Raw genomic sequence first — 56,723 nt, forward strand, 5'->3', positions numbered from 1 at the left:
AAGTCGGGGGGCCTATCTTCACACAAGCTCGATGGCTTCAGAACACCTCGGCCTCCCCGGAATCGAATGCCTTATACATATGAGTATGCTCTGATTTTGAATGTACAAGAACACCCCGATGAGCATTTGGGCAACAGCCCGGCCCGTCCACGGTCTTTGGTTTTTAAGTAGCGCCACAATCTATTTCCGCCTGTAGAACATGCTCCTGTCCACCTTCAAAAGGTCGGCGGCGCGGCTTTTGTTGTTGCCGCAGCGCTCCAGGGTGATGCGGAGGATCTCGTTGGTGATCCCGTCCAGCGAAAGGGCCTCGTATGGCATCGATATCTCGAACTTGGCCATAGGTCCGCCGTCCCCTTCGCCGGTTGCCGGGGCCGCTTCCATTGCGTTCTTGATTATCAGGTGGTCCGGCTGGATCAGTTCGTCGTCTGTCAGGATCGCCGCCCGCTCCATGCAGTTGCGAAGCTCGCGCACGTTTCCGGGCCAGGAATAATTGACCAGCATCTCCAGGGCGTTCTCGGAAATTCCCGGCAACTGCTTGCCAAACTCGCTGCGGAACTGGTCGAGGTAAAAGTGGCAAAGCAGCGGGATGTCCTCCTTGCGTTCGCGCAAGGGGGGTATGGTGATGGGGAAGGCGGATATCCTGTGATACAGGTCCTCCCGGAACGCGCCTGTTTTCACCATCTCCACAAGGTTCTTGTTCGTGGCCACGATCAGCCGGAAATCGGCCTTCACCGGGACGTTGGACCCCACCATTTCGAACACGCGCTCTTCAAGCACGCGCAAAATCTTCGCCTGCAGGTCGTAAGGCATGTCCCCTATCTCGTCTAGCAGGATGGTCCCTTTCTGGGCGGCGTCGAACTTGCCGGGGCGGTTGCGGTCCGCCCCCGTGAAGGCGCCTTTGACATGGCCGAAAAGCTCGCTTTCCAGCAGGCTTGAGGGGATGGCGGCGCAGTTGACGGCCACAAAGTTGTTCTCCATCCGCTCGCCGGCCACATGGATGGCCCTGGCCAGCACTTCCTTGCCAACGCCGCTCTCCCCGTATATGGCCACGGTGGTGTTCGGTATCCTGGACACGCGCTCGGCGAGCTTTAGCGCCTCCACCATCGCCTTGGACTTTGTGATAATGTTCTGGAAGCTGTAACGGCTCAAAAGCTGGCTTTTAAGCTTCCTGTTCTCTTCAGTCAGCTTGTGGCGCTGCAGGGCCCGGACTATGGTGGTGCGCATGCGCTGTGGTTCGCACGGCTTCTGGATATAGTCGTCCGCCCCTTCTTTCATGCTGGACACGGCGCTGTCCACCGTGCCGTATCCGGTGAGCATGATGAAAGGTATCTGGCCGTATCTGGCCCGCGCCTCGCGCAGAAGATCCAGCCCGTTCATCTCCTGCATCTGGTAGTCGGACATGATCAGGTCGATATCGTTGTTTTCCAGGATCGCCAGCGCGTCTTTGGCGGCCATGGCCGTAAAGCATCCGAATCCCCACGTCTCCATGTTCATTGCGAGGATCTGGAGCATTATTTCGTCATCGTCCACCACGAGGACTTTAGCGCCCCTGACGAAGGCCTCGTCGCTTTCAGCAGGATACTCCGCCACCTTGACCTCTTTTTTGCGGCAAACCAACGCTCATGACAAACCGGCAAACCGGACTGACGCCGAAATAATGGTCCACCACCGGCCCGCCTGAATTTTCATATATTTAACGATGCCGTCCGCCATATTATTTACCAGCCGCCGTGAAATTACAATGGTGGCATTAAATGCACCTTTGGCCCGGGCATGGCTGGCGGACGCAACCTGCCAGCCGCTCCGGGATTTTTATGTCACGGTCCGGCATAATTGGATATACAATACCCGTTGCTTGGATATTGAAAACATGAAAGCGGAATGAGCGAAACACTGGGAAGACAGCTTGCTTCGGCAAGGGCCAAGAAAGGCGTGTCCGTAGAGGAAATCGCCAGGCTTACGAGGATAAACGCCAAATTCATCAGGATGCTCGAGGAGGACAGGTATGACCTTCTTCCCGGACTGGTGTTCATAAAAGGGCTTTTGCGCACATACTCCGGCGTGCTGGGGCTGTCCGCCGAAGAGATGGTGGCCAAATTCGAGGGGCTTGGCGTGGAGATCGCCGACCGCAGCCCGAAGCTTATTTCAATGCCGCTCAATCCCAAGACCGGCATGGGCAAAAAGATCGCGGCCGGCGTGGCGGCGTTGGCCGTGGTGGCCTGGCTGTTCTATTATTTCCTCAGCCCGTCAGCCGAAGCGCCTGATAAGACCATCGAGCAGCAGATCAAAAACAGGGAAATCAAGACTCCAACGGTAGTAATTACTCCCCAGGAAGCAAAACCGGCCGAGACAGCCGCCCTTGAGACAACAAATGCCCCTGCGGCGGCCCCTGCGGCGCCAGCGCCCGTTACGGAAAAAAAGGATGCTGCGCCGGTCACCCCTCTCGTGGCAAAACCGGCGGCTCCTGCCCCTGTGGCCAATACCGTTGCGGCAAAACCGGCGGCTCCGGCCCCGGCCTTGGCAAAAAGGGAGGCAACGCCAGCCCCAGTGGCTCCGGCCACGGTCAAACCAGCCGCTCCAGCCCAGGGGGTCACGCACAATAATACAGATCAGCCTGCCGATGGGAACGACTCCCAGAATCACAAACTCATTATAACCGCCAGCGAAGAAACGTGGGTCAGCGTCTCGATGGACTCGGCGGGGTCAAAGCAGATGACGTTGCAGCCGGGCCAGAGCGTCTCTTTCAAGGCGAAAAAGCGGTTCAAGCTGACGGTGGGCAATGTCAGCGGGACAAAAGCGCGGCTGGACGGCGAGGATGTCAGGTTCCACCACGTTCTGCAGAACGTGGTGACGGACATGGAGATACCGGTAAAGCCCAGGCCGGCTGAATAATCATACAAACAATTACTTTAAAACAAGGTCACAGGTGAACGACAATTCATTGCCAGATTACGACGAAAACGGGGATGATCCTCTGTCCAACCGCGCGGCGGCAAGAAGGGCCAAGCGGGAATCCCGCAGGGTGACCGGCCGCCCGGCAAGCATGAGGCGCAAGACGCCGGGAATGGCGGCTGGAGGGGAAGATTCGGGCCAGAGCGGCGCTTTGCCCTCGCGTGAGTCCAGGACTCCGCTGGATGAGCGCCCCGCCCAGAAAAGCAGGACAAGAAAACCTGCCGGGGACCGGCTTTCCGGGGAACGCAGGCCAGAACGCGCTCCTGTCCGGAAAAGAAGGGAGCCGATGCGGGAGCCGGAGCCTAAAAGGCCCCGCCAGACAAAGGCCAGGCCCAGGATTGAGGAAGAAGGATTCGAGCTGCGGTCCCAGCCGGACGGCACGTTGCATAGGGTAAAGATCACCAATAAAAAACCGGGGGAGAAGACTATCCGCGCAAGGCGCCAGGTGCGAGAGGATCCATACGGCCCGGGGCCGGGCCCGGCGATTTTCCCGTCGGCGGCCCCTGAAGTGGGCGCGTGGCGCCGGATCGAAAGGGACTTGCGGCGCGGCGCCGTGGACGACAGGGTCGGCCAGTCGGCGGCGTTCCTTTCCAAAACGCTGGGGGCGGCTCCAAGGGTCGCCGTGATATTGGGAACGGGCCTTTCGCAGGCCGCTTCCTTCAGCGGCGGGAAATCGGCAAGTTTTTCCGAAATCCCCGGGTTTCCCGAGGCCAGGACTCCGGGCCATCCCGGAATCGTCCGTTCAGTCCATGTTGAAGGTGAGCCGGTGATCTTCTGCGAGGGGAGAGTGCATTATTATGAAAGCGGAAGCATGGCCGACGCCGCGCATGCCGCGTTGACATTTGCGCGGATGGGGGTGGAGCGCCTGATAATCACCACCGCCGCCGGGGCCCTGAACTCCGATTACGCCTTGGGGGACGTCATGTTTGTGGAGGACCATATCAACATGATGGGGGACAACCCGCTTTTCGGGATGAATCCCGGGAGCGGCCCGGCGGTCTTCCTGGACGTGACGAATCTTTATGAAAGAGACGTGATAGACGATTCGGACAGGATCAGCCGGCGGGCCAGGATGCGCCATCACGTGGGCACATTGGCGGCGATGCGCGGGCCGGTCTATGAAACGCGCGCCGAAAGAAGGCTGTTGACGAACATGGGGGCGGACGCAGTGTGCATGTCGGTGGTCCCGGAGGCGATAGCCGGCGCATACGCCGGCGCGAGGGTGACGGCGCTGGCGCTGATCGTGAACAGCGCGCTTGATGACGGCGGCATGGCGCTCACGCACGACGCTGTTGAAAGCGAGGCGGCGCGGCACTCCCTGGCGTTAAAACGGCTTATTTCTGCGGTGATAGCGCGTTGACGGGGGTCTTGATGAACTTATCCATTGAAGGCCCGGCCGCTTTTATGGTATAAATTCTAAAAATTCAAATAGTAACATGGCAAAGCTGATCATAACGTACAAGGACAAGGTCCTGCAGGAAATCGAGATCGCAAGGACCATCACCATCGGCAGGGAAACCGGGGATATCCTTATTAAAAACCCGGCCGTCTCCGCCCGCCATGTGAAGATAGAAAAGTCCGGCGCCCAGTTTATCGCGGTGGACTTGAACAGCACCAACGGCACGTTCGTCAACGACGAGCGGATAACACAAAAAGAATTGAAGACCGGCGACATGATCACCGTGGGCCGCCACGTGCTCAAGTTCGAGGATCCTGAGCAGCAATCTTCGGACGCTTCTTTCGGCTTCGGGACCGAAGACCTGGGCGGACAGACGCTGATGATGGACTCGTCGAAGATAAAGGCGATGATGGCCGCCGCCGGAGGCCCCGCCCCCAGCGGGGAAACACAGCAGACCACCACCAGGCGGGACGCGCCCAAGCTTTTCCTGATGCAGCCGTCCGGCGCCCCAAAAGTTGTGAGGCTGGAAAAAGAGTCCACAATGATCGGCTCTTCAGACACGTCGGACATACAGATCAAGGGGCTTACCATCGGCAGGGTGGCCGCCGTGATAGCCAAGGCGGGGGACAAGTACGAGATCACTTTCCAGGGCGGCATGGCCAAGCTGAAGGTGAACGGCAAGCAGGTGGACAGGCAGATCCTCGCCAACGGCGACAAGTTCTCTATAGGCTCCTACAACTTCGAGTTCCGCACGGAGCTTTAGGGCCGACGCGCCAGCCATCCAGGCCGGCCGGCGGTGATGCGGGTAGCACCGCCTGATCCCGGTTTAATTCCAGGTTCTATCCATTTTTTCTGTGACGCCGTATAATATCGAAAGATATCGGGGTGAATTGATGAAAAAGGAAATAATATTCCAGGTCGAAGAAGATGCGGAGGGCGGATTCATCGCCAAGGCCACCGGATATGCGATTTTCACACAGGCCGATTCTATCGAAGATCTGAAAAAAAATGTCCGTGAAGCCGTGGACTGCCATTTTGAGGACGATGAAAAGCCTTCGCTGATTGAAATTCTTTTCCAATGATCCTTACTGTTTCCAAACAAGCAACGTGTCCAGAATAGACACCGACTTCCTCGTGATCGGCTCCGGCATCGCGGGGCTCACCTTCGCCCTCAAGGCTGCCAGACACGGCCAGGTGGCGCTTGTCACAAAAAAGGAACTGGCCGAGTCCAGCACAAACTACGCCCAGGGGGGGATCGCCGCCGTCATGGGGGAGGACGACTCCTTCGAGCTGCACATGGCCGACACCCTGACCACCGGCGCCGGGCTTTGCCACCAGGACGCGGTGAGGATACTGGTGGAAAGCGGCCCGGCCATGATCCGGGACCTTATCGAGTTTGGCGTGCGGTTTTCAAGCGGGGAACGGGCCGGCGGGCTGGACCTGGGGCGCGAAGGGGGCCACACCAGGAGGCGCATCGCCCACGCAAACGACCTTACGGGGGCGGAGATCGAAAAGGCGCTCATCGAATCGGTCAAGCGCTCGCCGAACATACGGGTGTTCGAGAACCATATCGGGGTAAACCTCGTTTCCACCGCCAAACTCCGCCCGGAGCGGGTGGCCGCAAAATCGCCCGGTGACGCCTGCGTGGGGGCGTATGTGATGGACAAGGCGTCGGACACGATAAACGTATTTTCCGCCAAGGCCACATTCCTGGCCACCGGCGGGGTGGGCAAGGTGTACCTGTACACATCCAACCCGGACATCGCCTCCGGCGACGGGATCGCCATGGCCCGCAGGATCGGGGCAAAGGTGGCGAACATGGAGTTCATGCAGTTCCACCCCACATGCCTTTTCCACCCGCTGGCCAAGTCGTTCCTGATATCCGAGGCGGTGCGGGGCGAAGGGGCGCAGCTCAAACTGGCCAACGGCTCCACGTTCATGGAAAAATACCACCCCATGGGGTCTTTGGCCCCGCGCGACATCGTGGCCCGCGCAATAGACCGGGAGATGAAAAAAAGCGGAGACGACTGCGTGTACCTGGACACCCGGATGATAGACCCGGAATGGTTCCCCAAAAGGTTCCCGAACATTTTCGCCACATGCCTTTCCTTCGGGTTCAATCCCACCACCCAGATGATCCCCGTGGTGCCGGCCGCCCATTACATGTGCGGCGGAGTGAATACCGACCTGGACGCCCAGACATCCATCCCCGGCCTTTTCGCCGCGGGGGAATGCGCCCACACCGGGGTGCATGGAGCCAACCGGCTGGCGAGCAACTCGCTTTTAGAGGCGGTGGTGTTCGCCGACAGGGGGGCCAAAAGCGCCCTGCAACGGGTAAAAGCCGCGAGAACCGGAGATTTTGTGATTCCTGATTGGGACTACGGCAAAGCTGTGGACGCGGACGAGCAGGTGGTGATAACCCATATGTGGGACGAGATACGAAGGCTCATGTGGAACTACGTTGGCATCGTGCGCACGGACAAGCGGCTTGCCCGGGCCAAGAACCGCATATCCCTTCTCGTCCGGGAGATAGAGGACTATTACTGGAACTTCGTGCTCACCCCGGACCTCATCGAGCTTCGCAACCTGGCCCTCAACGCGGAGCTGATAATAGATTGCGCCATGCGCCGCCGCGAGTCACGCGGGCTGCATTACAACCTTGACCATCCGGAGCCCGACGACGGGGCATTTCTCAAGGACACGGTGGTCTGACAGGCGGAAGGCGATTCCCCGGCGCAATAAGGCTCCAAGGGCCGATATTCATGTATTTTTCTTATATTATTATAATTATAACCGCCGCCATCATATTGATATGTATATGCTTCCGTTTTTTGCATTGATTCTAATGTGATTTGGGAGTATTCATTATTCATGTAATTCTGATTTGGTCCATGTGGTGGAGGTATTTACCATGTTCAGGATTTCGTATTTTCTTTTCGCTACGGTTCCAGGCGCCCGCTGCATTTCACATGACCATTCCAGTCCACCATAGAAGCGCATATCTTTTCCGTTCTTTGCACCGTCCGTCTGGGGGAAACGCCGATTGATCGGTTGGGCGGGCACGTTCCTGGGTTGATTAGGCGGCTATTTATCTGGATTTGCCGCCGCGCCTGGAAAGGTCGCTCAAATGGCCGGTTCTGGTGGAATGGGGCTGTTGCCGAGGATTATCGCGCTGGCCGCGCTTTCGGTGACCCCCGCTTTTGCGCTCCTGCTTTACGGCGCCGTTGAAAACAGGCGCCACGCCGAAGAGGACGTCCGGTCCCATGTGGAACTTCTCAGCCATATGGTGATGGAAGAGCACAAGACGCTCATCGAGGGGATCCGGCAGGTCCTCATCGCCCTTTCCGTAAACGAGCTTGTGCGCCCCGGCACAGGGGGCAATTGCGACGCCATGCTGTCGGGGCTCATGACCCAATACCCTTTCTACGCCAATATCGCCGCCGTGCGCCCGGACGGCCGGGTCTATTGCAGCGCCGCGCCGCTGGCGGGCAGTCAAAACGTGTCGGACAGGTTGTATTTCCAGAAAGCCATGGCCACGGGAGATTTTTCCGCCGGGGAATACCAGTTTGGCCGCATTGTGAAAAAGAGCGTCATCATATTCTCATTGCCGCGCAAGAGCCCGGCGGGAGAGATACAATCCGTCCTTTATATCTCCCTTGACATCGAAAAGATGTACGGCCTGCTTGAAAAGCTCAACATCAGCCCGGGTGAATCGCTGCTTGTTTTGGACCGCAACGGGACTATCCTCGCCGGAAGACCGGACAACGGCATATGGAGAGGGATGCACGCGCGTGGTTCCAGGTTCATCCAGGCAATCCTGTCTTTAAAGCATGGAAGCGTGGAGATGCCGGGGGTGGACGACGTGGAAAGGGTAAGCTCGTTCTCGAACATCGACATAGGCGGCGAGCCTGCGCTTTATGTGGCCGCCGGGCTGGACCGCAAGGCAGTTCTCGCCGAAGTCAACCGCGTTTTCTTCTGGAATATCTCGTTGCTTGCAATCGCGTCATGCGCCTCCCTTGCGGCGGCGTGGATACTTGGAAAAGAATTCGTGGTGCGCAAGGCGGACATCCTGATGGGGACGATAAAAAAGTTCCGTGACGGCGACATGTCCGCGCGCAGCGGCATCACCCACAGCGGTGACGAATTCGGCGGGCTGGCCGAGGCTCTCGACCAGATGGCGGAGGCCCTGGAAAAGAGGACGGGCGAACTATGCTCGTCGCGGGGGGAATTGGACAAATTAAACTCGGAGCTGGAGGACATCGTGGAGGAACGGACGGCGCAGCTTTTGGCGGCGAACAAGGAGCTGGAGGCGTTCAGCTATTCGGTGTCGCATGATTTGAGGTCGCCGTTGCGCGCCATAGACGGTTTTTCGCTGGCGCTTATGGAAGATTTCGGGAACGAAATGAACGAGGAGGCCAACCACCATCTTGCCCGGATCAGGAGCGCCGCCCAGCGCATGGCGGCGCTGATAGACGACATTCTCAAACTGTCGCGCATCACGCGGGCCACCTTGAAAAGGGAGATCGTCAATTTGAGCGAAATCGCCGAAAGTATCGCCGGAGACCACATGGAGAACCAGCCCGGGCGTGAGGTGGAAGTGAAAATCGAGCCGGGCATGGAGGCCCATGGGGACGCATCGCTGCTGAGCATAGCCTTGGAGAACCTGATGGACAACGCGTGGAAATTCACTTCCAACATGGACCGGGCGATGATTGAAATCGGCCGATTGAACGGGAATGGCGCAACCGAGCAGGTGTTCTTCGTGCGCGACAACGGTGTCGGATTCCCGATGAAATACTCGGACAGGCTGTTTGGGGTTTTCCAGCGCCTGCACGGCGACAAGGATTTTCCGGGCACAGGAATCGGCCTGGCCACAGTACAGCGGATAATCCACAAACATGGCGGGCGGGTCTGGGCGGAAAGTTCCGAAGGCTCCGGAGCGGTCTTTTACTTCACGGTATGACGCGGGGGATGCGATGGACGAAAAGCTGATACTGCTGGTTGAGGACAACAAGGATGACGAGGACCTGACCATCCGGGCGCTGAAAAAGTCCAACATCATGAACAAAATAGCCGTTGCGCGCGACGGGGAAGAGGCGCTGGACCTGATTTTCAACAAGGGACTGCGCCCGGCGGTGACACTGCTGGACCTGAAACTTCCGAAGCTGGACGGCATGGCGGTGCTAAAGGCTATCCGCGAACGTCCAGAGACCAGGCTTTTGCCGGTGGTGATCCTCACATCGTCCAAGGAGGAGCAGGACATGATGAACGGCTATCAGCTCGGGGCGAACAGCTATGTGCGCAAACCAGTGGACTTTTTGCGGTTTCTGCAGGCTGTCCAGAGCCTGGGCCTTTACTGGCTGCTGCTCAACGAACAGCCGCCGAAAGTTGGTTGAACATGGTTATAAAGGAGCCGGAAATGGACAACTTGCTTAATCTTCTTCTTGTGGAAGATTCGGAGGAAGACGCGACACTGGTGGCAAGATCGCTCAAGCGCAACGGCCATCCGGTCAATTACAAAAGGGTATTTACCGCTGATGGGTTGCGGGCCGCGCTTTCCGAAAGGGAATGGGACGCCATTCTTTCCGACCATTCCATGCCGGGATTCGACACGTTTGACGCACTCGACATTTTACAGTCCAGCGGCAAGGACATCCCGTTCATCATCGTCAGCGGCTTTATAGGCGAGACGGAGGCGGTGCGCGCCATGAAGGCCGGGGCGCACGATTATGTGATGAAGGACAACCTTTCGCGCCTGGTTCCCGCCATCGAGCGGGAAATCGCGGAAGCCGCCTCAAGGAGAGCCAAGCTGTCGGCAGAATCCGCGCTGGCCGCCAGCGAGCGGAAGTTCCGCACGATTGTCGCCAATATACCGGACATCGTGTGGACTGTGGGCGAAAACGGCGATTTCGTGTTCATCAGCGCCAACGTGGAGAGGATCACCGGCTTTTCGCCGGAGGAAATCATGCGGACGGGAATGGCGGGGATGTGGTCTTCGCGGGTTCACGCGGAGGACAGAGACGTTTTCAACATCGCGTTTCGCGCCGCGTTCAAGGGATTGATCGGCGGGGAGAAGCTTTTCAACCTTGAATACCGCTTCCAGAGGAAGGACTGCGAGTACATCTGGCTGAATACCCGCGGCACATCGTCGCACGAAATGGACGGGCAAAGATTCATGGACAGCGTCACAGCCGACATATCGGAACGCAAGAGGATGGAGCGGATGCTTCTGTGCTCGGAAAAGATGGCCACCATCGGCCAGCTTTCCGCCGGAGTGGCGCACGAGATAAACAATCCGTTAAGCTACGTGATGAGCAACTATGGTTATCTGGCCAGGGAGCTGGAGAAGATTTTTTCCATGTGCGAATCATGCCCGGAAGGCGTATCAAAAGGGGCCGGCTTCGCGGAAAAGCGGGGGGAAATACGCGCGTTGCTCGAAGAGTCGCGCGAGGGGATCAACAGGATAAGCAAGATCGTGCGCGACCTGAAAGGTTTTGCGCGCACCGGCGGCGAACTGTTCGGCGAGGCGGACATCCATGAGATGCTCGACTCCACCCTGAACATCGTAAACAACGAGATAAAGTACAAGGCGAACGTGGTGAAAGAATACGGGGACGTGCCCAGGGTGGAATGCGTGTCATCGCAGATCAACCAGGTGTTCACCAACCTTCTGGTGAACGCGGCCCAGGCCATAAGCAAGCAGGGGGAGATAAGATTGCGCACCTACGCTGAAAGCGGCGGCGTTGCGGCGGAAATCAGCGATACGGGAAGCGGGATATCTCCGGAAAACCTGAAACGTATATTCGAGCCCCTGTTCACCACAAAGGACGAGGACGAAGGGACCGGGCTGGGGCTTTATATTTCCAACAGCATAGTGGAAAACCATCATGGGAAGATATCCGTGGACAGCGTCGTGGGGCAAGGGACGACGTTCAAGGTGTGGCTGCCGATGCGGCAATGACTGGAATGAATGAAAAACGCCGCGCTATATCGCCAGGTATCGGAGGGACAACCACAGCAGGACAAGCCCCAGCGCAAGTGTGATGATGTTCAGAATCACGGATATTCCGTGCAGCCTGCCGAACTTTTTGCGGAGTTCTTCTTTCTTCGCCGCGTCCTGCTCCACGCGGACAAGCCGTTTGACTTCCCTCGCCTCCGGTCCGTTCACATTCCCCGAATAAACGGCGATTGCGCCCATCACGATCAAAATCGCGATACCGGCTCTCACGGCGGAGTTTCCGAATGCGTCGAGGGTGTGTCCGATATAAGCCAGCGAAGCTAGCGCCAGCGCGCACAGCGACTGACCGAGCAGGAAATATTTCGGGAATATCTCCCCCACCACGTCTCCGGCGGTCTGCCTGTCTAGCGCCTTGAACACCGCCGGGGCGCCGATGAACGAGAAGAACACTATCGAGCCTGTCCATATGGCGATGGACAGCAGATGGACATACTTTACAATCAGTGTCATTGGCTCCCCCGCTTTCCCGCCATATCAGTTTGAAGTGACGAAGGTGGAAACTTTTTCATCGCTCTTGAGCTTCTCCGCGGCGCGGGCGGCGGCCGGCTCCGTCCTGTACGACCCCACACGAACCCGGTACCATGTGGTCCCTTTGTTGGCGAAGGGTTGTATGAACGCATTGTGGTTTTTGGCCGCAAGTCTGGCCGACAGTTTTTCCGCCTCGGCCTTTGAGGGGAAAGATCCCACCTGCACCGTAAAAGTTTTCGCTTCGGGTTTTTTCGCGCCGGAGGCCGATGAAGGGGCCTTCGCTTCGGCGGCCTGTTTGGGCTTTGCGGCCGGTTCCTTGGCGTTCTTTGCCGGCGTGGCCTCCTTTTTCGGTTTTTCCTGCTTGGCCGCTTCTTTTGCTTCCGCCGCCGGCTTGGCCGGATCGTTCTTTTTCACCAGGGCGGACACCTTTGGTTCGTCCTGCTTTACGTCCCGGACAGGCTCCGCCTTCTCCTGCCTGGCAGGTTGCGCCGTGGCCGCCGGGGCCTGTTCAGACGACAGCGTTTTAGTGAATGTGAACTGCTGGGGCCTGGCCTCCTTTTCCAGTTCCCTCTCCTTGATTATGGAATCCGCGTCCAGCTTTTTGGGAGTCACCGCCCCTCCGAAAAACTGCGATTCTTCCTCCTGTTGTCCGGCTTTCACGGGGGTCTCAGGCGCGTTTTGTTTCACCACCCCGCCGGAAAGGTATCCGGCGAGGAAAGTGACCCCAGCTATGGCCGCGATGGCTCCGAACAGCACCGCCACCTGCTTTCCCGTGAGGAGCACTCCCGGGCTCTTGCCCCCTTTTTTTTCGTTGCCGCCCATTTTCACATCCGTTCCGGGGCTTCCACGCCCAGCAATTCAAGACCGTTTCCTATCACTGTTTTCACAGCCTCCACAAGTTTAAGCCTGGCCTGCGAAAGGGGGACGTTCTCCGTCACAACCCTGTGATGCTTATAGAAAGAATGGAACAGCCCCGCCAGGTCCAGCAGATATTGGGGAATCGGGTGCACGTGGTACGCCTCCGCGCATCCGGCCACCACGTCCGGGAAACCGGCAAGCTTCCTTATCAGCCTCAATTCATCTTCCCCGGCAAGCTGGCTTTTGTCCACCTGCCCGAAGGGGACCATTTCCACTCCGCGTTCTTTTGCGGTGGTGAAAATATTGGCGCACCTGGCGTGGGCGTACTGGATGTAATACACCGGGTTTTCGTCGCTGTGTTTTTTCGCCAGGTCCACGTCAAACTCCATCTGGCTGTCCGTCGAGCGCATAAGGAAGAAAAAGCGCGTGGCGTCCACTCCAACCTCGTCGAGGATTTCCCGTAACGTGGTGAACACCCCGCTGCGTGTGGACATGGCCACAAGCTCCCCCCCGCGCTTCAGGTTCACGATCTGCACGAGCCTGGCCACAAGCCTTTCCGGATCGGCCCCCAGGGCCGCCACCACAGCCTTGAGCCGGGGGACGTATCCGTGATGGTCCGCCCCCCAGATGTCCACCATGGTATGAAAGCCACGGTCCAGCTTGTTCTTGTGGTATGCGATGTCCGCCGCCAGATAGGTGGTGGGCCCGTTTGCACGCCGCACCACCCGGTCCTTGTCGTCGCCGGCTATGTCGGTCTTCAGCCAAAGGGCGCCTTCGTTTTCGTATATGGCCCCGTTTTTCAACAGAAGCTCGATGAGCGCCGCCACCTCCCCCCGCTTGTGAAGTTCTTCTTCGGAGAACCACTCGTCAAACCCCACGCGGAAATCAGCAAGGTCCTTGCGGATATCCTCCATTATCGTTTCCGCCGCGTATTTGCGGGCCTTTGGCAGCGCTTCGGCCTGCGGCTCGTCAAGCACCTTGCCGCCGTATTTGTCCAGAAATCCCCGGGCCACATCTTTCATGTACTCGCCCTTGTAGGCCGGCTCGCCGAAAGGCTTTTCCAATAGCTCCCTGGCCCGTTCCAGCGTGGAATTGCCCAGGTTGTCCATCTGGAGCCCGACGTCGTTTATGTAATACTCTTTGTGCACGTCGTAACCGGCCTTGGTGAGTATGCGCGCCAGGCTGTCGCCAAAGGCTGCCCCGCGCCCATGTCCGATATGCAAAGGCCCGGTGGGGTTGGCGGAAACGAACTCCACCATCACCTTGGCCCCTTTGCCAAGATCGGCATTGCCGTAAGAGACGGGATTTCTAAAAATTTCGTCCAGCGACTCCACCCAGACTTCCGGCTTTACCGTCATATTGATAAATCCCGGCCCCGCAATGGACACAGCGGAGAGGGTGTCGTCCTTTGCGATGCGCTCTTTGAGTTTTTCGGCGATGGCGCGCGGCGAGGTCTTCAGTTTGGAGGCCAGGATCATGGCGGCGTTGCACGAAAAATCGCCGAATTTTTCCTCTTTGGGCGTGGTTATCTCGAAAAACGAGGGAGCCTCGTTCCACCCTTCGGCGGCCGCGGTCTCCCGGTACGCCTTCTCCACTATCTTCAATACTGTCTGCTTCATCCGTCCTGCCGATGTAATACTTGCGTTTGAACTGAATAGGTTACAACCCCGGAGCCGGTCAAGTCAAACGCGGGCGTCCTATCTTTCCCCGATCGCCTTGTACAGGCTCGCCTCCGCCACCTTGTAATCGGCCAGCGCCTGGTTATGAGCGGTCTTCGCGTTCACATACCCCGCCTGCGCGTCGGACACTTCTATGGAATTGCCCACCCCGGCGGCGTACCGGCCGTTGGCCAGATCCTGGTTCTCCACCGCAAGCTGGACAGACTCGCGCGCCACGGCGATCCGCTCCTCCGCGTCCTTAAGGTTCACGTACGCCTTTTGGACTTCCAGCTGGATGTTCCGGATCAAAGCGGATTCCTTCGCCGTAAGCGTGGTAAGGTTCGCACGGGCCTCCTCCACCTGGTACCTGGTGGAAAAACCCGAGAATAGCGGAAGCGTGAACGTCACTCCGGCGCTCCACTGGCTGTCCAGCGGAGGTTTCTCGCCGTAATAATCATAGGATGCGGAGCCGCTCAACGTTGGGTAATGCCCGCTTTCGGCGTAGCGGAGGGACTGTTCCGCGGAGTTTTTCATCGCCGCCGCCGCCATGAGGTCCGGCCTTGATCCCGCGGCCTTCTCCAGCGCCTGTTCCAGGGTGATGGCAATGGGGGTGAATGCAAGGCCGTCCACGATGGAATATTCCGGCGCGCCGGTGATCCCCATGGCGTTGTCCAGGTTGAGCCGGGCGATTTTCAGGGCATTGCCGGCCTTCATAAGGTTGAGCCGCGCGGAGGAAAGGTCCACCGCCGCCTTGGTCACCTCATACTTGGGCTTGGCCCCCGCGTCGAAAAATCCCCGCGCCTGGCGCATGTGGTCCTCGTATTGGCGCACGTTCTCCCGCATAAGCTCCACGTTGCGAATCGCCTGGGCGAGGCCGTAATACGCCTGCCGGACGTTGAAAACGATCTGCTGCCGGACGTTTTCCAGATCGGCCATGGCCGAATCGGCGCCATACCGCTGGACATCGGCCTGCGACGATGTTTTTCCGAAATCGAAAATGGTCTGGGTGGCCGAGGCTCCGGCGGAGTAGTTTCTGGAAAGCTGGTAGCGTCCGGTGGAGGACACGGTTGTGGAGTAATCGGTTTGGCTGTACCCGGCCGAAAGGCCGATCTGCGGGTAATACCCCGATTTGGCCCCCTGGGCCTTGGCCTTCCCCGCCTCCGCCGCCCCAGTGGATGCGGCTATGTCCGGATGGGCTCCAAGCGCGATTTCCACACAACGGGCGACGTCGAGCTTTTCACCCGGCTTTACCGGGCTTTCCGCAAACGCGGCGGCATGAAAACCGAAAAACAACGCAAGATAAAAGGCCGGTTTGATCCACTTCATGCGCGTTCGCCCCCCCTTTGTCATCCCTTCATCCCCAGCATCACCAATTTCGCGATCAGCCGGGAGAGCAAAGGGGCCGTTTTGCGAATGACAAATTTCGCGAGCCCGTCCAGCCCGATGGCAAGCTTGAAAAAACCTTCCCGCGTTTTATCAACGGCGGTGTAAAGAATGTATATGATCCGTTCGGCGATTGAATATTCAAGCTTGCCGGTGATGTTTTTTATAAAATCATCGTACCCGGTGTTGTCGAGGGTATGCGTCCCTGTGTCCAGTTCGCGCTTTTTCACAAGGGCCCGAAGCCGCGCGGTCCCCCTGATGGCGCGATATACGGTGAGCCGATCCTCCGAGGTGAGCCTGCGTTCACGCTCTTCGGCGCTTTGGGTATTCCTCCTGAACACATAGAAGGTGCGCCGGGCGTAGAACAGGCATTCGCCGAAATAGTTGTGTATTTTTTTCTCCACTTCCGTCACCCGCGCAAGGCCATGGTCCGCGAAAAGCTTCTCCCACCATTCGGTGTGCGCCCAGGTAAGATGGCCGCTGGATGGAACGAGCGGATCGAACGAATTTAGCGTCAGGCATTTGAACGGCTCGCGCTTATCGAACTGTTCCCGGTTCTCTTCGAACTCCAGGGGGAATATCTCGCCGTACATCCTGTCGCACCCGAATCCGGGTATGACGAAAAAGTAGAAAGCGTCCTGCGTGGACACGTCTATGAGCGAGGTTATGTATTCGCCGAGCCTGCGCGGGTCCAGATGCTCCCATATGTCAAAGCCCAGCACGGTGTCGAAAAGGCGGCCATCGGCCCTGTAATTTCGCAGCACGTCCAGCAGGTCCCCGGCGGCGAGCTTTCCTGCAAGCTCCGGCCAGGTGTCCTTTAAAATCTCCTCGCTTATGTCCACCCCGTGGACGTCCACTTCCCCGGAAAGGCCAAGCGTGAAAAGATCGTCGGCCGCGCCGCACCCTATCTCCAGCGCCTTTCGCGGCTTTAAGGAAGAGATTATGGAGGCGAAAAGCAGGTTGTGGGTCCGGACGATCCCCTTGACCCGCCCGATATGGCTGTCGAAATACGCGCTTCCGTAGAAGTTGGAGCTTTCAATGTTGTGGATCAGTCGGGTATAGTCTTCGTCGCTCTCGATCTGGACGACGTTGGCCTCATCCCCTTTTTTGTACGCCGGGCCGTCGCCGGCATATCTGGCTTTAAGGATTTTCATCTGCGCATGATACCATCCGCCGGGCGGCGTGGCCCGCCAATTTTGGCGGGGCGATATGCCCTATACTTGCCCTTCAGGCGCGCCAAAGGCGTTTATGGCCGGGCCATACGCCTTGTCGCTGACTGCGATATGCTCTTTGAGCCATTCGGTGACGAACCGCAGGATGTCCAGCGGCATCACACGCACCCCGCTCATGTGGTCGTTTATGTAATTTAGCACCTCGGCCTTGAAACCCTCGTGCTGGCGCTTATGGTCGTCATATTTTGCGTAATGGCATTCCTGCAACGCCTTTTCCTCCGCAACGAAATGGTATGAAGCGTAGTTGGCAAGTTCGTTCAACGTGGGGAGCAGCGCCTCCCTCCCCTTGCCGGAGGTGATCCCCTTGTGCAGGTCGTTGATTATGCCGAAAAGTTTTTTATGCTGGCCGTCGAACAGGTCAACGCCGGTGCTGAAAGAATCGCTCCATTCAACGTACATGACCCATACCCCACAAGGAGAAGATTAGGCGGATTATATATTGGAGCGGAACATATTACAAGTCTTGGCGGGAGAAGGCGCCCAGGTTACGAATACCTTCTCTCCAGCCAGCGGGAGAACGCCGTGAGGGTGTAGCATAGCGAAAAATACAATATCGCGATGAATATAAAAATCTCGAAGGGGAATATCATCGTGCGGTTGTTCACCTGGGTGGCGATGCTGGTCAACTCCGGAACGCCGACGATGAACGCAAGGGACGTGTCCTTCACAAGCGACACAAGCTGGTTTACGAACGAGGGGATCATGTGGCGCAATCCCTGGGGGAGCACAACATATATCATCGCCTGCCAGTAACCAAGCCCGGTGGACATGGCCGCCTCCATCTGCCCCCTGGGCACCCCCTCTATGCCGGCCCGCACTATCTGCCCCATGTAGGCCGACGTGAAAATCGTGAGGGCCGCTATCACCGTCCTGCTCTCCGGCACGGCGCCCCCCGTGGCAAGCGGGAGCAGGAAATACATCCAGAAAATCACCATGAGCAGCGGCATGCCCCGCAGCACTTCGCAATATATCTTGGAGACCCGCCGGATCACATCGTGCCGGGCCACGCCCATCAGCCCCACCACTATCCCGAACAAAATGGAAAGGGCGCACGAGGTGACCGCCAGGTATATCGTCAGCGCAAATCCCCCCAGCGGGCCGTGTGGCCACAGCCCCACCATGAAATACGGCAGGTTGTTTGCTATCACGGAATAATCGAACATGTCAGGCGTGCCTCCCCGCCATCAGGTACTTCTTGCGATAGACGTTCATCGCGGCGGAGATCATCAGCGACAGGGCCAGGTAGATAAGGGTGGCGGCGGTGAAGGCCTCGAATCCCTTCAGGGTCTCGCTTTCCACCTGGCGCGCCTGGTATGAAAGCTCCGCCACGCCGATGGTCATGGCCAGGGAGGAGTTTTTCATCAAATTCAAAAACTGGCCGATGAGCGGCGGCACCGATATGCGCACCGCCTGGGGAAGTATCACGTGGCGCATTGCGCCAAGGTAGCTGAATCCGGAGCTTACCGCCGCCTCCATCTGGGTCTTTGGCACGGCGCGCACACCGGAGCGGATGTCCTCGGCGATGAATGCGGAAGTGTATATCGCAAGCCCGGCGGCCGCTGCCCAGAACTCAAAGTCGCCGGTGGTGTTGAGCCAGTCGTTGAACGCCGCGGGGAGTATCTTGTACGACCCGAAATACCAGAAAAATATCTGCACCAGCAGCGGCGTATTGCGGATGAATTCCAGGTACGCCATGGAGCCGAGCCGGAAAACGCCGTGGTGGCTCATCCGCGCCACCGCCACCAGCACGCCGATGGCGAAGGCGAGGATGATGGACACGGACGACAACTGGAGGGTGACCTTGAGCCCCTCGAAAAGCCACAGGGCGTACTTTCCCGAGGTTATTACCGTCCAGTCAAAGCTGTATCCGGACACTTGCCGCGCGGCCTTGTCAGGGGGCTATCTTGAAATTGCGTTTGAGCGGAGCCTTGGACTTCGGCCCGAACCATTTGCCGAAAATCTTCGCCGCCTCGCCGCTCTTCTCCATCTCCAGAAGCGTGGTGTTCACAAGCTTCACCAGGTCCTCCTCCCCCTTGCGCATTCCAAGGCCGTACGGCTCATCGGATATCCCCACGTTGGGAATCTCGAATTCCGCCGGGTTGGCCGCCTTTGCCATGATGCCGGCCAGTATGGCCTCGTCCGTGGTCACCGCGAACACTTTGCCCTGCTGCAGCGCCAGGAACGCCTGGGGATAGTCGTCAAAGGCCAGCACCTTGGCGCCGGGAAGCGCCTTTTTCACGTTCTGCTCGGAAGTGGAGCCCTTGGCGGTGCCGATCTTCTTCCCCTCCAGGTCCGCAAGCTTGGCCACCGTCCCTTTTTTCACCAGGAATTTCTGGCCGGTGAGAAAATACGTGTGGGAAAAATCTATCTGTGTAGCGCGCTCCGGCGTCTTGGTCATTGTGGCGGCGATGATGTCTATGTTGCCCGACACCAGCTGCGGGATGCGGGACGCGGAGGTGACCGGCTTTAGCTCCACTTTCACGCCGAGCTTTTTTGCGATCGCCTTCACGAAATCTATGTCATACCCGGTGATTTCCCGGGCGCTCTCGTCCACGAATCCGAATGGGGGAAGCGAGTCCTTCACCCCGGCGGTCAAAACACCTTTCGCCTTTATCGTTTCCAAAGCGCCCGCTGACGCCGGACTCCAGCCGGAAACGACCATTGCGGCGGACATGATCAGCGCAGATAATATTCTCATCCTCGAAAAACCTTTCATCAATAGTGCAGGGGGGAGAGCACCCGCTGCAGGAACGTTTTTGCCCTTTCGCTCTTCGGGTTCTTGAAAAACTCATCGGGGGGCGCGTCCTCCACTATGGAGCCGTGGTCCACGAACAGCACGCGGTTTGCCACCTTGCTGGCAAAGCCCATCTCATGGGTCACCACCATCATGGTCATCCCCTGGAACGCAAGCCACTGTATCACGTCGAGCACTTCGGAGATCATCTCCGGGTCCAGCGCGGATGTGGGCTCGTCAAACAGCATTATCTTCGGCTTCATGGCAAGCGCGCGGGCTATTGCCACCCTTTGCTGCTGCCCGCCGGAAAGCTGGGACGGATAGGAGTCCTTCTTGTCGGCCAGCCCCACCGTGTCCAAAAGCTTCACGGCCTGCTCTTCCGCCTCTTTTTTGTCCGTGCCGCGGATAAGAAGCGGGGCCAGTGTGATGTTCTTCAGGGCCGTCAGGTGCGGATACAGGTTGAACTGCTGGAACACAAAGCCAATCTCCGCCCGCAACGCGGCGATGTCCGGATGCGGCGAAGTGACCTCTATCCCGTCCACGACTATGGATCCCTCGTCCACGCTTTCAAGCTTGTTCACCGTGCGTATCAGGGTGGACTTTCCGGAGCCGGAGGGGCCGCACACCACCACCGTCTCGCCCCGGTTCACATGCAGGTTCACATTGTCGAGCACTTTGAGCGCCCCGAACCTTTTGCTGACGCCGTTAAACTTGATCACCTTTAATCAGCCCGCACAACGTTGTCATCCCGGAAGCCGTCCCAGGCTATCCGGGATCGCGCCTCGCTATTTAAAGTCCGGATGCCGGATCAAATCCGGCAAGACAGGACACCGGCGTGGCCGATGGCCCGCGCCGGAGTGAAAACACCGGGTATTCTAACACTTTCGCGGGAGTTTTAAGACATCCGGCCGAAGACATGGTAAAAAAAACGGGCGGATCAAATAATCCGCCCGTCTGATTAAGAACGTAGTCCGTTCCGGGTTATTTCTTCCTCGGAGCAAACTGGCTCTTGGCGACTTCCTTCGGCCATATCAGGTCCAAAGAATCGCCATGCCACTGCACCACATAGGTGTCCAGCTTGTTCTGGTTGACCTTGGAGCCGTAAGCGCCGAACTTCACCGCGCCAAACGCCGTCTTCACGTCCGTGGCGGCCAGGGCGGCCCTCACGTCCTCGGCACCGGTGGATTTGGCCCTGCCCAAAGCGTCCGCCAGCACGAAGGGAGCGGAGTAGGCCTCCACCACGTGGTAGGATATCTCCATTTCCTTCTTGCCATAGTACTTGTACTTCTGGTCTTTCTTGTGCTTTGCGCGGAACTTCGCGGCGAACTCCTTGGAGCCAGACAGGCCCAAAGCCTCGTCCCACAGGGTTGTGGACACAACGCCTTCGGCGTCGGCCCCGGCCTTGTCCTGGAACTCCGCGCCGGCGAACCCGGCGCCAGCGCCCGCGAACACCATCGGGTTGATGCCAAGGCTGATGGCTTCCTTCATGAGCGCCGGGGCTTCGGAAGCGTAGGCGACCATGTACACCACATCAGGCTTCGCCTGTTTGAGCTTGAACATGACAGGGTTGAAGGACTTGGCCTTGCTGTCAAAGCTTTCCTTGAACACGACGGACACGCCTGTCTCTTTGCAGACCGCCTCGAAAGCCTCGGCGAGGTTCGCGCCGAAAAGACGCTTGTCATAAACGATGCCGGCGGTCTTCGGTTTGACAACTTCGGTCAAAAACGACTTAAGCCCGTTGTTCCATTCGCTGGCGGGCTGGTTCATCCTGAAAACAGGGAACGACGCGGCGGCGGCGCCCTTGAAAGAAGCGAGCTCGGTGATCTTGTCGGCCGAACCGGTGTGAACCAGATACGGGGTCTTCGTGGCAACCGACACGGAAGCGATCTCAAAAGCCTCGTCCGAAGCGTAACCGCCGATCAGAGCGGTGACCTTGTCCTTTTCAACCAGCTGGTTGGCGGCGTTTTTCGCCACATAAGGCTTGCTCTGGGAATCCACCACCACAGCTTCCAGCTTCTTGCCGCCCACGCCACCCTTGGCGTTGATTTCCTCGAACGCCATGTCAATGGCGGACTTTTCAAAATATCCCTCTTTGGCCTGGCTGCCGGTCAACGGCAGGATGACGCCGATCTTGATGGCGTCCGCCGCATACGCCGGAGCGGCGGCCATACACATGAATACGGAGAGTAATGCGTACAGCAATGCCTTGGTTTTATTCATAATCACCGATCCTCTTCCCTCACTGAAATTGTTTGGTAACAAAAACCCGTCAAAATGCGCCGCCATGGCAGGCGCCGTTTTGATTTCAACGTATGCCCCGCGCGTTCCCCTTCCCGTCCGCATCCGGCCGGGCAAACCCCTATTGCGGGTAAAACCTGAGCCTTGCGCCCTCCGGCGCAAAACCAAATTTACGCGAACGAACGATACCGTATTTTGAAAGACAAGTCAAGCGAAGTGTTGGCTATCTAAATCATGTTAATTCCGGCAGATAACAGACCAAGCCGGCCCCGCCACAAGGCGCCGATGAAGCTTGAAATCTTTCATGCGAGCAAGCATAATTTAGACCCTGAACCGGGTTGCATGTTCAACTATATGGATGCGCCAGAAACCGTGGCGTTTACAATGCCTCGTTTGAAATACATATGCCGGCTTTTTTGAATGGTCTTAGGAACGCCAACCTGAAGGGCGAGCTGACAGGAGCAATCTCCTCGTCATACCAGATGATCCCGTTCATCATAGCAAACGGCGTCATTGCCTTCGCCCCCCTGGGGGACAAATATCTGCCGGTGGGAGTCATGTCCGCCTTCGCAGGGGCGATAATCCTCAGCGTCCTGCACCCAGTCCTCGGGGGCGCGCCCGGCCTTATCTCCGGCCCCCACTCTGTCGCATCCATCGTCATCGGCGCCATGTTCGCCCAGCTTACGGTCCATAATCACGACTTCATGGCCTCTTTGGATCCTGTTTCCGGCGTCATGGCCATAACGCTCCTTGCGGTAACTCTGGCTGGTGTTTTCCAGTTCCTTTTCGGGTTTTTCCGTTTCGGCACACTTATCAAATTCATCCCGTACCCGATCCTGGCGGGGTATATAAACAGTTCCGTGGTCCTTATAGTGCTGGGGCAGACCCGCTCTTTTTTAAGCTTGAAGCCCCAGGATTCGCTGTCGGACTGGCTCATTCACATGGAAAGCCTGCATTGGGCCGATTTCGCCGTCGTGGCCGCCACGGTGCTGGCCATCGCCGGGGCCAATATCTTCAAGTCCAGGTTGCCGGCCACGCTGGTCGGCTTTTTCGCCGGGACCGCCGCCTATCACACCTTCGCGGCGATGGGGGCCACTTTCGGGTCGGCCACTCTGATGGAGGTGTCATTCTCGGAGGCGGCGAAGGCCTATTCGTTCGACTTCTTCGGCGGATTCGCCGCGCAGGAGGATTTCGACGTGGTGATCACCATCGTCCTGGCCTCCGTCACCATCGCGATGCTCTCGTCGGTGGAGTCGCTCCTTTCGCTGCTCAGCATCGGCTACACCACGGAGATTCCGTTGGACAGCAACAGGGAGCTTAAGACCTACGGCGCCACCAACGTCCTTTCAGGCCTCTCCGGAGGGCTTGCCGGGGGGAGCTATTTTTCCACCTCGCTGATCAATTACACCAGCGGAGGGAAAGGCGCCCTGTCCAGTATTTTCACCGGGCTGATCCTGCTTTCGGGGCTCATTGTGTTCTCCGGCGCGCTGGAGCTCATCCCCAAGACCGTGATCGCCGTGAACGTCATATACGTGGCCTTCAAGATTTTCGACAAGTGGACGCTGTCGCTGATCGGCAAGGCTTTCCGCAAGGAGATTCTCAACAAAAGGGAGGCTGTCAACAACCTGGCCCTGATCTTCGCGGTGGTGATCGTCACGGTGGTGTTCAACCTGGTGGCGGCCGTGGCATCCGGCCTTTTCCTTTCGGCCATCATATTCATGGCGAAGATGAGCCGCTCGCCCATCAGGAGGGTGTACCACGGAGATTCCGTCCGCTCGCGCAAGCGCAGGTCGGGCCATGTGATAAGCCTTCTGCAGGGGCTGGGAAGGAAGATCGTCATTTTCGAGCTTGAGGGCGCCATATTTTTCGGCAGCGCCGATTTCGTGGCCCTGGAAGTGGAAAAGACCGTCAAAAAAGGCTCCCTGGCGGTGATAATCGACCTGAAAAGGGTGAAGGAGATAGACAGCACGGGGCTTAAGATCCTCGACCAGTCGCACACCACGCTAAAGAAGAACCATAAACAGCTTTTCATAAGCGGCGTGAACGAAAAGAGCAGTCTGGGCCGGTTCTTCAAGGACATGGGGGTGATAGACTCCATCGGCCCGGAGAATTTCTTCGACGACACGGACATGGCCCTGGAGCGGGCGGAAAACCTGGCCCTCACCGTGCACATCGAATCCAAGTTCCTGGACTTCGTCAACGAACGGGTCAGCGTGGTGGCCCTGCGCGACCATTACACGGAAGAGGACGTAGAGGACCTGCTGGCGTGGTGGAACGAACAGGCCGGCAAGGGGATCCGGTATTTCCTGGTGAATCTGGAGAGCCTTACCGCGGTGGAGCCCTGGACACAGCTTTTCATCTGCCGCGCGTATTCCTTCGCCCAGAAGACCAAGGCGGGGCTGGGCCTTTGCCCGGTGGACGCAAGCGGCCCGATGCGGGAGGGGCTTGACCGGCTGGGGATCATAACGCTTTTGGGGGAAGAGAACGTTTTCCCGTCGGTGGAAGCAGCGAAGATGGACAACCAGAGGCTCGTGGACCTTTTCGAGGAGGAGATGTTCAGCGAATATTTCCCCGACAACGTGATCCCGCTGGAAAAATCGGGGCTGTTCAGGGATTTCCCGCCAGAGGAAATAAACGTGTTCAAGAATTTCCTGAAGATGCAGCGCTTCGCCAAGGGGAGCGTGATCCTGCAAAGCGGCGAGAAGGCCGACAACATGTACTTTATAATAAGCGGGTTCGCCACCATATATATCAAGGCGCCGGAGACGGGGGCGGTCAGGCGGCTGGAGACGTGCGGGCCGGGGACTGTGGTGGGCGAGGGGATGATATACAGCAAGTCGCGCACCGCCAACGCCCGGGCGGACACGGACCTTGTGTGCTATTCGCTGACGCTGGGCAACTTCCGGAAAATATGCGATCAGTTCCCCCCGCTGGGGCTCAAGTTCTATCACAACATCGGGCTGGAGCTGACCGAACGGCTGCGGACGGCCAATATAATGGTGTCGCAGATAGAGCTATAGGCGGTCAAACCTCGGATTGCGCGCTTTAGGAAAGTTTATGGAATACGATGAAAAAGAGTTTCAGGCGCTTTACAAAACCTTTCAGCCAGCCATTCTGCGCTACCTTGCCCGGCTTGCCGGCGAGAATGAGGCCGAAGACCTTACACAGGAGGTCTTCATGCGTATCAGGCGCTCCATAGGCTCGTTTCGGGGGGAATCTTCCCTTTCCACATGGGTCTTCCGGATAGCGGCGAACGCCGCGCTGGACAAATTGCGAAGCCCGGCCTTCAAAAAACCGGCCCGGGGGCCGGAAGGCGATCCCGGACAGGATACCCCGGACAATGGGCCGTCCCCAGACCAGCGGCTTATCAGAAATGAGATGAACGAATGCATAAGGAGCTTTATCGAAAAGCTGCCTGAACAGTACCGCGACGTCATTGTCCTTAGCGAGCTGGAGGAGAAGAAAAACTCCGAGATATCCGAAATCCTCGGCGTGACGGTCGGCACGGTCAAAATAAGGCTCCATCGCGCAAGGGCCATGCTCAAGGAAGAATTGGCGTCCAATTGCAATTTTTATCAGGACCAAGGCAAAGGGCTTTCGTGCGACCGCAAGGGCGCGCTGAATATCACATTTTAATTCCGCCCGAGCGTATCCTTTCCATCCCCTCCCCCGTCTATAAGTTCAGAAATGCCGGCAATCCCGCGTAAACGCCATCCTGGCACGATACGCGCCGGGAGGAGCCGGCCCGGAACGAAAATGCAGCGGATGATTTTAAGGAGTGTGGAAAATGGAAGAAAAGTTCAAGGAATTGATAGCCGTCGGCGCGTCGCTTGCCGCCAATTGCCACCCATGCCTGCGCTACCACGCGGGAAAAGCGGCGGAACATGGGGCGGACGAGCTTGAAATAGCCCAAGCGCTGGAAATGGGGAAAGCTGTGCGCAAAGGCGCCGCGTCAAAAACGGACGCATTTGCGGCGCAATTGACCTTGGCAGGCGCTCCGGCCAACAGCGCAAAGGAAGAGGGGTGCGGATGCGGTTCGTGACCGTTCACCGGCGGAAGGGGGCTTTGAATGAAAATTAATCATTTAAAGCGCTATCCTGTCTTATTGGCCCTGGCGCTGCTGGCGATAACGGCCTCCTGCGCGATGTTCAGGGACATGCAGGCGATGAAAGCTCCCAGGTATGAGCCGGGAAAGCATAAAGGGGCGGCCTATTGCGGCGGATGCCACAAGGACATTTACGGCCAATGAGCCCAAAACTCCCGGCATGCGCTGGCCAACACCAGCGGCTCTTTTCACAGCGTGAGGGAGAAGCTTGAGAACGATTTCCTCATGGACTCGATTATGGGCGTTTCGATGTGCTACGCCTGTCATGGGCAGCGGGAGACCAAAGAGGGGGTGAATTGCGAGACCTGCCACGGCCCGGCCATAGAGGGCGATTCCATCGAGCAGACCCATTCAAAAAAATACAGGCCGGGAATGGCCGCAATGAAAAAGGCCGATTTTTGCGCCAAATGCCATGAAATGAAAAATCCCATGTCCGGCTCCGGGATAATGACCGTTCACAGCGAATGGCTCGATAGCCGGGCCGCCAAAGATGGAGTAACCTGCCAGGACTGCCACATGAAACAGGGGGTCAATGGGATTCGTTATCACGGATTCGACACCGCCACGCGCAACGTGAGGATATACCAGGATGATCTGGCCGTCTCGGCCGTCAAACTTGAATTTCCCCGGATAAGCCTGTTTTTGGAAAACCGGGTTTCCGGCCACGCGGTCCCCGCAAGCTGCGGCACACGGATATTGGCGATTCAAATCTCCCTGCGGGACGCCGATGGAAGAGAATTGCACAACATCACGAGCGTTTTCACCAAGAAAACCGAGCTTATGGGAGGGATAATGCCTTTCAGGGTGCTGGAAAACACCCAGCTTCAAAGCGGGGAAAAACGCCTTTTGGCCTTCGGCCTGCCATCATCGCTTCGCGGGCGGATCCGCGAGGCTGTCATCACGTTGAGGTTTTACGAAGTCCCTGACGAATATCACGGAGACTTGAAAATGGCCAACTGGACAAGCGAGGCTTTTCTGGAACAAGAGATCATATTTTAGCCCGGCGTCACTTCATCATGCCGCATATGGGGGCGAACTGTTCCAGATCGATAACGCCTTTGCCGGGTGTGATCCCAGTGAATTCCGGCCCGGCCCCGGAGATGTCCTCGTCCGGCCGCTCCAGGAAGGCGATGGTCATCATGTGGCGCTTTGGAATCTCCTCAAGCTTGACAATGTAATGATACTGTCCGCGCTCAATGGCAAGTTTCCGTATGGAGCAAAGCAGGAAAAATGAAGAACCAACCGACGAACCGGCATTGTTTATCTTGATCTCGATGACGGAAACTTGAGGGCGGCGCTCCGTCTCCTTGATGATGATGTCCATTTTTGAGTTCCCGGAGGTCTTGGAATCGGCCTCGAAAAGCCGCTCTCCCTGGCCGGACGCGGCGGCAAGAAGAATGAACGCCACGGCTGGAAAAAGCCTGGATACCCAATATTTTGCGCGGTTCATGGTGAGCGTTCTCCCGATGCCATCCTAAGCGGCTGCGCCCGGATTCACTTTATCGTCAGCAGCGTGTCCCCGCTTTCGACCTTGTCCCCCTGGTTGACTGCGACGGAAGTGACCGTTCCGCCCATCGGCGCGTGGACCTCGGTCTCCATCTTCATCGCTTCCATCACGATAAGAAGGTCCCCCTCATCCACCTTCTGCCCTTCCTTGCACAGGATGTTGAATATGGACCCGGCCAAAGGCGATTTGACGGCTGATCCTTCCGCAATGGCCGTTGCGGGAGCTGTCACCGCCGCCACGGCCATGGGCGCCGTGAACGATCCTGGATCCATGTCGTCCACTTTCACGTCGTAAACCTTGCCGTTCACCGTCACACGGAACACGTTGGACGGCGCGGCCTGCGCCTTAGGCTGGGCCGGGGCGGCCGGTTCGTCTTTTTTGAATTTTTCGCTCGGCGGAGTGCCCCGCTTTTTCATGTACTGCTCGGCCACCTGCGGGAACAGCGCGAAGATGATCACATCCTCGTCCTTCACCGCCTTGTCCGCCACTTCGCTTTTAAGCCTGTCCCATTCAGGCTCCAGCAAGTCCGCCGGGCGCACGGTGATCGGCTGATTCTCCCCGCAGACCTTCTTTAAAAGCTCCGGGCTTATGTCGCCGGGCACTTTCCCGTATTTGCCTTCGATTAGCGCCGAAGTCTCCTTTGTGATGGTCTTGTAGCGCCCCATCAGCACGTTCATCACCGCCTGCGTCCCAACGATCTGCGAAGTCGGTGTCACCAGCGGAGGGTATCCAAGGTCCTTGCGGCATCGCGGCAATTCCTCCATCACCTCCGGCAGCCTGTCATAGGCGTTCTGCTGGCGCAGTTGGGACTCCAGGTTGGATATCATCCCCCCGGGGACCTGCGACTTGAGGATGTTCACGTCCACCCCGGTGAAGGCCGACTCGAACGCCGAATATTCCTTTCGCACCCCGGCGAAGTATTCGCCTATCTCCGAGAGCAGCTCAAGGTCGAGCCCGGTATCGTTGTCCGTACCTTTGAGCGCGGCCACCAGGGTCTCCGTGGGGCTGTGGCTTGTGCCCATGGAGAACGAGGCCATGGCTGTGTCCACCCCGTCCACGCCGACCTCTATGGCCTTCACCACCGTCATCGGGGCGAATCCGGCGGTGGCGTGGGTGTGCAGATGCACGGGGACCTTCACGGCGGTCTTGATTCCAAAGATCAGTTCAAACGCGTCCCACGGCGCCAGAAGCCCCGCCATGTCCTTTACGCATATGGTGTCCACCCCCATGTCCTCAAGGCGGCGGGCCATCTCCACGAACAGGGCCACGGAATGGACCGGGCTGACGGTGTAACTTATGGCGCCCTGGGCGTGCTTTCCGTTTTTGCGGACCCGGGCGATGGATGTCTGGATGTTCCGAAGGTCGTTTAGCGCGTCGAAGACGCGGAAAACGTCTATCCCCGCCTCGCAGGAAAGGTCCACGAATTTTTCCACCAGGTCGTCTGCGTAATGGCGGTATCCCACCAGGTTCTGCCCGCGAAGCAGCATCTGGAAGGGGGTCTTTGGCATCAGCTTTTTGAGCGCCCGCACCCGTTCCCACGGATTTTCGTTGAGGAACCGGATGCACGAGTCGAACGTGGCGCCTCCCCACATCTCCACGGACCAGAAGCCCACGCGGTCCATCTTTTCTGCGATGGGGAGCATGTGCTCGGTCTTCATCCTGGTGGCCAGGAGCGACTGGTGCCCGTCCCGCAGGACGACTTCGGTTATTCTCAGCGGTTTTTTCGTCATGTTATACGTTAAAACTGGGCCGTTGGACATATTAAATCCGGCATTCCCGGCATGTGGCCGGAATGGGAGATTGTAAACGGGAGAACCGGCTTTGTCCAGCGGTGCGATTGCGCGCCAAGGCCCCGTGGGTTATAATCCCTAATTCAATTTACTTTCGGATCAAATAAATGAAAGCTCTGGTGATGGCCGGCGGCAGGGGGGGGAACATGATTCCTTTCTCGGAGACCCGCCCAAACCCGATGATTCCAGTCGGCGGCAAGCATGTGATTGACCATATCCTCCAGACGCTTAAAAGCGCGGGGGTGAACCACGTCACTACCGTCATCGGCCACCAGAAGGACAAGCTGCGGGATCACCTGACAGCCTCGCAGCCCACCGGCATGTCGGTCCATTTCATAGACCAGGGCAAGCCGGACGGCATAGGCAAGGCTATATTAAAGGCGAAGGGGAAGTTCGCCCCGGGGGACAATTTCCTGCTGGTGTACGCGGACACGCTGACAACCAGCAACATATTCAACGTCACCATACAGTCCTTCTCGCTTCACAACGAGCCGACCGCGGCCATATGCCTTACCAGCGCATCCGAGAAATACGGCAACGTGTATTTGGGGCAGGACGCCAAGATCACAAAGATCATCGAAAAGCCAAGCAAGAGCGAGGGACTTGGCAACTACGTGCTCGCCGGGGTGTTCGTGCTTCCGGCGCGGTTTTTCGACTATCTTTCCAACGCCGGGGGGGACATGGAAAAAGCCTTGCAGGCGTTGATAAAAAAAGAGACCCTGCGCGCCTCCATCTGGGAGGACGAGTGGCTGGACATGGCCTATCCGTGGGACATCCTCACCGCCAACAAGGCGATCATGGACACCTGGAAAGAGGCCTCCATCCACGAAAGCGTGGAGCTTTCCGGGGCGAGCCTGAAGGGGCCTGTGCGGATAGCCGAAGGGGTGCAGATAATGCAGGGCGCGGCGCTGGAGGGCCCGTCGTACATCGGGCCGGGGACATATATCGGCCATAACGCCCTGATCCGGCCATACACCTGCATCGGCGGGGGGAGCGTCATCGGCCACGGGGTGGAGCTGAAAAACTGCGTGATTTTCCCCGGGGCAACGGTGGGCAGGCTGTGCTTTATCGGGGACTCGGTGATCGGTGAGAACGTGAACATCGGCGCGGGGACCATGACGATAAACCAGCCGATTGATAAAAAAGGGGCCCGGGTGAAGATAAAAGGTAAAGCTTTGGACACCGAGCTTAAAAAACTGGGCGCGTTCATCGGCGACAACGCCGTGATCGGCGCCTCTAACACCCTCGCCGCCGGCACGGTGGTGGACGCGGGCCGGGTGATAGACCACAACCTCTCCGTCAAATAGAGGGTTTTATACAAGATGTGCGGAATCGCGGGAATCGCGGCCACCGATGATATTTCGGAAAAGCTGGTCAAGTCGATAAGGAACCTGGAATACAGGGGATACGACTCGTGCGGGATAGCCCTGATAAACGGCTCGGGCCGGGCCGCGATAAAAAAGAACGTGGGCGCCGTGGACGAGGTGCGGGAAAAGGAGCGGTTTTCCGACCTGTGCGGCAATGTGGGGATCGCCCACACAAGGTGGGCCACCCACGGCGGGGTCACCAAGGCCAACGCCCATCCCCATTCGTCCTGCGACGGGGCGTTCACCATCGCCCACAACGGGATCATCTCAAACTATGTCACCCTGCGGACCAAGCTGATGAAAAGCGGCCACCGGTTCGTTTCGGACACGGACACGGAGGTGATCGTGCATCTGGTGGAGGAGTTCTACAAGAAGAACAAGTCGGTGGAAAAGTCTTTCGTCTCGGCCATGCATGAGCTGGACGGGACGTACGCGGTGGGGATGATCTGCTCTTACGAGCCGGACAGGATATACTGCGCCCGCAATGAAAGCCCGCTTATCATCGGGCTTGGCAGCAACGAAAACTACATCGGGTCGGACTTCAACGCGTTCATAGAGCACACCAAGAGCGCGGTGGTGATGGACGACCGGGAATACGCCATCATCACCCACGACAGCCACGCGATAAAGAGCCTGGACTCCGGCGAGATTGTGATCAAGCAGGCGCAGGAAGTGATGTGGGACTCTGAAATGGCGCAGAAAGGCGGCTTCCCCCATTACATGCTAAAGGAGATATACGAACAGCCCCAGGTGGTGAAAAACGCCATGGACATAGACCGCGAGGGAATCAAGACCCTTGCACGGGTGATCTGCGAAAAGGGGAAGTTCTTCATAACCGGCGTCGGCACCACGTTCTACGTGGCCCAGTTCGCCCAGTATTATTTCAGCGCGTACGCGGGGATGACGCCGAACATCGCTTCGTCGGACGAATTCAAGTTCCTGTCCCAGGTGGACGCGGACACGGTGGTGCTGGCCGCCTCCCAGTCCGGGGAGACGTACGACACGCTTACGGCGCTGCGCCACGCAAAGACGCGCGGGGCGGTCACCGGGGCAATCGTCAACGTGATGGGCTCGTCCATGGCCAGGATGGTGGACCACCTGGTGCTGCAGGGCTCCGGGCCGGAGATATGCGTGATAAGCACCAAGGCGGCGCTGGCGCAGATGGTGATAATGGCCCGGCTGGCGCTGGAAGTGGGATTGATGAAGAAAGTGATAACCCAGAAGGACTTTTCCCGGCACGAAAAAGAGCTGCGGGAGATGCCGGGGACCATTGAAAGGATACTCAACGAAAAATCGGGCTTCGTGCACACCGTGGCCAAGGAGCAGAGCCACATAAAGCACTGGCTGTTCCTGGGACGCGGGCGGTATTACCCTGTGGCGCGCGAATCGGCGTTGAAGATGAAAGAGGTGTCGTACGTCCACGCCGAAGGGATGCCCAGCGGATTTTTAAAGCACGGCACCATCGCGCTCATAGACGACAACCTTAACTCCGTGGTGTTCATGCCGCCGGAGGAGGACACGGAGCTTTACAAGATGACCCTCTCCTCCGCCGAGGAGATACGCGCAAGGAACGGCTATGTGCTGGGGTTCATGTTCGAGCCGAAAAACGTGAAGTCGCTCCCTTTTTCGGCCATAGTAGCGCTGCCGAAGGCCCCGGTGTTCACCGCGCCGTTTTTTGAAATCGTGGCGGCCCAGCTATTCTCGTACTTCACCGCCACCACATTAAAACGCAACATAGACAGGCCCAGGGCGCTGGCCAAGTCCGTCACCGTCGCGTGACGGGCGCGTTATAAAACGCATGCCGATGATAAGACTACAGGGGACCGACGGGGTGCGGCGGGTGACCGTGGACGCCGCTGATCCTTCCCTTTCCGGCCTCTCCCCCCAACGCGCTTTCCTTGAAAAAGACATCATGACGGAACAGTTCGCCGAACTGTACACCTATTGCCGGGTGAAATGGCTGATGGACAACGGATTCGCATCGGCCGGAGAAAGGTTTGTGATCGGGTGGGACCCGCGGGACGTTTCCGGCAAGTTCACCGGCGCGGCGGTGGACGGGATATTAAAGGCGGGTGGCGACGCTATATGCGTGGGCATAATGCCTACACCGGCGGTATCGCTATATATGCGATACATCGGCGCGGCGGGGGCGTTCGTAATCACCGCGTCGCACAATCCGGCCTCGTACAACGGCATCAAGATTTTTACACGGCGGGGATTAAAGCTGCTGCCGGGTGATGACTTGAAGCTTAGCGAAGCTGTCATGAACACCGATTACACGATTGTGAAGGACCTGCCCGTTGCCGGGAAGAAAACGGACGCGCATGCTGACGCCGCGAAGTTCTTTGTCCGGTTCACCCTCGATCCCGCCAATAGCTGGATCACGTCGCCGGACAAGCTCAAATCCGTCCACATGATCGTGGACTGCGCCAACGGCGCCTGTTCGGACATGGCCAAGGAAATTTTTGGGGACATCGGATTGGGGTCCGTCCACATCGTAAACAACAGGCCCGGATCGGACATAAACCTTCGCTCCGGCGTGGCGGACCTGGAAGGTGTCCACGAAATCACCCCGGAAATGGCCGCGAACGGCGGAAGGTTTGGCGATCACGAGGCTGCCGCGAAATTATTCGATCTTGGAAAACAAAAGCGTGACGAGGCGAAAAACGGCGGAGCCTTTGTCCTGTGCGCCGTGTTCGACGGTGATGGTGACCGGTTCTTCCTGCTTGTGTACGATCCATTCACCGGGATAGTCTTCAACCTGTCCGGGGACGAGACCGCCATCCTGCAGGCGATGCGGATGAAAAAGCGCAACGGGCTTTTCGTGAACACCGTGGAGAGCGACCTGAACGCAAGCGTGAAGGCCAGTGAGCTTGGATACGAAACGGCTCTTGCGTCCGTGGGGGACAAGTGGCTTTTGCTCAACGCCGTGCTTTCGTCCGTCAAACCACGCATGGACGGCGCCGGATGGAAAAAGCTGGAGGCCGCCGCATTCACCGAGTGGCCCAGCGCGGACGAGATAGAAAAGATACTCGATGATAATAATGCCGAGGCGGCCGAAGCGGAGTCCATCACCTTCGCCATAGGGGGGGAGGAGAGCGGGCACAATATCACCTGCGCAACCTTGCGGGCGCCATCCGGCCCCGTCACCGCGTTTGCGGGCAACGGGATCAAAAGCTGCCTTAACACTATAGCGGCGATATTCCAGAGCGGTGAGATAGAAGCCATGACCCCGGCGCAAAGATACGCATTCCTGCGCCGCCCCTACCCGTCCGGATTCAAGAAAACGCTGTACGCCTTCTATGTGGACAAGGATCGGTGGAAACGCGGCTCGCCGGTGTGGGCGGAGGCGGAGCGGACAATCGGGCAATCGCTCAAGGAGGCGTGGCCTGCCGCCGTGGCGGAGGAAATGATACGCCTGGAAGACCCGGACATGCTATACATCAAGATAGTCGTCGACGGGACGCACACAGCCTCGGTGTTCGTCCGCAATTCGGGCACGGAGGACAAGACCGGGGTGAGCCTGCGATGCCCGGTTGAGCTAAAGGACACAGTCCTGGCAATCGGTGAAAAAGTGATCCGGCATATAATGGCAAACATGAAAGACCTCTCAAAAACCTTTGCGGCGGCGGAACGTGAACTGCTGACGGCGGCGGCCAACGGAGGAGCCCCAGCCGGGCCTGTCGGTGGACTTTCCCCGGCGGAGTACGGGCGGCTGCTCAACGAAACCGGAAACAGGCAGGGGCTTTTGGACAGCGCCGCGCCGGGGGCCCGCCCCACGGAACGCGGAAAATGGTATCTTGATCAAATGGCTGGAATACGCAATTAAACCACCGGAAGGCGGCGTGATGAATTTCTCGGAATATTTCTGCGAGGACAACAAGTTCGCGTTCATAGCCGAAGTGCGCTCAGGAGAAAAACCCTGGTCGGCGGTATCGTCCATACGAAAAATCATCGCTGATTTTCTCGCCAAATCCGGCGGTACCGGCGTATCACTCCTTGAAGGTTTTGCGTCCATAGAGTCCATCCGCGACAGCACAGGCAAGCCGCGCGAGACCGCGATGACCGTTTCCCGTTCGTTCTTCCTCCCCTCCCCCGTCCGCATCGCCGGATCGGGCATCGCCATCGGCGAGGGGACTTTTCTGGAAGCGGGCGCCATAATAAAAGCGCCGTGTTATATCGGGAATAATTGCGAGATACGGCAGGGGGCGTACCTGCGCGGCGACGTGATAATCGGAAACAACAGCGTTGTGGGGCATGTGACGGAGGTGAAAAACTCCATATTCATGGACCACACCCACGCCGGGCATTTCGCCTACGTGGGCGATTCGATCCTTGGAAGCCATGTGAACATCGGGGCGGGGACGAAACTTGCCAACCTCCAGTTCCGCTCGAAAGAGGAACTTTTGGAGGACAGGATAGAAGAGATAATCATAAGAACAGCCTCCGGCGCCATCATGAGCGGCATGCAAAAACTCGGCGCGGTGATCGGTGATTATTCGGAGGTCGGGTGCAACACCGTCACAAGCCCCGGTTCTGTAATAGGCTCGGGCTGCTGGATATATCCGAACACCACCGTCCCCAAGGGATTTTACGAGCGGGAAAAGCTGATAAGGAACAAAGGGGCCGGCGCGGGAGTTGAACTTTTGAGAAAGCCTGTATGAGATGGAGAAAAGCGCTTGACGGCGCCGCCAAAAGCCTGGCCCTGTCCTTGACTGTTTTGTCCCTCCCCTCCCCCGCCTCCGCGCAAAGCGTAGTGGCAAGGGACGGGGAAAAGACCGTTTTCACCGCCGATTCCGCGGGCGCAAAGGTGTCCGTGATCCAAAGCGGCGCGGGAGTCCCGCGTATCGAAAAAGCCGGCCGCATCGTCACTTACGCGGGTGACGGGACCGTCCGGAGGGCGCATTACCCGTTCATATTGGCGCCGGAAGCCAAGAGAGCCCTTGTCATTGGCCCCGGCAACGGCGAAATTGTTGGCGTGGCCCTTTCGATGGGGGCGGAGGATGTGGCCGTTGTGGCCGAATCACGCGCGATGGCGGACGCGGCGGCGGTCATGGCCCCGGCGGCGATGAAGGACAAACGCGTAAAGACCCTCCACGGCAGCGCTGCCAAGTGGCTCAAATCGGCCAAGGGACCGTATGACGTGATCGTGGCGGGGCTGGACTCGCAGGATACGCTGGAGGACAAATCTGCAATCACCGTGGAAAGCTTTGCGGCCATGAAAGGCCTGCTTAAACCTGCTGGTATCGCTGTGCAGTGGATTCATCTTTCATCCCTTGAAACAGATGACATGCGCAAACTTGCGGCGTCGTTCGCGGCGGCGTTCCCATATGTCACCGTCTGGAGCGGCGATATGAATCCTGTGAATTCGTGGATCGCGCTGACCGGCTCCGTCCAACCCCTTTTGATGGACGGAGCCGGGGTGAAAAAGCGGCTGGAATCGGCGGACAGGATTGACATGGTGGAGTGGAACGATCCATACAGCTTCCTTTCTTTTTACATAAACGACCAGGGTGGGATCAAGGCGGCGCTGGATGGGATGGCGGCGCACACCGCAAAAATCCCATCCATCACAAGCCCCTCCATCACTGGCGAAAGCGAGGAGATGCGCCGGTCTGCGGACAATTTCGCGTTCTGGATGAATTACCGTTCTCCGGTGACGGAACATATAAAGGTGGCCGAACATAAGGACACGGACCTGCTGCGGACGTATTTCGCGGCCCGGTCGAAAATACTCAACGGGCGGAAGATCGGCCTGGGAGGCGCCGCCGCCGATGAGATATCGTGGTATGATAAGGCCCTCAAGGACGCGCCGGGTGATCCCCATCTGGCGCTGTCATACCTGGCCATCGGGCTGGCGTATTACCGGGGTGGGCTTTTGGACAAGGCCGCGGCGCAGCTGGAAAAAGCGAAAAAAATCGCGCCGGACAGGGCGGTGATAAGGTTCTACCTTGGCAAGACGTACGAGAAAATGGAAAAGGCGGCGCTGGCCAACGCCGAATTCGCCGAGCTTAAGAAACTGGCGCCCGATTATGTGGAGCGGATGTACCTGCCCAGCCGCAACAACGGCGGCATTCCGCTTAACTGAATATCGCGATACACTATAGTGAAGGTGAGAAGAAAATGAAGTTTTACGCCGCATTTATGGCCCTGCTGATTTCATCCGCCCTTGCCGCGCCAGCCTTCGCAGCGGACGCTTCCGCCGCCCCTGCGCCCGCCCCTTCTTTTGATATGGAACTGGCGGAGGGGGGAAAGCTTTCGCTGGCCTCTCTGAAGGGGAAAGCGGTGATACTCAACTTCTGGGCCACCTGGTGCGGCCCCTGCAAAAAGGAGATGCCGGCGCTTGAGGCTGCGCACAGGAAACACAAGGGAAACGGCGTCACCGTTGTAGGGGTGAACTTCGATCAGGAAAAGGGAATGGTGAACTCTTTTCTAAAACCGCTGGACGTGACCTTTCCCAACGCGCTGGACGCCGCCGGCAAGACGGCGGAAAAATACGGGGTGATGGGCCTGCCCACAACGATTTTCATCAACGGCAAGGGCCTTATCGTTGGCCAGCACACCGGAGCCATCACCGCCGATCAGCTGGAAGGCTGGATCGCGAAGATGGCCCCGGGCAAGTGACGGCGTCGCGGCCGGGCCCGGGCCAAAGCGTCTGAACCTGGCGCCACCGTCCCGGTGGAAATAGCTTTCTGATCGCCCCCCACCGCCAAGTTGGGGCGAATATTTCCATATTGACACTCAATTGATATAAAATGAAAGTTTTCCCAAAGAAAGTGGTCATGGAAAAATTCGAAGGTTTTCTGAACATCTTCAAGCCGGAGGGAATGACGTCGGCGGACGTGGTGCGCGTCGTCAAAAGGGAACTGAAGGCCAAGAAGGTGGGCTATATAGGGACGCTAGACCCCCTTGCCACGGGCGTGTTGCCCGTCGGCATCGGCAGGGCCACACGGCTTTTCCCGTTCCTGGAAAAACAGGACAAGGTGTATGAAGCTGTCCTAAAGCTCGGCGAGGCGACGGACACGCAGGACAAAAGCGGCAAGGTGACCGAATCGGCGGACACATCCGGCCTGACTGAACAGGCTGTGCGCGAGGCCGTGATGAGCTTTGCCGGCGGGATAACGCAGATACCCCCCATGTTCTCCGCAAAAAAGATACAGGGGGAACGGCTATACGACCTTGCGCGGCAAGGGATCACCGTGGACCGCAAGCCAATCAACGCCGTGGTAAGCGACCTTTCGGTGATAAGCGTGGACCTGCCGCACGTGCGGTTCGTGGCGCGCGTCACCGCCGGCGCCTACATCCGCACCCTCTGCCACGACATCGGTGATAAACTGGGGGTCCATGGCCATTTAAGCGAGCTTACAAGGCTTCGCTCCGGCCATTTCTCCGCGGACAGCGCCATGCCGCTGGAAAAAGTGAAAAGCGGGAATGAAGAGGAAGTGATGACCCACTTGCTGACCCTGTCCAACGGGCTTTCGCACATGTCAAAGGCGGTTGTCATCTCCCACGGGGCCGAGCGGCTGAAAAACGGAATGCCGGTGGGCGTGGCGGAGATCGCAAGCTTCGAGGAGGTGGAAGGGAGCGATTATGTGCGCGTCGAGTCCAAAAGCGGGGAGCTTTTGAGCGTGGGGATGAAATGCGGGATACCGATGGCCGGTTTCCCCTTCACCACCATAATCCCCAAAAAGGTGCTGATATAGCGTAACGGGACGTTTTTTGCTCAGCCCGCAAAATCCTTGATGATCCGGGGCAATTCATCGTCCACGAATTGCGCGGGGCTTGCCACCTTGAAACGATGGATCCCCTTGGCCCTGAATGTGGTGAAGTCTTTTTTATCGCCTGTCACCAGATAGTCCGCTTTCCCGTTCACGGCGGACAACGCCACCGGTATATCTTTGGCCGGCATTTTCCACTTCGCCTTTTTCACCTGCTCCGCCGATGGCAAAGGGACCACATCAAGGTTCATCCGGGGAAGATATTCCCTGTAAACCGGGAGGGCGGCGGGTATTTTGCGGTGGATGTTTCGTTCGATCTCGATAAGATTGTATTCACCGGTGAACCCGGCGAGAAATGGAAGCCGCAATGAAAGCAAGTCCAGGATTATTCGAGGAGCCCCTTTGTCCGAGATGATTCCGGAGATGATGACATTTGAGTCCAGAAAGACCCTAACGGCCTCTTTTCTTGCCATATATCTTTTGGAAGACCGCTTCCCTGTCCTCCTTAAGCCCGGCGATAAGATCATCGGCGGCAAGCCCGGATTGCTTCAATATCTTTTTAATTTGCCGCCGGGCCTCCTCCAGCTCAAGCCGTTTGGGGGTGACGATGATCGAATCCCCCACCGGGATGATGGCCACCGCCTGCCCTTCATCCAGATTGCCCGCATCCCTGATTTTTTTCGGTATGGTCAGCTGGCCCCGGGCCTTTATTTCCGCCACCGCCGGTTTTGCCGCAAACATTATTGACGCCTCCGTTTTCTGAATTCAGAATATCAGTATTCTGATTTAACCGCAAGCGCGGGATCACCCCTTCAGATGCGTCTCTATCCGTTCCATCGCCTTGTCCAATCCCAGCAGCGCTATGAAGCTGCCGATCTTCGGCCCGGAGGACTGGCGCAGGAACACCCGGTACAGCGTCTTGAACCACTCTTTCGGCTTTATCTCGCGCTCCTTGGCGGCATGGAAGGTCAATGTCTGTATCGCCGCCGGATCCGGTTCGCCCCCGGCGTCACGCAGTTTTGAAAGCTCCCCGTGGAACGCCCGCAATACCTCGTCCATCTCGTGCCCGGCCGCCTCTTCCTTCACGTTCGGCAGGTACACCTCGCGGTAGTAGATCAGCGCGTCGGCGATGAGCTGGTCGTAATACTCGATGTTCCCCTTTATCTCCGGCTGGTATTTTACGAGGAAATCGCGCACGATGGCCGGATCGTCCTGCCGGAGCGCCACGATAAGCTCGTATATCATCGAGTATGTCACCACCTTGCCGCCGTGCAGGGCCCCGGCGTGGGCGCCCTTTGAAAGGCGGGAGACGAAGGGGACTGGCGAGTCCGCCGAACCGTCGTGGTTTGCCACAAGATCCAAGTACTGGTCCACGATTTCCGGCAGGATGGGCAGCCCCATTTTTTTGGACACCTGGGGCTTTATGTACATGAAGTAAAGCAGCGAGTCCACCGGGGCATACCGCAGCCATTGCTCGATGGATATGCCGTTGCCAAGCTTCTTGGAAATCTTCTTGCCGGTCTCGTCCAGAAACAGCTCGTACTTGAAAAGCTCCGGCGGCACGCCTCCAAGGGTCCTGACGATGCGGGAGGAGAGCCGGGCCGATTCGGTCAAGTCCTCCCCGTGCATCTCGTAATCTATGGAAAGCGAGAACCAGCGCAACGCCCAGTCCACCTTCCAACCAACCTTGCACCCGCCGTCCAGCGCGCTGACTGTCCCTTTATGCCCGCAGGACTTGAACTTTCCTTCCGCGTCCACCTCGCACGAATACGATATGGTGGAATTGGCGGCGTCAAAAGCTGTGACGCGGGTGGAGTATATCCGGCCGCAGCTTTCGCAGATGGGGAAAAAGGGGCTCCACGCCTCGCGCTTGTCCTCGGCGATCTCGCGGGTGAACATCTCCTTCACCTCGCCGTAATTGGCCAAAACGCGCTTGAGCCCGTCGTTGAACGCGCCGGACCTGTATTTTCCGGTGGACGAGGAGAACTCATAGGTGAACCCGAACGAGTCCAGAAACTCCCGCAGTTTGCGGTTCATGTAATGGGCGTAAGACGGCTCTTCGCCGAAGGGGTCGGGCACGGCCGTCAACGGTTTTCCAAGGTGTTTTTTCACCATGTCGCGGTTGGGTATGTTCCGCGGGGCCTCGCGAAGCCCGTCCATGTCGTCGGAAAAGGCGATAAGGTGTGCGCTCACTTGCGGGGCCAGCGTCTTTAGCGCCTGGAGCACGAACGACGTGCGCGCCACCTCGCCGAAAGTGCCGATGTGCGGCAGGCCGGATGGGCCGTAGCCTGTCTCCGCGGTGAAGTTGCTCCTGCCAAGTTTTTCAAGCCTGCCGAGGATGCGTTGCGCCTCGATATACGGCCATTCCCTGTATTCGGTCATTTCCACTTCCAAAATTTTTTAATTATAGCACGCGAAGGACGCGCCTGTTTTATCGCTGGAATCCACGCGGCGGATGGTCTAATATCCTTCCGGCGCTGGCTTTGGCCCTGCCGCCGATCCTACTTGCATGGAAGGGAATGTTGTGACTTTTTTCGACAGCGTAATCATGGGCATCGTGGAGGGATTGACAGAGTTTCTCCCCATATCTTCCACCGCGCACCTTATCATCACCGCCAAGCTTTTAAACCTGGCGCACACCGATTACATGAAAAGTTTCGAGATATCCATCCAGACCGGGGCGATCCTGGCCGTGGTTGTGATGTACTGGAAGGAGCTTTTCACGAACATGGAGACCGTGAAAAGGCTCATCGTCACATTCATACCCACCGGCGCGCTGGGCTTCGCGTTTTACAAGGTGGTGAAGGGATATCTGCTGGGCAACGGTTCGGTGATCGCCTGGGCCTTTGTCATCGGCGGGGTGGTGCTGATAGCCTTCGAGATGCTCCACCGGGAAAAAGATGACGCCATAGAGGAGATATCAAGGCTGCCGTACGCCCAATGCGTAATGATCGGCTTTTTCCAGGCGCTGGCGATGATACCGGGCGTGTCCCGCTCCGGCATTACGATTATAGGCGGCCTGCTGCTGGGGCTGCGGCGCAGATTGATAGTGGAGTTTTCTTTTTTGCTGGCTGTGCCGACAATGTTTTCCGCCACGGCGTACGACCTTTACAAATCCGGCGGGGCCTTTTCGTTAGAGCAGTTCGGGTCGCTGGCGGCGGGATTTGTGATGTCGTTCATCGTCGCCATGGGGTGCATCAAATTCTTCCTGCGCTATATCCGGCGGCACACATTCATCCCGTTCGGAGTGTACAGGATAATCGCCGGAGCGGCGTTGCTGGCGGGGCTGCTCCCTTCCTGAAGAGAACTCCGCCCCGCGTTACATCGAGGCGGCCAGCGCGTTAAGCTGGGCCGAGATGGACCGCATCTTCTCCGCCGAGCCGGCCGGCATCACCGCCGAAAGTTCCTCGATGGAAGCGGCGCGCTCCGCCAGGGCGTCCCTTGTCTGTATCCTGCGGCTCAGCTCCACCTTGTTCTTAAGGTCGGTCACCGTCAGGCGCGTGTCGTTTATCAGCGACTGGTTTGTCTTCACTCCGGAAGATAAAGTGGCGATCTCCGTTTTCATCACACCGGACGCGTCGGATATCCTTGAAAGCTCCGAAGTGTGGCGGCTGACCACCGCGCCTAGCACCAGCGCCGACAAAAGCGCCACCCCTGCGATGCCGATGGTCACATAATGAATCGCGCTGTATGGTCCGCCGGAACTGGCCGGACGCTCCGCGGGCGCCTGCCATGCCGGCACATCGTCCTTGGCCGCCGCAACCGGCTCTGCCGTGTCCTCGTCCTCGTCCGTCTCGTGCGAAATGGGTCCGGGCGCCTGCGAAGGCTCCGCCGCCGGGGTCACCAGTGAAAGGCGCCCCTTGTCTTTTTCGTTTGCAGTGTTCTCGGCGGATGGTTTTATCGTCTGGTCCATTTTACGCTCTCCTTTCGGCGCGGCGGCGATTGACGCCGTCATTTGCTCAAATACTTCCTGGCTTATGAACGATATGGGGCTTTGAGCCTGTGTCCCAATGGCCGCCAGATGGTCCATGAACTCCATCGTGTCCATGCCAAGCCGCCTGGCCGCTTCGTACACCCTTATTTCGCCCATCGTTTAAGCCACTTTGTGATTGTTCAATCTGGCTGATTCTATCCCATCGGCGGCCCATGGCGCAATGGCGCCGCTTGAACGAATCATTGCCATCGGATACAATTGACGGGCGCATTGGGCGCAACTGGTCCGAATCACCTGCTTGTAAGGAAAATAAAAGTGATAAAGAATTTGTTTTTTCTACTGATTACCACCGCTTTGGCGGCAAGCTGCGGCGGAGGCTCTTCCGGCTCATCGTCTTCTTCAAGTTCGTCCGGGTCATCCTCCACCTCAACAGACACCACAACACCGGTCAACTCCTCCTGCGCCCCGGCCCATGAAGGCAACGTGGTGTGGACTTATTCAGAATGCGGCCCGCTTGTGGACGGTGAGACCGTCAACATAAACCAGGGGACGCTGGACGATAGCGGAGTCCAGCTCGGCTCCCGCAAGGTGAACAAGGGGCGCGTCACATTCACCTTCACGAAACTGGACTGGAGCATGATCCCCTGGCCGACGGACGACATAGTGTTCATGGCCTTTATGGCCCTGGGGCAGGACTTGTCCAATGGCTACGGCCTGAACAACGAGGTGAACTGGCATATCCTGGGCAACCGTTTCGCGGAGGACGGCGATATCGAGACCCGGCTTGTCACCCAGCGGTTCGACGGTGTGTGCATACCGGAGTCCATCCGCTATTGCGAGAAAAAATTCAACAATTTCGACGCGCCAAAATACGATTTGACCCAGTCGTACAAGTGGGACTGCGCGTGGGACACCACCGTTAACAGCGGCATGAACGATTGGGGCCAAAGCGGCGGGGACGGACTTGTAAGCTGCGCCTTGTACAACGTGACGGACGCGAACAGCCCGGTCCTCATCGAGACTTACCGGGTCCCCACTTCCGGCTCGTATGAGGGGTTGAACGGCTTTACCGCCGGCGGGAACACCAGCAGCTCCTTCTTCAAGCCCAATATGGCCACGACTACGACGAATTTCCGTTTCTCGATCATCGAGTAACCCAAGGACCATCAGGGGCGGCTCCATTGGCGGGCCGCCCTTTTTTTTCGCCCGCGCCGCCGTTTGCATTTCCGCCGCGAATGTATAGAATGGCCCCATGTCCGAAATCGGCAGGCTTAGTTTCACCATCGAAAAGGCGCTTTCCGGAAAGCTGGAAAAGCTCGTCAAGGAAAGCGGCTACGCCAACAGGTCGGAGTTCATACGCGACCTGATACGCTCCCGGCTTGTCGAAAAGGAATGGGAGCTAAACGAGGAGGCGGTCGGGACCGTCACACTGGTGTACGACCATCACGCCCGGCAGCTTTCAAACAAACTCACGCAGCTCCAGCACGACCATCACGAGGCGGTGCTGGCCGCCACCCACGTCCACCTTTCGCACCACATCTGCGCGGAGATGATAATGATAAAGGGGCGCGCGGCGATGATAAAAAGCATCGCCGACAAGCTCCGCCGCCAGAAGGGGGTCTTGCACGTGGAGCTTTCGATGAGCTCGACGGGGGAGAAGCTAAAGTAGGGGCGGGTTTCAAACCTGCCCGGATTCTGATGTGGGGGCGCCGTCAGTCCAGATCGAAAATATTGTTCGGCTTTATGTCCTTTTCCTTCTTCGCTTCATTTAGCGACGCCTTGAAAAGTTCTTCGGCCATCTTCCTTTTCTTTTCAAGCTGGCCGGCGATGTCGTCGAGCTTTCCGGCGCGTTTGTCCCTGTCGTCTTTGGCCTTGGTGAAGGCGTCGATGAACCTGTCTCCGCTGGACTTTTCCACCAGCGGCTTGCGGGTCTCGATCAGTTCTCCGGTGATCCTGTCCACAATCAGGATGGTCTGGCATCCGGGGCATGCGACCTTGATTTCCCTGTCCATGGCGGGTCAGGCGCCCTTTTTCCCCTCGTCTATGGCCTTCTGGGCCTCGTCGGCGGCGCCCTTTATTTCCGATTCGGTCTCGGAAATGGACTTCTTGAAGTTGCGTATCCCCTTGCCAAGCCCGCCCCCTATCTCCGGCAGGCGTTTTGCCCCGAACACCACCAGGGCGATGAGAAGGATGATTATAAGCTCCGGCATGCCGATTCCGAACATTTGACTCTCCTTTTCAAGCCGATGCCAAAGGCGTCCGCCGCTTTGGGGGCGCCGCCGCAACAACGAGGGTTTTTCAACGGCCTCATTGCTGATATACTTAATCTATTTTAACGGGACGGGCGATTTAAAGCCACATTAAAACCAGTAATCGAGGGGAGCCCTTTTATGGAGCCTGAAATAACCGTCAACGGCGCAAAGGCCGTCGTGGACCTTACCGGCGTGACCCATCTGGCCGGCGCCGTGGACAAACTGTCAAAAGCAGTCCTGGCCCCTGGCGAGCTTATCGCGTCGCTGACAGTCAACGGCGAATATTTGGAACCCGGCTCCCCGAAGGCGGCCGCCCCCATCGGCCAGATCAAGACCATCGAAGTGACCACCATAAAAAATCCGATAGAAATGACCGTCTCGCTGCTAAAGCGGATGGGGGAATACCTTTCCACCATGTCCCCCGGGGTGGGCAAGGCGGCGGACGTGCTGCGGCTGGGCTCCGCCGAAGAAGGCAACGCCATGCTGGTGAAGATTCTGGACGGGATCACAGCTTTCACCGACCTTATCGAGACGGCCAAGTCCGTCGCCCGCAACGACCTTGGGAATCTGTCGTCCAAGGGGCAGACTTTCACGGGGCTGGAGGAGCGTCTCCTTTCCATGCTGAAAAAAGTTATGGACGCGCAGGAGTCCAGCGACTGGGTGATGGTGGCCGACCTTCTGGAGTATGAGATAGCGCCCGCTCTGGACGATTGGCGTAATATCCTGCCGGCGGTTGAAAGTGAGCTGTTAAAGGGCAATAATTGATCTAGACGGGCAGTTTTGGCGGCGCCGCGATGCCCAGTGTTTCGCGGCGGAATCCGGCCATGCCCGCCGGACAAGAATGGTTTTCCATGACCGGTTATTCATACGATTCGCGGAGCGACTCGCTGAACGCCTACCTTAAGGACATCAGCGGGATAACACCCCTGACCAGGGCGGAGGAAATAGAATTGGCCCGGGACGGGGGCGACGCATCTGTCCGCAAGCTCGTGGAGCGCAACCTCAAGTACGTGGTGATGGTGGCCAACCATTACAAGGGGATGGGCATGTCCATGAACGACCTTATAAACGAGGGTAACATCGGCATGATGGTGGCCGCCCGCCGGTTCAATCCGGACAAGGGGGTGAAATTCATCACCTACGCCGTGTGGTGGGTGCGTCAGGCGATCCTGCGGGCGCTGGCCGAGCAGGCGCGCATCGTGCGGCTGCCTGTGAAACAGGCGGGGCTGATCAACAGGATCACACGGGCTGTGGAGGCGCTGTCCCACAGGCTTAAAAGAGAGCCCAAGCTGGACGAGGTGGCCGGCGAGATGCGGATACGCCCCAAGTCGCTGGAGACGATCATGCGGGTGTACAAGGACTATATGAGCCTGGACTCGCCGATCAGCGACGACGATTCGGTGAGCCTGGGGGACTTGCTGGGCACTTCGCCGGAAAGCTCCGTGGAAGAGGAGTTCATCAGGCTTTGCTTCCATCACGACATGGAAAAGCTTCTGGCCGAGCTGCCGGAGCGGGAGGCGGAGGTTTTGCGGATGCGGTACGGCTTTGACGATCCGCCCATGACCCTGGAGGGAGTCGGCGGCAAACTGGGGCTCACCCGCGAGAGGATAAGGCAGATTGAAAAATCCGCCAAGGAAAAGCTGCGGGTGAAAACACGAATACGGATTTTGGAGGAATACCTGCGTTGAGAACCGGAGGATCGCTTTACGCCGCGGCCGTCATGATGGCGGCGCTTTTGGCCTCGTGCGCCCAGAACATAAACTCGCGCTACCAGATCGCGGAAAATCCGCTCACCACCGAGGTGAGGGACCGGACAAGGACCGCCAAGCTGTACCAGGATGTGGACACGATCCTCATTCTGGACGCCTTCGTGGACGACGAATCGCTGCGCAAGGCGTGGGCGGCGGACGACGCGCACAGGCGCAACCTCGGCCCCAACGAGGCCAAGGCGGCGCAGGAAAACGTGATGAAAGACGACGGCTCCAAAGTAAATTTCATCATGGCGCTGTACACGGCCAAGGATGAATGGAACGACCTGGCCAAGGCCGACAGCCGCTGGTCCGTTTACCTGGACACCCATAAGGGCCCGGTCCGGCCGGCGTCCGTCTCCAAGATTACGCTGGACAAGTTTTATTTGCGCGACAACCTGCCGTTCGAACCGACCTTCCGCAGGCTGTACTCGGTCTCCTTCGCGAAAAACGCTATTGGCAATGCTCCATACAGGCTGGTTATGTCCGGCCAGCTGGGCGAAACCTCGCTATACTGGGAAAAGTGAGCGAGCCTTCCGGGGCCGCGGCCCCAAGCGCCATAGAGAACATCGTCCGCCTGATGCGCCGCACGGGCGAGGCGCTGGGATTTGAAAACAGGTATCCCGGCGCCCGGATGGTGGACCAGATCGCCGCGGCGGACAAAATAATCCGCTTCAAGGCCATCGTGAAAATGGACGATGGCTCCACCGGCATTTTCCAGTGCTACCGCGTGCAGCATTCGGACACACTCGGGGCGTACAAGGGGGGCACAAGGCTCCATCCCAGCGTGGACATGGACGACGTGAAGGCCCTGGCCACGCTGATGACCCTCAAGACCGCATTGGTGGAAATCCCCTTCGGCGGGGCCAAGGGGGGCATCTGCGTTGATCCACACAAGCTTTCCACCGCCGAGCTTGAACGGCTCATCAGAAAATACACCGTAAAACTCCTGCATGACATCGGGCCAAACACGGACATCCCGGCCCCGGACGTCAATTCCGGCGAGCGTGAAATGGCGTGGATATACGACGAGTACAGAAAGCACAGGGAGCTTGCGCGGGGGGTGGTGACCGGCAAGCCCGTGGAACTTGGCGGCTCCAAAGGGCGCAGGGAGGCCACCGGCAGAGGGGTCGTCATAACATTGATGGAAGCGGCCAGGGAGATGGGGCTTTCGGATTTCACCGTGTCCATCGAGGGCTTCGGGAACGTGGGCAAACACGCGGCGGCGGAGCTTTATAAACGCGGGGTGAAAGTTGTGGCGGTGTCCGACAGCGGGGGAATGGTGGCCGACCCTGCCGGGCTGGACATACCGGGCCTGATCGCACATAAATCAAAGACCGGCGCCGTGAGCGGATTCGCCGATACGTCGCCCAAAGAGGCCATAGCCGCCCACCCCGCAGACGTGTTCGTCCCCTGCGCGCTGGGGGACACCATCCGGCCGGACAACGTGAAGGACGTGAAGGCCCGGCTGATCGTGGAAGGGGCGAACGCCCCGGTGTCGCTGGACGCGGAAACGGAGTTGGGACGGCGCGGCGTGACGATAGTCCCCGACATCCTGGCCAATTCCGGCGGGGTGATAGTTTCGTACTTCGAATGGGTGCAAAACCGCGAAGGGTTTTACTGGGAGGAAGAAGAGGTCAACCGCCGCCTGACCGACAAGATCACCGCCGCCTACGCCCGCGTGAAAGAGAGCGCCGTCCGGCAAGGAGTGTCATACCGCTCCGCCGCATACAGAATCGCCATGGAACGGATAGCAAAAGCGACGGAAGCGAGGGGAGTGCAGTAATTTTTATTTACCTCTAAACCTTGGATGAATCGTCCAGTTATCGATATCACGGCCACGTTTCACGCGGCAACCTCTCTTTTATGGCAGTAAAGGCTTGGCGCGCAATTGCCAAAGCTTCTTCCGCTTCTTTCATTTCGGGATCCTCCGGCGGACCTGGATACCGGAACTTCCAGGCGTACTCCGTCAAAGGAACAGCCTTGTCCACTATCTCTTTTAACGAAGGGTCCAGATCAAGGCACTGCTCCCCCACTTCTTCCAGACTGTGAGTCTTGCGGAACAATATCCCGTTCCATGTCAAAAAATCCCTTGAACGCCTTCTCCACGGCCTGCTGGCAGTGAAATACAACGTCGGAGAAAAGCGGAGGTTGCGCTGCCATGTCATGTTCCGCCGCCCTGATGTCGGTGGCGGCCCTGGCAAGCCACGATTTTGTCTCTTCGATCAGGACAAGGTCATGCGGCATAAAGCAACTTGCCTTCACGCGCCACGGTGGCCTGAAGCGATGCGGTTATCCGCAGGCGGCTTTCAAATTCATGCCGTGTTTGCACGATCACATCCGCCGCCGCCCGGGTCCCTCGAAGCGCTTGATAGGCGGTACGGCTTTTACGGCGGGCCTGTTCAGCCTCATCGGGCACAACTATAAGGATGTCATAGTCGCTGTCCTGCCCAAAATCACCCCTGGCCTTGGATCCAAAAAGGTATATCTTGTCCGGCTTGAACGTTTTTACCAGCCGAGAGACTATCTCCGACAGGACAGGATCGGCCAATTCAAGGATGCTCATGATTTACCACACGCTGATGGTGATACAGCAATATTAGGCAATCCGCGCCGAATGGTCAATGCCAGCGGCCATTTAGATGGCGCCCAAAGCGCCCGTGGTGAATTGCACCGCTGGAAGCGTTAAAAAAACCGTGGCGCGTGAACGCCACGGTCGTAAAAGTCCGGCTGACGAAATGCTTACACAGCCTGGAGCTTCCTGTTGTATTTCTTCCGATCTTCCTCGCCAAGATACCTTTTGCGAAGCCGCACGGCTGTCGGGGTGATCTCGGCCAGTTCGTCGTTGTTCAGAAATTCAAGGGACTGCTCCAGCGAAAGCTTCCTTGCGGGTGACAGTTTTATATTGTCGTCCGACCCGGATGCGCGCATGTTGGTCAGTTTCTTGCCGCGCACGGCGTTGACCACGAGGTCCACGCTCTTGTTGCACTCGCCGACTATCATCCCTTCGTAAACTTCCACGCCCGGCTCGATGAAAAGGTCGCCCCGGTCTGAAAGTTTGTCCAGCGAATAGGCTGTGGCCTCGCCGCTGTCCTGGCTTATCAGCACGCCGTTGCGGCGCGACTGGATGGGCCCGGACCACGGTATGTACCTGTGGAACGAGTGTGTCATCAGCGCCGAACCGCGCGTGTCCGTCAAAAGCTCGCCGTGCACGCCGATGAGCCCCCGGGCCGGAATCGTGAACTCCAGCCTTGTGCGGCCGTCGGAAAGGGGCTGCATGTTCTTAAGCTCCCCGCGCCGCGTGCCGAATTTTTCTATCACCTTGCCGGCGTACGGCTCTTCCACGTCTATGATGACGAACTCCTCCGGCTCCATCTTCTGCCCTTCCATTTCGCGCACTATAACTTCCGGACGGGAAACGGAGAACTCATACCCCTCGCGGCGCATGGTCTCTATGAGGATTGCCAGGTGAAGCTCGCCGCGGCCGGAAACGCGGAACGAATCGTTCTCTTCGGCCCGTTCCACTTTCAACCCCAGGTTGGCCCTGGCCTCCTGGTCGAGCCTGTCGCGCAGGTGGCGGCCCGTCACCTTGTCGCCGGCCTTGCCGACGAAAGGCGAAGTGTTCACCGAAAAGTTCATGGAGATGGTCGGCTCGTCTATCTCGATGGCCGGGAGGGCCTCCGGGAATTCCTTGTCCGCCAGGGTCTCGCCGATGTCCAGGTCCTTGAAACCCGCCAGCATCACGATGTCGCCCGCGCCGGCCTTCGCCACCTCTTCACGGGAAAGCCCTTCGAACCCGAAAAGTTTCACCACCTTGCCGAAGCTTATGTCCCCGTCGCGGTTGATGCGGGCGATATTGTCCCCAGTGGAGACGACGCCCCGGTTGACCTTGCCGACGGCCATGCGGCCCAGATAGTCGCTGTATTCAACCGATGTGACGAGCATCTGGAAAGGCTCGGTCTGGCTCACCATGGGCGGGTCCACCTTTTCCACGATGGTGTCCAGAAGGGGCGCCATGGAAGTTCCGGGCGTGGCCATGTCCAGCGTGGCTATCCCCTGCTTGGCGGAGGCGTACACCACGGTGAAATCAAGCTGCTTGTCGTTCGCGCCAAGGGCGGCGAAAAGGTCGAAAATCTGGTCTAGCACCCATGAAGGGCGGGCGTCTGCCCTGTCTATCTTGTTTATCACCACTATCGGGGCAAGGCCCAGCTCCAATGCCTTGCGCAGCACGTATTTGGTCTGTGGCATGGGGCCGTCCACGGCGTCCACTAAAAGCAGCGCGCCGTCCACCATTTTCAGGATGCGCTGCACCTCGCCGCCGAAGTCGGAGTGGCCGGGGGTGTCCACAATGTTCACCTTGACGCCTTTCCACCTGGTGGCGGCGTTCTTGGCGAAGATGGTTATTCCGCGCTCGCGCTCAAGCTCGTTGGCGTCCATGACGCGCTCGACCACCTTTTCATTTTCGCGGAAAAGTCCCGACGACCTGAAAAGCGCGTCCACCAATGTGGTCTTCCCATGGTCAACGTGGGCTATGACGCAGATGTTGCGGATGTCCTCCCGCCTGTTCTCCTTGTTTTCCAAAATCTTGCTCCAGTCCAACAAAATTTTTAATTATAGCATATTTTATGATTATGCGCAGGGGCCGGGGTAATTTTGATATGGTTCACAGGCCGGGAGGGGATCGGACACCGGACGCGAATCCGGCAAGGCGTTAGATATCAGCGCGCTGACAGCGTCACTTGGACCGGACGTAGTTGTATATCAGCTTTATCTCCTCGTCCGTAAGCCCATCCTGCGGAGGCATCGCCCTTGAACGGAACTTGAAGCCGCGCTGGGGCTTTCCCTCCCAACGGGACCCGTTTTTCACCTGTTTTATGAACTGATCGAGGGTGAATTTCGTCTCTCCGAGATCAGGCCCGAATTTCTGGAATGGACTGCCTGGTTTTTCATGGCACTTCACGCACCGCACGTACACCTTCGGCATTTCCGCCCCGTGCGAAGCGGTGGCGATTATCGTGAGCGAAAGAGCGAATATTATATTCCTCATGCCGCCGCGGGTTTCCTTTTAGAAAGCGCCTTGATCATGAAAATTACGTACACCACGCCGCTTATTATGGCGAAAAATCCGCCGATTCCCATGATCCCCATGCCGATCTGCTTTGCCAGGTCGTCCAACTGCTGGGCCTGCCCGAAAGTCTTGCGAGGAAGGCCGTGGTATCCGCCGATATACATTCCAAGCGAGAAAAGCGACTGCCCCACGCCATACACCGTCAACTGGCGCGTGAGCCATTTTCCGGCGACGTTCAACCTGCCGTTCTCCACCATCGCCACAAGCCCGGTGGTCATGAACGCCAGTGTCACGGAACCGATTGTGCCGTGATAATGGGCCGGGATGCGGGTGTCGCTCCCCTCTATCGTCAGGGCGATAAGCCCGCCGACAGCGAAAAGGAACACAGAGAGGGCCAGCCCCCGGCGGACATAACCCTCACCGCCGGAAGAGTACAGCATTTTCACCGCCGCCAGGCCGAAGATTATCGGCCCGAAGGAAAGCCCCCAGGCCTTAAGCAAAAGGTAAAACCTCCTGCTCTCCACCGTCAGCGCGCCGGAGGAAAGATAATAGAAAGGAGCCGCCAGCACCAACACAAGCATAAGGGCCAGGATCGCCGCCGCCATTTTGTTGGGGACTATCTCGTTACCCGCGATCTTTTTCGCCAATATGGCCCAGGCCGCCATCAGCCCAAGCGTGTTGGCGAATTGAAGCACGTGGCCGCCGCCCCAGAAGAGCGACTCGAAAAACATGCGGGACATGGCGATTTCCGGATTCCCGGACACCTGCGTCCACGCGATGGCGAAGCATATTATCGCCACGATCAACGCGGCCCCGGCGGCGAGAAGCGAAAGCCCCTTGGCCCAGGCAAGCTGCCCGCCGCCGAAAGTGGCCTTCAAAAGGACCGGAGCCCGGAGGATCACCCCCAGCGCGGCGAATCCGAAGAACACGCTGATCCCGGCGAAATACAGCGGCCGGGCCAGCACCGGCACATAATTGTTCAGCAACGGCGAGGCGGGGCCTGTGAACGGCGTGGCCACTATAAGCCCCACCCCCAGCAGCGCCCCGGCGGCTGCGAGAAGCTCCACCGTTTTCGTCTCCGTTCCGGCGGTGACGTAATACATCATGAAGATAATGAATCCCAAAAACCATATCACCACCGCCAGCACCACATGGGTGACAAGGGCGGTCTTGAAAAACTCCTGGTCGGAAAAAAGCAGGTTGAATCCCGGCGCGCGGGCCACCACCATCAGGAAGGCGTAAATGCCCATGAACGCCATTGAAGTTATGGCCACGCCAAGCCATGCCGTGGCGCCGTGTCTGCAAGGAAACATCCCGGAAATACCTCTTGATTGGGAAAGCTGGAAGTTTACAACGAAAGAGCCCTCGCGGCAATGGCGCGAAGGCCACGCCGCCTATCCGCCGTATGCCTGGCGTAAAAGTTCGCCCGCGCCCATTTTCAAAAGCTCTTCGGCGAGCTTGCGCCCCATCTCCTCATGCGCTCCGGCGGCGCATTGCGCCGAGCGGCGGTATATCACGGAGCCGTCCACCGCGCCCACCAGCCCTTCCATCTCCACTTTGCCTATGCTGACAGTGGCGTGCCCGGCTATCGGCACCTGGCATCCCCCTTCCAGCCGCTTTAGGAACGCGCGCTCCGCCTCCACCGCCACCCGCGTATTGGCGTGGTCGAGAAATTTTATCAGCCGCAGCGTCTCCGCGTCGTCCATCCGCGCCTCAATGCCGACGGCCCCCTGGGCCACAGCCGGCAAGGAATCGGCCACGGACATGTACTCCGTGATGGCCTCCTCATGCTCCATCCGCTTTAATCCCGCAACGGCCAGGATCACAGCGTCCATCTTGTCCTCGGTAAGCTTTCGCAGCCTTGTGCCCACGTTGCCGCGCAGCGAGACTATCTTCACATCGGGCCTGCGGCTCAATATCTGTGTCTGCCTGCGGAGCGAGGAAGTGCCCACCACGGCCCCCTGCGGCAGGTCCGCGAAGGATTTCACTGTCCGCGCCACCAATGCGTCCCGTGGGTCCTCCCGCTCGCAGATGCAGGCGATGAAAAGCCCCTCCGGCAGCGCCGTGGGGACATCCTTCATGGAGTGGACTGCGATGTGGATGGAACGGTCCAGCAGGGCGTTCTCGATCTCCTTTACGAATAGCCCCTTGCCGCCCACCATTGCCAGCGGCACGTCGAGAATCTTGTCCCCCTGGGTCTGGATGATCTGCAGGGAGACGTTTTTCTCCGGATGCTCGATTTCTATCTGCGACTTCACCCAGTTGGCCTGCCACAGCGCCAGGGGTGAACCGCGTGTCCCGATAATTATGTCAGACAATGTGAAACTCCGAAAATGCGTTTACCATTCAACTATATTAGCAGTGCATCTTTTGGACCGGAACCGGGGCCATTCTTGGGCAATATTCTTATAACACCTTTTTTTACCCGTCTGGCCAATGTGACCGCCCTTCGGGCTTCCGTCAATGATATCGGCTCATAATCTCCAGGATAGCGCGTGACGGTGGCATATTCAGTCAGCCTGTCCTGATCCAGCTTCGCCAACGGCGGCGTGAACTTTATCTTAGCTGCAACAACAAGCGCCGCGATATTGTGCGTCCTGGAGAATTCCACCCCTTTCCACACAAGCAATGCCTTTAGATACTTTTCAGCGCATTGCTGCGCATGGAAACATACCGTGTCCGCCGGGCTTTTCTTGCCCATCTTCACCATATGCCCGGCGGTCAACAGGTCGCTTTCAGCTTTTTTAATCCATTCGCGGACAACCTTGAGCGTATTTTCAAGGTTTCGCATAAAGGACCTGTCCCTCGTGAAAGGCGGGCCATTCGATTGTGCCCACCACATCCTTGCGCCATTCAAATTCCGATGGAGTTGTGACAATCACGTCCTTTTCAACCGGGAAATCATGGAGAGCCGTCCTCACCTTAAGTTGCGCCCGCCTCTTGGAGCCCCTTATTTTCATCACCACAAGCAAGTCCACATCGCTGTCCGGCCCGGCCTCGCCACGGGCGTAAGAGCCGAATAGAATGATTTTATCGGGCTTGAAGCGCAAAGCTATTTTATCAACGATATCGCTGATTATTTTCATGACGCTTCTCTGGGCGTTTCCATCCACGGCATGTTTTGACCGGCGCAAGAATAATTCTCCGATTTTAAATTATCCGTTGAGCAACGAAGCCACGGATATGTCCTCGTCAATACTTTCCCAATGTATGCCAATACCCCTTCCGATGAGCCTCCAGTCGCGCCGTTGCTCATCCGTGGCGTCCCGCAGCCTTGGAAACCACTCCATAGGAGCGCTTATTTCCCTGCCGTCCAGCAGACGGACATGGATCATGGCCGAATCGAACCTCACATCAGAAGCCATGCCTTCACCTGTTTTGAACAGTGTTCCAGACGATATCCATGTCAACTCCATCGTACTCATGGATAACGACATTCCGCATTGCGACCATCGCCCGCCATGGTATGGATGCGAAGACCGTCCGTGTTTCTTCCGATACCCCGCTGGCAGCTTCTCCAATTATTTCCAAACGCCGCACAACCGCGTCCTGACATAGAGTGTCCAACCGGAACTGATCGTGTGATTTGCCCCGCACATATTCCAACGCCGTCCGGGCGGCGTTTAGCATGTCCAGCAAATACGCGTAATCACGCGGCATAAAGCACCCGCGCCGTGGACAATATAGCCTGTCTGCGGATATGGTTTTTGCTCGACTTAAGCCCTTTACGGCTCGCAAGGTCAACCTTTCTTCCAAAAAGATCCTCAAGTTCATCCTGCATCGCCACAAAATCGAAAAATGTCCAGGAGGAACCTGTTCCGAAAGTCGCCAGTATGTCCACGTCGCTTTGCGGGCCAAAGTCACCTGAAACGGACGAGCCGAATATCGCAAGTTCTTTAATATCCCGCCTTTTGCAAAACCCGCTTATTTGCGGCGTGAATAATTCAATGTTCATTATTCTTTCCCTCTGAAAATATATTTCTTACCACCCGATGGCTTAATCATTTCTTTCCAGCCTTTCCCGATGATATCCGCAATACAATGCGCGCCTGCTCACGCAAATCACGGCGAATAACATACGCCTCTTTAGCTGATTCCCTGTCCGCCGTTTCACCCGGATATCGTACATGAACCGAATACTCACCCAATCTGGACAGCATTGGCCGGAAAGGCTCCAGTCGCTCCCTGTCCGCGGTGACGAGATCAAGCAGGGCCGGAAGGTTGTGTGTCCGCCCGAATGGTATATTAGATATCTGCAATATTGCTTTCAGATACTTTTCAGCGCACTGTTGGGCATGAAAGCAGGCTGCGTCATAATTAGGAGATTTTCTGGCGCGCAACTCCCTGCCAGCGGTGACAAAATCGCCTTCCGCTTTTTCAACCCACTCACGAACGAGCGGATTCATACAGTATTTCCCCTTTCTCGACTATTTCACGCAGGAAGAAATCGTTCCATTTAAGCCGCGTATCCATGTCCTCGGGAGTACGGACAAGTATCTCAACCGGGAAAACCGGATTGGTTTTCTCAAGTATTTCCGCAGCTTTGTTCATTCCCCGCCCCTTGAATGGCATTATCACCAGCAGGTCAACGTCGGAATATTCGTCCGGCTTTCCATAAGCGTACGAACCGAAAAGTATAACTTTCATCGGATTGAACTGACGCGCAATTTCATTTGACAGCGCCTTTATCTTTTCAAAATCAATCATGCCCATTCCCCCTCACTCCTCCTCCATCCCGAACAAATCCCTTGCGGTCTGGATGAATTTAGGCCCTTCCTCCGTCTCCGCCTTCTTCTTCAAATTCACCACAGGGGCGTGGAGCATCTTGTTCATCATCGCGGCGGTCATCTTCTCTATCGTCTCCCGGTCCTTTTCCGAAAGGCTGGTAAGCCTTCCCAGCGTCTTCTCAAGCTCCTCGCGCCGTATCCGCTCCGCCTTCTCCCGGATCGCCGTGATGGTTGGCGCCACCTCCAGATGGTCGAGCCACACCAAGAATTGGGAGACCTCGCGGCGGATTATCTCCTCCGCCTTTTTGGCTTCCCGTTCCCGCTCGGCCATGTTGGACTCCACGACGCTCTTCAGGTCGTCTATGTCGTAAACATAGCAGTTGTCTATCTCGTTGACCGCCGGCTCTATGTCCCTTGGCACCGCGATGTCTATGAAGAACATCGGCCTGTTGCCCCGTTCGCGTATCACCTTTTCCGCCAGTTCCTTTCGCACCACGAAGTGCGGCGCGCCGGTGGAGCTTATCACTATGTCGCACCGTTTCAATTCTTCATGCAGGTCGTCAAACT

General features: G+C 57.9%; 61 protein-coding genes (1 of these 61 running past the window's edge). 27 read left to right on the top strand and 34 right to left on the bottom strand.

The genetic code is table 11. The features are described 5' to 3' along the window. Positions 1-180: 180 nt before the first annotated feature. On the bottom strand, positions 181-1,512 hold the full coding sequence (locus HZB29_11250; GenBank protein ID MBI5816170.1) for a sigma-54-dependent Fis family transcriptional regulator: 1,332 nt from the start codon (positions 1,510-1,512) through the stop codon (positions 181-183). 369 nt (positions 1,513-1,881) lie between these two features. On the opposite strand from HZB29_11250, the gene HZB29_11255 reads away from it, so the two are divergent. The 8 genes from HZB29_11255 to HZB29_11290 all read left to right on the top strand — a co-directional run bounded on the left by HZB29_11255 (position 1,882) and on the right by HZB29_11290 (position 11,312). Further along, positions 1,882-2,892, top strand: a complete 1,011-nt coding sequence (locus HZB29_11255; GenBank protein MBI5816171.1) for a DUF4115 domain-containing protein — start codon at positions 1,882-1,884, stop codon at positions 2,890-2,892. 34 nt (positions 2,893-2,926) lie between these two features. Next, positions 2,927-4,312, top strand: coding sequence for a purine-nucleoside phosphorylase (locus tag HZB29_11260; GenBank protein ID MBI5816172.1), 1,386 nt, complete (start codon positions 2,927-2,929; stop codon positions 4,310-4,312). A 76-nt stretch (positions 4,313-4,388) separates the two neighbouring features. Further along, positions 4,389-5,114 (top strand): FHA domain-containing protein, encoded by a 726-nt coding sequence (locus HZB29_11265; GenBank protein ID MBI5816173.1) that lies wholly within the window; start codon positions 4,389-4,391, stop codon positions 5,112-5,114. A 130-nt stretch (positions 5,115-5,244) separates the two neighbouring features. Next, the gene (locus HZB29_11270) at positions 5,245-5,433 is read left to right on the top strand and encodes a 2-oxoisovalerate dehydrogenase (GenBank protein MBI5816174.1); all 189 of its coding nucleotides are present in this window, start codon (positions 5,245-5,247) and stop codon (positions 5,431-5,433) included. A gap of 25 nt (positions 5,434-5,458) precedes the next feature. Next, positions 5,459-7,063, top strand: a complete 1,605-nt coding sequence (gene nadB / locus HZB29_11275) for an L-aspartate oxidase (protein ID MBI5816175.1) — start codon at positions 5,459-5,461, stop codon at positions 7,061-7,063. A gap of 415 nt (positions 7,064-7,478) precedes the next feature. Then, complete coding sequence (locus tag HZB29_11280; protein ID MBI5816176.1) at positions 7,479-9,314, top strand: HAMP domain-containing protein; 1,836 nt, start codon at positions 7,479-7,481, stop codon at positions 9,312-9,314. A gap of 13 nt (positions 9,315-9,327) precedes the next feature. After that, positions 9,328-9,747, top strand: coding sequence for a response regulator (locus HZB29_11285; GenBank protein ID MBI5816177.1), 420 nt, complete (start codon positions 9,328-9,330; stop codon positions 9,745-9,747). Between the two features lie 23 nt (positions 9,748-9,770). Next, a complete protein-coding gene (locus HZB29_11290; protein ID MBI5816178.1) occupies positions 9,771-11,312 on the top strand; it encodes a PAS domain S-box protein in 1,542 nt (513 codons plus the stop codon). 24 nt (positions 11,313-11,336) lie between these two features. Here HZB29_11290 and HZB29_11295 read toward each other — a convergent pair whose 3' ends face one another. The 11 genes from HZB29_11295 to HZB29_11345 form a co-directional block, all read right to left on the bottom strand. Next, entirely contained in the window at positions 11,337-11,819 is a 483-nt protein-coding gene (locus HZB29_11295) for a DUF4149 domain-containing protein (GenBank protein MBI5816179.1), read from the bottom strand. A gap of 24 nt (positions 11,820-11,843) precedes the next feature. Continuing rightward, positions 11,844-12,659, bottom strand: coding sequence for an SPOR domain-containing protein (locus HZB29_11300; GenBank protein MBI5816180.1), 816 nt, complete (start codon positions 12,657-12,659; stop codon positions 11,844-11,846). Positions 12,660-12,661: 2 nt separating this feature from the next. Beyond that, a complete protein-coding gene (locus HZB29_11305; protein MBI5816181.1) occupies positions 12,662-14,314 on the bottom strand; it encodes an arginine--tRNA ligase in 1,653 nt (550 codons plus the stop codon). Between the two features lie 78 nt (positions 14,315-14,392). Beyond that, entirely contained in the window at positions 14,393-15,679 is a 1,287-nt protein-coding gene (locus HZB29_11310; GenBank protein MBI5816182.1) for a TolC family protein, read from the bottom strand. A 20-nt stretch (positions 15,680-15,699) separates the two neighbouring features. Beyond that, positions 15,700-16,890, bottom strand: a complete 1,191-nt coding sequence (locus HZB29_11315) for a class I SAM-dependent methyltransferase (GenBank protein MBI5816183.1) — start codon at positions 16,888-16,890, stop codon at positions 15,700-15,702. 60 nt (positions 16,891-16,950) lie between these two features. Further along, positions 16,951-17,367, bottom strand: a complete 417-nt coding sequence (locus tag HZB29_11320; protein ID MBI5816184.1) for a hemerythrin family protein — start codon at positions 17,365-17,367, stop codon at positions 16,951-16,953. Positions 17,368-17,453: 86 nt separating this feature from the next. After that, the gene (locus tag HZB29_11325) at positions 17,454-18,131 is read right to left on the bottom strand and encodes an amino acid ABC transporter permease (protein MBI5816185.1); all 678 of its coding nucleotides are present in this window, start codon (positions 18,129-18,131) and stop codon (positions 17,454-17,456) included. Position 18,132: 1 nt separating this feature from the next. Next, a complete protein-coding gene (locus HZB29_11330; GenBank protein ID MBI5816186.1) occupies positions 18,133-18,843 on the bottom strand; it encodes an amino acid ABC transporter permease in 711 nt (236 codons plus the stop codon). Positions 18,844-18,859: 16 nt separating this feature from the next. Then, positions 18,860-19,666: an ABC transporter substrate-binding protein gene (locus HZB29_11335; GenBank protein MBI5816187.1), complete on the bottom strand. Its 807-nt coding sequence runs from the start codon at positions 19,664-19,666 to the stop codon at positions 18,860-18,862. Between the two features lie 17 nt (positions 19,667-19,683). After that, positions 19,684-20,421, bottom strand: a complete 738-nt coding sequence (locus HZB29_11340; protein MBI5816188.1) for an amino acid ABC transporter ATP-binding protein — start codon at positions 20,419-20,421, stop codon at positions 19,684-19,686. Positions 20,422-20,683: 262 nt separating this feature from the next. Next, complete coding sequence (locus HZB29_11345) at positions 20,684-21,922, bottom strand: ABC transporter substrate-binding protein (protein MBI5816189.1); 1,239 nt, start codon at positions 21,920-21,922, stop codon at positions 20,684-20,686. 434 nt (positions 21,923-22,356) lie between these two features. On the opposite strand from HZB29_11345, the gene HZB29_11350 reads away from it, so the two are divergent. From HZB29_11350 to HZB29_11370, 5 genes are all read left to right on the top strand, one after another. Beyond that, on the top strand, positions 22,357-24,960 hold the full coding sequence (locus tag HZB29_11350; protein MBI5816190.1) for an SLC26A/SulP transporter family protein: 2,604 nt from the start codon (positions 22,357-22,359) through the stop codon (positions 24,958-24,960). 37 nt (positions 24,961-24,997) lie between these two features. After that, positions 24,998-25,576, top strand: coding sequence for a sigma-70 family RNA polymerase sigma factor (locus HZB29_11355; GenBank protein MBI5816191.1), 579 nt, complete (start codon positions 24,998-25,000; stop codon positions 25,574-25,576). 151 nt (positions 25,577-25,727) lie between these two features. After that, entirely contained in the window at positions 25,728-25,982 is a 255-nt protein-coding gene (locus HZB29_11360) for a carboxymuconolactone decarboxylase family protein (protein MBI5816192.1), read from the top strand. 27 nt (positions 25,983-26,009) lie between these two features. Further along, entirely contained in the window at positions 26,010-26,189 is a 180-nt protein-coding gene (locus tag HZB29_11365) for a hypothetical protein (GenBank protein ID MBI5816193.1), read from the top strand. Positions 26,190-26,240: 51 nt separating this feature from the next. Then, positions 26,241-27,044: a hypothetical protein gene (locus HZB29_11370; GenBank protein MBI5816194.1), complete on the top strand. Its 804-nt coding sequence runs from the start codon at positions 26,241-26,243 to the stop codon at positions 27,042-27,044. A 7-nt stretch (positions 27,045-27,051) separates the two neighbouring features. Here the strand turns inward: HZB29_11370 and HZB29_11375 are convergent, their stop codons facing one another. Both HZB29_11375 and oadA read right to left on the bottom strand, forming a co-directional pair. Next, positions 27,052-27,495 carry a hypothetical protein gene (locus HZB29_11375; protein MBI5816195.1) on the bottom strand — a complete coding sequence of 148 codons (444 nt, stop codon included), beginning with the start codon at positions 27,493-27,495 and terminating at the stop codon, positions 27,052-27,054. Between the two features lie 44 nt (positions 27,496-27,539). After that, positions 27,540-29,282, bottom strand: coding sequence for a sodium-extruding oxaloacetate decarboxylase subunit alpha (oadA, locus tag HZB29_11380; GenBank protein ID MBI5816196.1), 1,743 nt, complete (start codon positions 29,280-29,282; stop codon positions 27,540-27,542). A 167-nt stretch (positions 29,283-29,449) separates the two neighbouring features. Between oadA and HZB29_11385 the strand changes: the two genes are divergently transcribed. The 7 genes from HZB29_11385 to truB all read left to right on the top strand — a co-directional run bounded on the left by HZB29_11385 (position 29,450) and on the right by truB (position 38,412). Beyond that, on the top strand, positions 29,450-30,649 hold the full coding sequence (locus HZB29_11385; protein MBI5816197.1) for an NTP transferase domain-containing protein: 1,200 nt from the start codon (positions 29,450-29,452) through the stop codon (positions 30,647-30,649). A 15-nt stretch (positions 30,650-30,664) separates the two neighbouring features. Then, the gene (glmS, locus tag HZB29_11390) at positions 30,665-32,488 is read left to right on the top strand and encodes a glutamine--fructose-6-phosphate transaminase (isomerizing) (GenBank protein MBI5816198.1); all 1,824 of its coding nucleotides are present in this window, start codon (positions 30,665-30,667) and stop codon (positions 32,486-32,488) included. Positions 32,489-32,507: 19 nt separating this feature from the next. Further along, on the top strand, positions 32,508-34,538 hold the full coding sequence (locus tag HZB29_11395; GenBank protein MBI5816199.1) for a hypothetical protein: 2,031 nt from the start codon (positions 32,508-32,510) through the stop codon (positions 34,536-34,538). 19 nt (positions 34,539-34,557) lie between these two features. Then, on the top strand, positions 34,558-35,373 hold the full coding sequence (locus HZB29_11400) for a hypothetical protein (GenBank protein MBI5816200.1): 816 nt from the start codon (positions 34,558-34,560) through the stop codon (positions 35,371-35,373). After that, positions 35,370-36,797, top strand: coding sequence for a hypothetical protein (locus tag HZB29_11405; protein ID MBI5816201.1), 1,428 nt, complete (start codon positions 35,370-35,372; stop codon positions 36,795-36,797). The genes HZB29_11400 and HZB29_11405 overlap by 4 nt, the downstream gene beginning before the upstream one ends. Before the next feature lie 35 nt (positions 36,798-36,832). After that, the gene (locus tag HZB29_11410) at positions 36,833-37,333 is read left to right on the top strand and encodes a TlpA family protein disulfide reductase (protein MBI5816202.1); all 501 of its coding nucleotides are present in this window, start codon (positions 36,833-36,835) and stop codon (positions 37,331-37,333) included. Between the two features lie 131 nt (positions 37,334-37,464). Beyond that, complete coding sequence (gene truB, locus HZB29_11415) at positions 37,465-38,412, top strand: tRNA pseudouridine(55) synthase TruB (protein MBI5816203.1); 948 nt, start codon at positions 37,465-37,467, stop codon at positions 38,410-38,412. Between the two features lie 20 nt (positions 38,413-38,432). Here truB and HZB29_11420 read toward each other — a convergent pair whose 3' ends face one another. The 3 genes from HZB29_11420 to lysS all read right to left on the bottom strand — a co-directional run bounded on the left by HZB29_11420 (position 38,433) and on the right by lysS (position 40,809). Beyond that, on the bottom strand, positions 38,433-38,900 hold the full coding sequence (locus tag HZB29_11420; GenBank protein ID MBI5816204.1) for a PIN domain-containing protein: 468 nt from the start codon (positions 38,898-38,900) through the stop codon (positions 38,433-38,435). Further along, positions 38,878-39,168, bottom strand: coding sequence for an AbrB/MazE/SpoVT family DNA-binding domain-containing protein (locus HZB29_11425; GenBank protein ID MBI5816205.1), 291 nt, complete (start codon positions 39,166-39,168; stop codon positions 38,878-38,880). The genes HZB29_11420 and HZB29_11425 overlap by 23 nt, the downstream gene beginning before the upstream one ends. Positions 39,169-39,231: 63 nt before the next feature. Beyond that, on the bottom strand, positions 39,232-40,809 hold the full coding sequence (gene lysS / locus HZB29_11430; GenBank protein ID MBI5816206.1) for a lysine--tRNA ligase: 1,578 nt from the start codon (positions 40,807-40,809) through the stop codon (positions 39,232-39,234). 142 nt (positions 40,810-40,951) lie between these two features. Between lysS and HZB29_11435 the strand changes: the two genes are divergently transcribed. After that, entirely contained in the window at positions 40,952-41,728 is a 777-nt protein-coding gene (locus tag HZB29_11435; protein ID MBI5816207.1) for an undecaprenyl-diphosphate phosphatase, read from the top strand. An 18-nt stretch (positions 41,729-41,746) separates the two neighbouring features. Here HZB29_11435 and HZB29_11440 read toward each other — a convergent pair whose 3' ends face one another. Further along, on the bottom strand, positions 41,747-42,517 hold the full coding sequence (locus tag HZB29_11440; protein ID MBI5816208.1) for a hypothetical protein: 771 nt from the start codon (positions 42,515-42,517) through the stop codon (positions 41,747-41,749). Positions 42,518-42,676: 159 nt separating this feature from the next. Between HZB29_11440 and HZB29_11445 the strand changes: the two genes are divergently transcribed. Both HZB29_11445 and nikR read left to right on the top strand, forming a co-directional pair. Further along, positions 42,677-43,516: a hypothetical protein gene (locus tag HZB29_11445; protein MBI5816209.1), complete on the top strand. Its 840-nt coding sequence runs from the start codon at positions 42,677-42,679 to the stop codon at positions 43,514-43,516. A 97-nt stretch (positions 43,517-43,613) separates the two neighbouring features. Continuing rightward, on the top strand, positions 43,614-44,030 hold the full coding sequence (gene nikR / locus HZB29_11450) for a nickel-responsive transcriptional regulator NikR (protein ID MBI5816210.1): 417 nt from the start codon (positions 43,614-43,616) through the stop codon (positions 44,028-44,030). A gap of 43 nt (positions 44,031-44,073) precedes the next feature. Here the strand turns inward: nikR and HZB29_11455 are convergent, their stop codons facing one another. Together HZB29_11455 and tatA are read right to left on the bottom strand one after the other, a co-directional pair. After that, entirely contained in the window at positions 44,074-44,373 is a 300-nt protein-coding gene (locus HZB29_11455) for a hypothetical protein (GenBank protein ID MBI5816211.1), read from the bottom strand. 6 nt (positions 44,374-44,379) lie between these two features. Further along, positions 44,380-44,586, bottom strand: a complete 207-nt coding sequence (tatA, locus tag HZB29_11460) for a twin-arginine translocase TatA/TatE family subunit (GenBank protein ID MBI5816212.1) — start codon at positions 44,584-44,586, stop codon at positions 44,380-44,382. 165 nt (positions 44,587-44,751) lie between these two features. Here tatA and HZB29_11465 point away from each other — a divergent pair, with 165 nt between their 5' ends. Genes HZB29_11465 through HZB29_11480 form a run of 4 tightly spaced genes read left to right on the top strand, consistent with a single transcriptional unit; the run spans position 44,752 to position 48,147 of the window. Further along, the gene (locus tag HZB29_11465) at positions 44,752-45,378 is read left to right on the top strand and encodes a hypothetical protein (protein ID MBI5816213.1); all 627 of its coding nucleotides are present in this window, start codon (positions 44,752-44,754) and stop codon (positions 45,376-45,378) included. A 59-nt stretch (positions 45,379-45,437) separates the two neighbouring features. After that, positions 45,438-46,301 carry an RNA polymerase sigma factor RpoD/SigA gene (locus HZB29_11470; protein ID MBI5816214.1) on the top strand — a complete coding sequence of 288 codons (864 nt, stop codon included), beginning with the start codon at positions 45,438-45,440 and terminating at the stop codon, positions 46,299-46,301. Next, positions 46,298-46,888: a hypothetical protein gene (locus HZB29_11475; protein ID MBI5816215.1), complete on the top strand. Its 591-nt coding sequence runs from the start codon at positions 46,298-46,300 to the stop codon at positions 46,886-46,888. Before HZB29_11470 ends, HZB29_11475 begins: the two co-directional genes overlap by 4 nt. After that, positions 46,885-48,147: a glutamate dehydrogenase gene (locus HZB29_11480; protein ID MBI5816216.1), complete on the top strand. Its 1,263-nt coding sequence runs from the start codon at positions 46,885-46,887 to the stop codon at positions 48,145-48,147. Before HZB29_11475 ends, HZB29_11480 begins: the two co-directional genes overlap by 4 nt. 46 nt (positions 48,148-48,193) lie before the next feature. Here the strand turns inward: HZB29_11480 and HZB29_11485 are convergent, their stop codons facing one another. The 14 genes from HZB29_11485 to HZB29_11550 form a co-directional block, all read right to left on the bottom strand. Then, positions 48,194-48,427, bottom strand: coding sequence for a HEPN domain-containing protein (locus tag HZB29_11485; protein MBI5816217.1), 234 nt, complete (start codon positions 48,425-48,427; stop codon positions 48,194-48,196). Positions 48,428-48,597: 170 nt separating this feature from the next. Then, positions 48,598-48,927, bottom strand: coding sequence for a nucleotidyltransferase domain-containing protein (locus HZB29_11490; GenBank protein MBI5816218.1), 330 nt, complete (start codon positions 48,925-48,927; stop codon positions 48,598-48,600). Positions 48,928-49,103: 176 nt separating this feature from the next. Continuing rightward, entirely contained in the window at positions 49,104-50,942 is a 1,839-nt protein-coding gene (typA, locus tag HZB29_11495) for a translational GTPase TypA (protein MBI5816219.1), read from the bottom strand. Between the two features lie 154 nt (positions 50,943-51,096). Continuing rightward, positions 51,097-51,408: a cytochrome c gene (locus HZB29_11500; GenBank protein MBI5816220.1), complete on the bottom strand. Its 312-nt coding sequence runs from the start codon at positions 51,406-51,408 to the stop codon at positions 51,097-51,099. After that, on the bottom strand, positions 51,405-52,742 hold the full coding sequence (locus tag HZB29_11505; GenBank protein MBI5816221.1) for a cbb3-type cytochrome c oxidase subunit I: 1,338 nt from the start codon (positions 52,740-52,742) through the stop codon (positions 51,405-51,407). Before HZB29_11505 ends, HZB29_11500 begins: the two co-directional genes overlap by 4 nt. Positions 52,743-52,823: 81 nt before the next feature. Beyond that, positions 52,824-53,747, bottom strand: coding sequence for a hydroxymethylbilane synthase (gene hemC, locus HZB29_11510; GenBank protein MBI5816222.1), 924 nt, complete (start codon positions 53,745-53,747; stop codon positions 52,824-52,826). Positions 53,748-53,779: 32 nt separating this feature from the next. Continuing rightward, entirely contained in the window at positions 53,780-54,220 is a 441-nt protein-coding gene (locus HZB29_11515; protein MBI5816223.1) for a HEPN domain-containing protein, read from the bottom strand. After that, a complete protein-coding gene (locus HZB29_11520; protein ID MBI5816224.1) occupies positions 54,207-54,515 on the bottom strand; it encodes a nucleotidyltransferase domain-containing protein in 309 nt (102 codons plus the stop codon). The genes HZB29_11515 and HZB29_11520 overlap by 14 nt, the downstream gene beginning before the upstream one ends. Positions 54,516-54,584: 69 nt before the next feature. Beyond that, positions 54,585-54,794: a DUF2442 domain-containing protein gene (locus HZB29_11525; protein ID MBI5816225.1), complete on the bottom strand. Its 210-nt coding sequence runs from the start codon at positions 54,792-54,794 to the stop codon at positions 54,585-54,587. 4 nt (positions 54,795-54,798) lie between these two features. Beyond that, positions 54,799-55,089: a DUF86 domain-containing protein gene (locus HZB29_11530; protein MBI5816226.1), complete on the bottom strand. Its 291-nt coding sequence runs from the start codon at positions 55,087-55,089 to the stop codon at positions 54,799-54,801. After that, positions 55,079-55,384, bottom strand: a complete 306-nt coding sequence (locus HZB29_11535; GenBank protein MBI5816227.1) for a nucleotidyltransferase family protein — start codon at positions 55,382-55,384, stop codon at positions 55,079-55,081. The genes HZB29_11530 and HZB29_11535 overlap by 11 nt, the downstream gene beginning before the upstream one ends. 46 nt (positions 55,385-55,430) lie before the next feature. Then, on the bottom strand, positions 55,431-55,835 hold the full coding sequence (locus HZB29_11540; GenBank protein MBI5816228.1) for a HEPN domain-containing protein: 405 nt from the start codon (positions 55,833-55,835) through the stop codon (positions 55,431-55,433). Beyond that, complete coding sequence (locus HZB29_11545; protein ID MBI5816229.1) at positions 55,816-56,136, bottom strand: nucleotidyltransferase domain-containing protein; 321 nt, start codon at positions 56,134-56,136, stop codon at positions 55,816-55,818. The genes HZB29_11540 and HZB29_11545 overlap by 20 nt, the downstream gene beginning before the upstream one ends. A gap of 12 nt (positions 56,137-56,148) precedes the next feature. Next, positions 56,149-56,723, bottom strand: partial view of a glutamyl-tRNA reductase gene (locus HZB29_11550; protein MBI5816230.1) — the final stretch only. 697 nt of this gene lie beyond the right edge of the window; the window shows 575 of its 1,272 coding nt (coding positions 698-1,272); its start codon lies off the right edge, out of view; its stop codon occupies positions 56,149-56,151.

The organism is Nitrospinota bacterium (assembly GCA_016235255.1).
GTDB lineage: Bacteria > Nitrospinota_A > UBA7883 > UBA7883 > JACRLM01 > JACRLM01.

Coding starts and splice junctions, on each gene's coding strand:
- HZB29_11315 (MBI5816183.1), bottom strand. CDS start 16,890: ATGAAAATCCTTAAAGCCAGATATGCCGGCGACGGCCCGGCGTACAAA.
- HZB29_11290 (MBI5816178.1), top strand. CDS start 9,771: ATGGACAACTTGCTTAATCTTCTTCTTGTGGAAGATTCGGAGGAAGAC.
- glmS (MBI5816198.1), top strand. CDS start 30,665: ATGTGCGGAATCGCGGGAATCGCGGCCACCGATGATATTTCGGAAAAG.
- HZB29_11545 (MBI5816229.1), bottom strand. CDS start 56,136: ATGATTGATTTTGAAAAGATAAAGGCGCTGTCAAATGAAATTGCGCGT.
- HZB29_11410 (MBI5816202.1), top strand. CDS start 36,833: ATGAAGTTTTACGCCGCATTTATGGCCCTGCTGATTTCATCCGCCCTT.
- HZB29_11405 (MBI5816201.1), top strand. CDS start 35,370: ATGAGATGGAGAAAAGCGCTTGACGGCGCCGCCAAAAGCCTGGCCCTG.
- HZB29_11360 (MBI5816192.1), top strand. CDS start 25,728: ATGGAAGAAAAGTTCAAGGAATTGATAGCCGTCGGCGCGTCGCTTGCC.
- HZB29_11535 (MBI5816227.1), bottom strand. CDS start 55,384: ATGAACATTGAATTATTCACGCCGCAAATAAGCGGGTTTTGCAAAAGG.
- HZB29_11375 (MBI5816195.1), bottom strand. CDS start 27,495: ATGAACCGCGCAAAATATTGGGTATCCAGGCTTTTTCCAGCCGTGGCG.
- nikR (MBI5816210.1), top strand. CDS start 43,614: ATGTCCGAAATCGGCAGGCTTAGTTTCACCATCGAAAAGGCGCTTTCC.
- HZB29_11280 (MBI5816176.1), top strand. CDS start 7,479: ATGGCCGGTTCTGGTGGAATGGGGCTGTTGCCGAGGATTATCGCGCTG.
- HZB29_11470 (MBI5816214.1), top strand. CDS start 45,438: ATGCCCGCCGGACAAGAATGGTTTTCCATGACCGGTTATTCATACGAT.
- tatA (MBI5816212.1), bottom strand. CDS start 44,586: ATGTTCGGAATCGGCATGCCGGAGCTTATAATCATCCTTCTCATCGCC.
- HZB29_11325 (MBI5816185.1), bottom strand. CDS start 18,131: ATGTTCGATTATTCCGTGATAGCAAACAACCTGCCGTATTTCATGGTG.
- HZB29_11335 (MBI5816187.1), bottom strand. CDS start 19,666: ATGAGAATATTATCTGCGCTGATCATGTCCGCCGCAATGGTCGTTTCC.
- HZB29_11395 (MBI5816199.1), top strand. CDS start 32,508: ATGCCGATGATAAGACTACAGGGGACCGACGGGGTGCGGCGGGTGACC.
- HZB29_11540 (MBI5816228.1), bottom strand. CDS start 55,835: ATGAATCCGCTCGTTCGTGAGTGGGTTGAAAAAGCGGAAGGCGATTTT.
- HZB29_11530 (MBI5816226.1), bottom strand. CDS start 55,089: ATGCCGCGTGATTACGCGTATTTGCTGGACATGCTAAACGCCGCCCGG.
- oadA (MBI5816196.1), bottom strand. CDS start 29,282: ATGACGAAAAAACCGCTGAGAATAACCGAAGTCGTCCTGCGGGACGGG.
- HZB29_11255 (MBI5816171.1), top strand. CDS start 1,882: ATGAGCGAAACACTGGGAAGACAGCTTGCTTCGGCAAGGGCCAAGAAA.
- HZB29_11270 (MBI5816174.1), top strand. CDS start 5,245: ATGAAAAAGGAAATAATATTCCAGGTCGAAGAAGATGCGGAGGGCGGA.
- HZB29_11505 (MBI5816221.1), bottom strand. CDS start 52,742: ATGTTTCCTTGCAGACACGGCGCCACGGCATGGCTTGGCGTGGCCATA.
- truB (MBI5816203.1), top strand. CDS start 37,465: ATGAAAGTTTTCCCAAAGAAAGTGGTCATGGAAAAATTCGAAGGTTTT.
- HZB29_11525 (MBI5816225.1), bottom strand. CDS start 54,794: ATGGCTTCTGATGTGAGGTTCGATTCGGCCATGATCCATGTCCGTCTG.
- lysS (MBI5816206.1), bottom strand. CDS start 40,809: ATGACCGAATACAGGGAATGGCCGTATATCGAGGCGCAACGCATCCTC.
- HZB29_11500 (MBI5816220.1), bottom strand. CDS start 51,408: ATGAGGAATATAATATTCGCTCTTTCGCTCACGATAATCGCCACCGCT.
- HZB29_11385 (MBI5816197.1), top strand. CDS start 29,450: ATGAAAGCTCTGGTGATGGCCGGCGGCAGGGGGGGGAACATGATTCCT.
- HZB29_11515 (MBI5816223.1), bottom strand. CDS start 54,220: ATGCGAAACCTTGAAAATACGCTCAAGGTTGTCCGCGAATGGATTAAA.
- HZB29_11440 (MBI5816208.1), bottom strand. CDS start 42,517: ATGGGCGAAATAAGGGTGTACGAAGCGGCCAGGCGGCTTGGCATGGAC.
- HZB29_11265 (MBI5816173.1), top strand. CDS start 4,389: ATGGCAAAGCTGATCATAACGTACAAGGACAAGGTCCTGCAGGAAATC.
- HZB29_11355 (MBI5816191.1), top strand. CDS start 24,998: ATGGAATACGATGAAAAAGAGTTTCAGGCGCTTTACAAAACCTTTCAG.
- HZB29_11465 (MBI5816213.1), top strand. CDS start 44,752: ATGGAGCCTGAAATAACCGTCAACGGCGCAAAGGCCGTCGTGGACCTT.
- HZB29_11425 (MBI5816205.1), bottom strand. CDS start 39,168: ATGTTTGCGGCAAAACCGGCGGTGGCGGAAATAAAGGCCCGGGGCCAG.
- HZB29_11520 (MBI5816224.1), bottom strand. CDS start 54,515: ATGAAAATAATCAGCGATATCGTTGATAAAATAGCTTTGCGCTTCAAG.
- HZB29_11345 (MBI5816189.1), bottom strand. CDS start 21,922: ATGAATAAAACCAAGGCATTGCTGTACGCATTACTCTCCGTATTCATG.
- HZB29_11320 (MBI5816184.1), bottom strand. CDS start 17,367: ATGTACGTTGAATGGAGCGATTCTTTCAGCACCGGCGTTGACCTGTTC.
- HZB29_11285 (MBI5816177.1), top strand. CDS start 9,328: ATGGACGAAAAGCTGATACTGCTGGTTGAGGACAACAAGGATGACGAG.
- HZB29_11295 (MBI5816179.1), bottom strand. CDS start 11,819: ATGACACTGATTGTAAAGTATGTCCATCTGCTGTCCATCGCCATATGG.
- HZB29_11455 (MBI5816211.1), bottom strand. CDS start 44,373: ATGGACAGGGAAATCAAGGTCGCATGCCCCGGATGCCAGACCATCCTG.
- HZB29_11310 (MBI5816182.1), bottom strand. CDS start 15,679: ATGAAGTGGATCAAACCGGCCTTTTATCTTGCGTTGTTTTTCGGTTTT.
- HZB29_11305 (MBI5816181.1), bottom strand. CDS start 14,314: ATGAAGCAGACAGTATTGAAGATAGTGGAGAAGGCGTACCGGGAGACC.
- HZB29_11420 (MBI5816204.1), bottom strand. CDS start 38,900: ATGGCAAGAAAAGAGGCCGTTAGGGTCTTTCTGGACTCAAATGTCATC.
- HZB29_11490 (MBI5816218.1), bottom strand. CDS start 48,927: ATGAGCATCCTTGAATTGGCCGATCCTGTCCTGTCGGAGATAGTCTCT.
- HZB29_11300 (MBI5816180.1), bottom strand. CDS start 12,659: ATGGGCGGCAACGAAAAAAAAGGGGGCAAGAGCCCGGGAGTGCTCCTC.
- HZB29_11250 (MBI5816170.1), bottom strand. CDS start 1,512: ATGCTCCAGATCCTCGCAATGAACATGGAGACGTGGGGATTCGGATGC.
- HZB29_11400 (MBI5816200.1), top strand. CDS start 34,558: ATGAATTTCTCGGAATATTTCTGCGAGGACAACAAGTTCGCGTTCATA.
- HZB29_11365 (MBI5816193.1), top strand. CDS start 26,010: ATGAAAATTAATCATTTAAAGCGCTATCCTGTCTTATTGGCCCTGGCG.